The 48,183-nt window shown below is 48.5% G+C and carries 41 protein-coding genes, 7 tRNA genes and 1 other annotated feature (1 of these 49 running past the window's edge); of the genes, 29 read left to right on the top strand and 19 right to left on the bottom strand.

Annotated elements, in window-relative coordinates:
• Positions 1-223 precede the first annotated feature (223 nt).
• Positions 224-2,625, top strand: a sequence feature (most likely nonfunctional fraction of RNA operon).
• The 7 genes from ADS79_RS35860 (at position 2,074) to ADS79_RS21700 (ending at position 3,266) form a co-directional block, all read left to right on the top strand.
• The gene (locus tag ADS79_RS35860; RefSeq protein WP_201783418.1) at positions 2,074-2,361 is read left to right on the top strand and encodes a hypothetical protein; all 288 of its coding nucleotides are present in this window, start codon (positions 2,074-2,076) and stop codon (positions 2,359-2,361) included. (Overlaps the previous feature by 288 nt.)
• Before the next feature lie 61 nt (positions 2,626-2,686).
• A tRNA-Ser gene (locus tag ADS79_RS21725) sits at positions 2,687-2,777 on the top strand.
• 61 nt (positions 2,778-2,838) lie between these two features.
• Positions 2,839-2,915, top strand: a tRNA-Met gene (locus tag ADS79_RS21720).
• 1 nt (position 2,916) lies between these two features.
• Positions 2,917-2,990, top strand: a tRNA-Trp gene (locus ADS79_RS21715).
• Positions 2,991-3,030: 40 nt separating this feature from the next.
• Positions 3,031-3,106: transfer RNA gene (locus tag ADS79_RS21710), tRNA-His, on the top strand.
• A gap of 6 nt (positions 3,107-3,112) precedes the next feature.
• Positions 3,113-3,186: transfer RNA gene (locus ADS79_RS21705), tRNA-Cys, on the top strand.
• Between the two features lie 6 nt (positions 3,187-3,192).
• Positions 3,193-3,266 (top strand) — tRNA-Arg (locus tag ADS79_RS21700).
• A 371-nt stretch (positions 3,267-3,637) separates the two neighbouring features.
• Here ADS79_RS21700 and ADS79_RS21695 read toward each other — a convergent pair.
• Positions 3,638-3,895, bottom strand: a complete 258-nt coding sequence (locus tag ADS79_RS21695; protein WP_049740449.1) for a hypothetical protein — start codon at positions 3,893-3,895, stop codon at positions 3,638-3,640.
• Positions 3,896-4,763: 868 nt separating this feature from the next.
• Between ADS79_RS21695 and ADS79_RS21685 the strand changes: the two genes are divergently transcribed.
• Positions 4,764-6,002 carry a glycosyltransferase family 2 protein gene (locus tag ADS79_RS21685; protein ID WP_049740447.1) on the top strand — a complete coding sequence of 413 codons (1,239 nt, stop codon included), beginning with the start codon at positions 4,764-4,766 and terminating at the stop codon, positions 6,000-6,002.
• A 194-nt stretch (positions 6,003-6,196) separates the two neighbouring features.
• Positions 6,197-7,165: a tRNA modification radical SAM protein MnmL/YtqA gene (gene mnmL / locus ADS79_RS21680; protein WP_049740446.1), complete on the top strand. Its 969-nt coding sequence runs from the start codon at positions 6,197-6,199 to the stop codon at positions 7,163-7,165.
• A gap of 53 nt (positions 7,166-7,218) precedes the next feature.
• On the opposite strand, the gene ADS79_RS21675 is transcribed toward mnmL, so the two are convergent.
• Positions 7,219-7,959 (bottom strand): glycerophosphodiester phosphodiesterase, encoded by a 741-nt coding sequence (locus ADS79_RS21675; protein ID WP_049740445.1) that lies wholly within the window; start codon positions 7,957-7,959, stop codon positions 7,219-7,221.
• A gap of 94 nt (positions 7,960-8,053) precedes the next feature.
• Positions 8,054-8,179, bottom strand: coding sequence for a YjcZ family sporulation protein (locus ADS79_RS36765; RefSeq protein WP_141260804.1), 126 nt, complete (start codon positions 8,177-8,179; stop codon positions 8,054-8,056).
• 171 nt (positions 8,180-8,350) lie between these two features.
• Between ADS79_RS36765 and ablB the strand changes: the two genes are divergently transcribed.
• Positions 8,351-9,178: a putative beta-lysine N-acetyltransferase gene (gene ablB / locus ADS79_RS21670; RefSeq protein WP_049741101.1), complete on the top strand. Its 828-nt coding sequence runs from the start codon at positions 8,351-8,353 to the stop codon at positions 9,176-9,178.
• A gap of 3 nt (positions 9,179-9,181) precedes the next feature.
• Here ablB and ADS79_RS21665 read toward each other — a convergent pair whose 3' ends face one another.
• Complete coding sequence (locus ADS79_RS21665) at positions 9,182-10,726, bottom strand: PucR family transcriptional regulator (protein ID WP_049740444.1); 1,545 nt, start codon at positions 10,724-10,726, stop codon at positions 9,182-9,184.
• Positions 10,727-10,928: 202 nt separating this feature from the next.
• Between ADS79_RS21665 and ADS79_RS21660 the strand changes: the two genes are divergently transcribed.
• The 6 genes from ADS79_RS21660 to ADS79_RS21635 all read left to right on the top strand — a co-directional run bounded on the left by ADS79_RS21660 (position 10,929) and on the right by ADS79_RS21635 (position 16,751).
• Complete coding sequence (locus ADS79_RS21660) at positions 10,929-12,281, top strand: aspartate aminotransferase family protein (RefSeq protein ID WP_049740443.1); 1,353 nt, start codon at positions 10,929-10,931, stop codon at positions 12,279-12,281.
• 22 nt (positions 12,282-12,303) lie between these two features.
• The gene (locus ADS79_RS21655; RefSeq protein WP_049740442.1) at positions 12,304-12,996 is read left to right on the top strand and encodes a 3-oxoacid CoA-transferase subunit A; all 693 of its coding nucleotides are present in this window, start codon (positions 12,304-12,306) and stop codon (positions 12,994-12,996) included.
• Positions 12,978-13,655: a 3-oxoacid CoA-transferase subunit B gene (locus ADS79_RS21650; RefSeq protein WP_049740441.1), complete on the top strand. Its 678-nt coding sequence runs from the start codon at positions 12,978-12,980 to the stop codon at positions 13,653-13,655. Before ADS79_RS21655 ends, ADS79_RS21650 begins: the two co-directional genes overlap by 19 nt.
• Before the next feature lie 27 nt (positions 13,656-13,682).
• The gene (locus ADS79_RS21645) at positions 13,683-14,960 is read left to right on the top strand and encodes a peptidase (RefSeq protein WP_049741100.1); all 1,278 of its coding nucleotides are present in this window, start codon (positions 13,683-13,685) and stop codon (positions 14,958-14,960) included.
• 211 nt (positions 14,961-15,171) lie between these two features.
• A complete protein-coding gene (locus ADS79_RS21640) occupies positions 15,172-16,590 on the top strand; it encodes an aldehyde dehydrogenase family protein (RefSeq protein ID WP_049740440.1) in 1,419 nt (472 codons plus the stop codon).
• Between the two features lie 72 nt (positions 16,591-16,662).
• Positions 16,663-16,751: transfer RNA gene (locus ADS79_RS21635), tRNA-Ser, on the top strand.
• Positions 16,752-16,836: 85 nt separating this feature from the next.
• On the opposite strand, the gene ADS79_RS21630 is transcribed toward ADS79_RS21635, so the two are convergent.
• Positions 16,837-17,634, bottom strand: coding sequence for a sulfite exporter TauE/SafE family protein (locus ADS79_RS21630; protein ID WP_049740439.1), 798 nt, complete (start codon positions 17,632-17,634; stop codon positions 16,837-16,839).
• Between the two features lie 96 nt (positions 17,635-17,730).
• On the opposite strand from ADS79_RS21630, the gene ADS79_RS21625 reads away from it, so the two are divergent.
• The gene (locus tag ADS79_RS21625; RefSeq protein WP_328135215.1) at positions 17,731-18,654 is read left to right on the top strand and encodes a LysR family transcriptional regulator; all 924 of its coding nucleotides are present in this window, start codon (positions 17,731-17,733) and stop codon (positions 18,652-18,654) included.
• 88 nt (positions 18,655-18,742) lie between these two features.
• Here ADS79_RS21625 and ADS79_RS21620 read toward each other — a convergent pair whose 3' ends face one another.
• The gene (locus ADS79_RS21620) at positions 18,743-19,405 is read right to left on the bottom strand and encodes a helix-turn-helix domain-containing protein (protein WP_049740438.1); all 663 of its coding nucleotides are present in this window, start codon (positions 19,403-19,405) and stop codon (positions 18,743-18,745) included.
• A 132-nt stretch (positions 19,406-19,537) separates the two neighbouring features.
• Here ADS79_RS21620 and ytaF point away from each other — a divergent pair, with 132 nt between their 5' ends.
• Positions 19,538-20,176: a sporulation membrane protein YtaF gene (gene ytaF / locus ADS79_RS21615; protein WP_049741098.1), complete on the top strand. Its 639-nt coding sequence runs from the start codon at positions 19,538-19,540 to the stop codon at positions 20,174-20,176.
• A gap of 145 nt (positions 20,177-20,321) precedes the next feature.
• Here the strand turns inward: ytaF and ADS79_RS36495 are convergent, their stop codons facing one another.
• The gene (locus ADS79_RS36495; protein WP_049740437.1) at positions 20,322-20,594 is read right to left on the bottom strand and encodes a twin-arginine translocase TatA/TatE family subunit; all 273 of its coding nucleotides are present in this window, start codon (positions 20,592-20,594) and stop codon (positions 20,322-20,324) included.
• 366 nt (positions 20,595-20,960) lie between these two features.
• Between ADS79_RS36495 and ADS79_RS21605 the strand changes: the two genes are divergently transcribed.
• On the top strand, positions 20,961-22,532 hold the full coding sequence (locus tag ADS79_RS21605) for an acyl-CoA synthetase (RefSeq protein ID WP_049740436.1): 1,572 nt from the start codon (positions 20,961-20,963) through the stop codon (positions 22,530-22,532).
• Positions 22,533-22,615: 83 nt separating this feature from the next.
• On the opposite strand, the gene ADS79_RS21600 is transcribed toward ADS79_RS21605, so the two are convergent.
• Positions 22,616-24,685 carry an exo-beta-N-acetylmuramidase NamZ domain-containing protein gene (locus ADS79_RS21600; protein WP_049740435.1) on the bottom strand — a complete coding sequence of 690 codons (2,070 nt, stop codon included), beginning with the start codon at positions 24,683-24,685 and terminating at the stop codon, positions 22,616-22,618.
• A gap of 209 nt (positions 24,686-24,894) precedes the next feature.
• Here ADS79_RS21600 and ADS79_RS21595 point away from each other — a divergent pair, with 209 nt between their 5' ends.
• The 6 genes from ADS79_RS21595 (at position 24,895) to ADS79_RS21570 (ending at position 32,587) form a co-directional block, all read left to right on the top strand.
• Positions 24,895-25,518 (top strand): YhcN/YlaJ family sporulation lipoprotein, encoded by a 624-nt coding sequence (locus ADS79_RS21595; protein ID WP_049740434.1) that lies wholly within the window; start codon positions 24,895-24,897, stop codon positions 25,516-25,518.
• Positions 25,519-25,626: 108 nt separating this feature from the next.
• Positions 25,627-28,836 carry an AfsR/SARP family transcriptional regulator gene (locus tag ADS79_RS21590; RefSeq protein ID WP_049740433.1) on the top strand — a complete coding sequence of 1,070 codons (3,210 nt, stop codon included), beginning with the start codon at positions 25,627-25,629 and terminating at the stop codon, positions 28,834-28,836.
• Between the two features lie 181 nt (positions 28,837-29,017).
• Entirely contained in the window at positions 29,018-29,596 is a 579-nt protein-coding gene (locus ADS79_RS21585) for a TetR/AcrR family transcriptional regulator (protein ID WP_049740432.1), read from the top strand.
• A 24-nt stretch (positions 29,597-29,620) separates the two neighbouring features.
• Entirely contained in the window at positions 29,621-30,811 is a 1,191-nt protein-coding gene (locus ADS79_RS21580; protein WP_049740431.1) for an HlyD family secretion protein, read from the top strand.
• Positions 30,804-31,979, top strand: coding sequence for an ABC transporter permease (locus tag ADS79_RS21575; RefSeq protein WP_049740430.1), 1,176 nt, complete (start codon positions 30,804-30,806; stop codon positions 31,977-31,979). Before ADS79_RS21580 ends, ADS79_RS21575 begins: the two co-directional genes overlap by 8 nt.
• Before the next feature lie 95 nt (positions 31,980-32,074).
• A complete protein-coding gene (locus ADS79_RS21570; RefSeq protein ID WP_049740429.1) occupies positions 32,075-32,587 on the top strand; it encodes a DUF3907 family protein in 513 nt (170 codons plus the stop codon).
• Between the two features lie 44 nt (positions 32,588-32,631).
• Here ADS79_RS21570 and ADS79_RS21565 read toward each other — a convergent pair whose 3' ends face one another.
• From ADS79_RS21565 to ADS79_RS21535, 7 genes are all read right to left on the bottom strand, one after another.
• Complete coding sequence (locus ADS79_RS21565; protein WP_049740428.1) at positions 32,632-33,225, bottom strand: NAD(P)H-dependent oxidoreductase; 594 nt, start codon at positions 33,223-33,225, stop codon at positions 32,632-32,634.
• A gap of 51 nt (positions 33,226-33,276) precedes the next feature.
• A complete protein-coding gene (locus tag ADS79_RS21560; protein ID WP_049740427.1) occupies positions 33,277-34,683 on the bottom strand; it encodes a S8 family peptidase in 1,407 nt (468 codons plus the stop codon).
• A gap of 70 nt (positions 34,684-34,753) precedes the next feature.
• A complete protein-coding gene (locus tag ADS79_RS21555; RefSeq protein ID WP_049740426.1) occupies positions 34,754-35,386 on the bottom strand; it encodes a trimeric intracellular cation channel family protein in 633 nt (210 codons plus the stop codon).
• Positions 35,387-35,409: 23 nt separating this feature from the next.
• Entirely contained in the window at positions 35,410-36,183 is a 774-nt protein-coding gene (locus ADS79_RS21550; protein WP_049740425.1) for a Cof-type HAD-IIB family hydrolase, read from the bottom strand.
• Between the two features lie 107 nt (positions 36,184-36,290).
• Positions 36,291-37,406, bottom strand: a complete 1,116-nt coding sequence (locus tag ADS79_RS21545; RefSeq protein ID WP_049740424.1) for an ABC transporter ATP-binding protein — start codon at positions 37,404-37,406, stop codon at positions 36,291-36,293.
• Between the two features lie 109 nt (positions 37,407-37,515).
• Complete coding sequence (locus tag ADS79_RS21540; protein WP_049740423.1) at positions 37,516-38,535, bottom strand: PucR family transcriptional regulator; 1,020 nt, start codon at positions 38,533-38,535, stop codon at positions 37,516-37,518.
• Positions 38,536-38,576: 41 nt separating this feature from the next.
• Positions 38,577-39,485, bottom strand: a complete 909-nt coding sequence (locus ADS79_RS21535; protein ID WP_049740422.1) for a metallophosphoesterase — start codon at positions 39,483-39,485, stop codon at positions 38,577-38,579.
• Between the two features lie 175 nt (positions 39,486-39,660).
• Between ADS79_RS21535 and acsA the strand changes: the two genes are divergently transcribed.
• Positions 39,661-41,376 (top strand): acetate--CoA ligase, encoded by a 1,716-nt coding sequence (gene acsA / locus ADS79_RS21530; RefSeq protein WP_049740421.1) that lies wholly within the window; start codon positions 39,661-39,663, stop codon positions 41,374-41,376.
• A gap of 59 nt (positions 41,377-41,435) precedes the next feature.
• Here acsA and ADS79_RS21525 read toward each other — a convergent pair whose 3' ends face one another.
• The 3 genes from ADS79_RS21525 to ADS79_RS21515 all read right to left on the bottom strand — a co-directional run bounded on the left by ADS79_RS21525 (position 41,436) and on the right by ADS79_RS21515 (position 44,990).
• A complete protein-coding gene (locus tag ADS79_RS21525) occupies positions 41,436-42,419 on the bottom strand; it encodes a cation diffusion facilitator family transporter (protein WP_049740420.1) in 984 nt (327 codons plus the stop codon).
• 14 nt (positions 42,420-42,433) lie between these two features.
• Positions 42,434-43,474: a flavin-containing monooxygenase gene (locus ADS79_RS21520; RefSeq protein ID WP_049740419.1), complete on the bottom strand. Its 1,041-nt coding sequence runs from the start codon at positions 43,472-43,474 to the stop codon at positions 42,434-42,436.
• Positions 43,475-43,628: 154 nt separating this feature from the next.
• Positions 43,629-44,990 carry a hypothetical protein gene (locus ADS79_RS21515; RefSeq protein ID WP_049740418.1) on the bottom strand — a complete coding sequence of 454 codons (1,362 nt, stop codon included), beginning with the start codon at positions 44,988-44,990 and terminating at the stop codon, positions 43,629-43,631.
• A 283-nt stretch (positions 44,991-45,273) separates the two neighbouring features.
• On the opposite strand from ADS79_RS21515, the gene ADS79_RS21510 reads away from it, so the two are divergent.
• Genes ADS79_RS21510 through ADS79_RS21500 form a run of 3 tightly spaced genes read left to right on the top strand, consistent with a single transcriptional unit; the run spans position 45,274 to position 47,809 of the window.
• The gene (locus tag ADS79_RS21510) at positions 45,274-46,278 is read left to right on the top strand and encodes a permease (protein WP_049740417.1); all 1,005 of its coding nucleotides are present in this window, start codon (positions 45,274-45,276) and stop codon (positions 46,276-46,278) included.
• 16 nt (positions 46,279-46,294) lie between these two features.
• Positions 46,295-47,323: a TIGR03943 family putative permease subunit gene (locus tag ADS79_RS21505; RefSeq protein WP_049740416.1), complete on the top strand. Its 1,029-nt coding sequence runs from the start codon at positions 46,295-46,297 to the stop codon at positions 47,321-47,323.
• A gap of 30 nt (positions 47,324-47,353) precedes the next feature.
• The gene (locus tag ADS79_RS21500; RefSeq protein WP_049740415.1) at positions 47,354-47,809 is read left to right on the top strand and encodes a GNAT family N-acetyltransferase; all 456 of its coding nucleotides are present in this window, start codon (positions 47,354-47,356) and stop codon (positions 47,807-47,809) included.
• A 48-nt stretch (positions 47,810-47,857) separates the two neighbouring features.
• On the opposite strand, the gene ADS79_RS21495 is transcribed toward ADS79_RS21500, so the two are convergent.
• A protein-coding gene (locus ADS79_RS21495) for a metal ABC transporter permease (RefSeq protein ID WP_049740414.1) crosses the window boundary here: on the bottom strand, positions 47,858-48,183 show its 3' portion. It continues 556 nt past the right edge of the window; only the last 326 of its 882 coding nucleotides appear in the window; the start codon falls outside the window, past its right edge — the gene reads right to left on this strand; it ends in the stop codon at positions 47,858-47,860.

The following is a 48,183-nucleotide window of genomic DNA, read 5'->3' as shown; positions in this document are numbered from 1 at the left end:
TTGGGAAAGCTGACCATAGAGCGTGATAGTCGCGTAACCTAAACAGGTATCTCTCCGAGACCAACCCCGAGTAGCGCGGGACACGTGAAATCCCGTGTGAATCTGGCAGGACCATCTGCTAAGGCTAAATACTACCTAGCGACCGATAGTGAACCAGTACCGTGAGGGAAAGGTGAAAAGCACCCCGGGAGGGGAGTGAAATAGTACCTGAAACCGTGTGCTTACAAATAGTCGGAGCCCGTTAAAAGGGTGACGGCGTGCCTTTTGTAGAATGAACCGGCGAGTTACGATAGCGTGCGAGGTTAAGTTGAAGAGACGGAGCCGCAGCGAAAGCGAGTCTGAATAGGGCGATAGTACGTTGTCGTAGACCCGAAACCGTGTGATCTAGCCATGTCCAGGGTGAAGGTAGGGTAACACCTACTGGAGGCCCGAACCCACGCACGTTGAAAAGTGCGGGGATGAGGTGTGGCTAGCGGTGAAATTCCAATCGAACTCGGAGATAGCTGGTTCTCCCCGAAATAGCTTTAGGGCTAGCCTCGGAANTTGGGACCCCGCTGAACGCGAGCGTAAGCTTGTGTTCAGTGGGACCCTTTAGAGTCTTGGAGGTAGAGCACTGATTGGGCTAGGGGCCCTCATCGGGTTACCGAACTCAGTCAAACTCCGAATGCCAATGACTTATGTCCGGGAGTCAGACAATGAGTGCTAAGATCCATTGTCGAAAGGGAAACAGCCCAGACCATCAGCTAAGGTCCCCAAGTATACGTTAAGTGGGAAACGATGTGGAGTTGCCCAGACAACCAGGATGTTGGCTTAGAAGCAGCCACCATTTAAAGAGTGCGTAATAGCTCACTGGTCGAGTGACTCTGCGCGGAAAATGTAACGGGGCTAAACGTATCACCGAAGCTATGGCAGTCCTTACGGACTGGGTAGGGGAGCGTTCCAAGCAGCAGTGAAGCCGTACTGGAAAGAGCGGTGGAGCGCTTGGAAGTGAGAATGCCGGTGTAAGTAGCGAAAAGACAAGTGAGAATCTTGTCCACCGAAAGCCTAAGGTTTCCTGGGGAAGGCTCGTCCTCCCAGGGTTAGTCGGGACCTAAGCTGAGGCCGAAAGGCGTAGGCGATGGACAACAGGTTGATATTCCTGTACCACCTCTGTTCCGCTTGAGCAATGGCGTGACGCAGGAGGATAGGGTGAGCGGCCTACTGGATGGCCGTCCAAGCAGTAAGTGTGGTGTGTAGGCAAATCCGCACACCGCGAAGCACAAGCTGTGATGGCGAGGGAAATGTAAGTACCGAAGTCCCTGATTTCACACTGCCAAGAAAAGCGTCTAGCGAGGAACAAGGTGCCCGTACCGCAAACCGACACAGGTAGGCGAGGAGAGAATCCTAAGGTGCGCGGGATAACTCTTGCTAAGGAACTCGGCAAAATGGCCCCGTAACTTCGGGAGAAGGGGCGCCTCGGTAGGGTTAATAGCCCGAGGGGGCCGCAGTGAAAAGGCCCAAGCGACTGTTTAGCAAAAACACAGGTCTCTGCGAAGCCGCAAGGCGAAGTATAGGGGCTGACGCCTGCCCGGTGCTGGAAGGTTAAGGGGATGAGTTAGCGCAAGCGAAGCTTTGAACCGAAGCCCCAGTAAACGGCGGCCGTAACTATAACGGTCCTAAGGTAGCGAAATTCCTTGTCGGGTAAGTTCCGACCCGCACGAAAGGCGTAACGACTTGGGCGCTGTCTCGGCAAGAGACCCGGTGAAATCATAATACCTGTGAAGATGCAGGTTACCCGCGACAAGACGGAAAGACCCCATGGAGCTTTACTGTAGCCTGGTATTGGAACTTTGTGCATCATGTACAGGATAGGTGGGAAGCTGAGAAGCAGGGGCGCCAGCCTCTGTGGAGCTGTCGGTGGGATACCACCCTTGATGTACGGAGTTTCTAACTCGTCGCCCTTATCGGGCGAGAGGACCATGCCAGGTGGGCAGTTTGACTGGGGCGGTCGCCTCCTAAAAGGTAACGGAGGCGCCCAAAGGTTCCCTCAGAATGGTCGGAAATCATTCGTAGAGTGTAAAGGCAGAAGGGAGCTTGACTGCGAGACCTACAAGTCGAGCAGGGACGAAAGTCGGGCTTAGTGATCCGGTGGTTCCGCATGGAAGGGCCATCGCTCAACGGATAAAAGCTACCCTGGGGATAACAGGCTTATCTCCCCCAAGAGTCCACATCGACGGGGAGGTTTGGCACCTCGATGTCGGCTCATCGCATCCTGGGGCTGAAGTAGGTCCCAAGGGTTGGGCTGTTCGCCCATTAAAGCGGTACGCGAGCTGGGTTCAGAACGTCGTGAGACAGTTCGGTCCCTATCTGTCGCGGGCGTAGGAAGTTTGAGGAGAGCTGTCCTTAGTACGAGAGGACCGGGATGGACGCACCGCTGGTGCACCAGTTGTCACGCCAGTGGCACAGCTGGGTAGCTATGTGCGGAAGGGATAAGCGCTGAAAGCATCTAAGCGTGAAGCCCCCTCCAAGATGAGACTTCCCACAGCGCAAGCTGGTAAGACCCCTCATAGACGATGAGGTTGATAGGTTCGGTGTGGAAGCGTGGNGCGTGGCAACACGTGGAGCTGACGAATACTAATCGGTCGAGGACTTATCCACACTCTTAGCAAAAGCATGCATATCTAGTTTTGAAGGTGCATATTATCACGGAGAGTTACCCAAGAGGCCGAAGGGGACGGTTTGCTAAACCGTTAGTATGCGCAAGCGTAGCGAGGGTTCGAATCCCTCACTCTCCGCCATTTTTATTTTTACAATCAGAAAATAAATAGTTGGATGGCTTTCCAAAGCCTGCTTTTTTGTGGCGGCGTAGCTCAGCTGGTTAGAGCGTTCGGTTCATACCCGAAAGGTCGGGGGTTCGATTCCCTCCACCGCTACCATAGGGGCATAGTTTAAAGGTAGAACGAAGGTCTCCAAAACCTTTGGTGTGGGTTCGATTCCTACTGCCCCTGCCAAATAACCTGCATTGATTTTTGGACATAGGATATCATTATGGCGGTCGTGGCGAAGGGGTTAACGCACCGGATTGTGGCTCCGGCACTCGTGGGTTCAAGTCCCATCGATCGCCCCATGTAATGGGAGTATAGCCAAGTGGTAAGGCACGGGTCTGCAAAACCTTCACCCCCGGTTCAAATCCGGGTACTCCCTCCAAATTGTGTCCCAGTAGCTCAGCAGGATAGAGCAACGGCCTTCTAAGCCGTCGGTCGGGAGTTCGAATCTCTCCTGGGACGCATTGTTCATTCCTAACAGAAACCTAAGAATAAGAGTTACCTCCTGTGGATTTTAACAATCCACAGGAGGTTTTTTGATGTCTACGAAAGAAACGCTAAATCATTATATACCAAATATGCAGGTCTACTATATTATATAGAAGAAACGCGTTGAAACTGTTCCTTAACCTGGCTCTTCTATTAACGAGGAAAGTACCCCGTAGAGTCGAGCGAGAAAGTGTGACTATATTATGCGTATAGCTGCATATAGACATAAAAGCCTCCTCTCCCATCTCTTTTTGAGATGGAGAGGAGGCCACAATAAGAATAGCGAGAAGGACGCTCACGAGAGCCGTTTTTCGAGCTGCGAATAGGAGAATATCGACACACACTTAAATAAAAGGATTTGAGTAGTAGAGGCCGTGAAGATAGCGCTTCTCTGCTTTTTCCATAGCGACCTCTTTCTCGGCCTCCAGCGAGCTTTTTATTTTCTCCCAATACTCAGGAGTAGCGTCGCTTAAATCGACCGCCTCTGGGTCGCCTAGTAGATTGCGAATCAGCTGCCAATCATCCGGGTGCTCATATTGCTTCATTCCACCTCCAATTAATCGAATGTCATGTAGCAGCAGTTTAATATCCTCAGGAATCATCAACTTTCCCTCACAGATCAAATATTTTTTTAGGTTATGAGCGTGCATGAGAGACTGCTCTCACTGGTAATAATTTGTCTACTTTCATCAAAAATATGTAAGAAAATGCGAGATCGAGAGGACATTCCAAACGAGGAATGTGACGAATCCATGTTTTTCTTGTGGAAGATTTTTTCCACAATTCGCAGAGGATTCGACATGGATTAACACTTATTTACAAAATTAGTAATAAAGAAGTTTTTTCCCATAGAAGTAAAAAAATTTGACTGAAAAATGGGTATATTGATGTCTGAAAGTCGTATTGACTTCATATAGTGAATTGTGTATACTCAATTCCGTGATTAAAGTCAACTACAATCGAACAAAATTTTTTGATAATTGTTTGCGGTTTTGGGCAGTATCCAGCTGACTGCCTCTGCAAGTATCCATGAAGCATGAAGCTCTGCAACGAAAGCTTTGTACGTTCTGCTGACCGCACACTATCGAATTTTCGTCAGGAATAAATCGCATTTGATTTTCGTACCCATTAACCAAATCGAGCCTTTTTTGACAAGGGCTTTTTTTACTTTCGGAAACCTAAGAGAGATATAGGATGAAAGTATAAGAAAAACGAAGGCTTTCGCTATTGGACTTGGTGATAAGCCAAATTTTTCTAATCTGCTCGCTGTCAAGAGATGTCGAATAGAAAGAGAAAAAGGTGGGAAAGGTGATAGCAGTACCTTAATTTTTTCCCACTTTTGGGTCATTGCAAAATGAATCACATTTGATGTACACTCCCAATTGAGAGAAAAAGAATAGAGAAATTTTGGAAAAACACTACCCAAATCAGAACTGACCCAATTCTGGTTTAGGTCGAGGAGAAGAACCCATGAGTGTAATTAGAGAGATCATTGAGGGATTATTCATCGGATTTACTTCAACGGTAGGTGTCATCAGCACATACCAAACCCTGGTTTCATGCGCAGGGCTGTTTCGCAAAAAGGAAGCTGTCAGTACCGAGCCACAAAAGACTTTTGCAGTTCTGATTGCGGCGCACAATGAAAGTGCCGTCATCGCGCCATTGATTGAAAACCTGAAGAAGCTGGATTATCCGCGTGAAATGTACGACATCTTTGTCATCTGTGACAACTGTACAGACAACACCGCGGAGATTAGCCGGCAGCATGGAGCCTACGCATGTGAGCGTTTTGATACCTCCAAGCGTGGAAAAGGCTTCGGAATTGAATGGATGCTGGAAAACCTCTGGGCAAGACCAAAGCAGTACGATGCTGTCGTGATGTTTGATGCAGATAATCTCGTGGAGAAAAATTTCTTGCGCGTCATGAATGATCGTCTCTGTAAAGGGGCGAAAGTAATCCAAGGCTATCTGGATTCCAAGAACCCGTTTGATTCCTGGATTACGCTCTCGTACGCCGTTACGTACTGGTTTACCAACCGTATGTGGCAGCTTGCACGTCACAACCTGGGATTGCCGAACACATTAGGCGGAACAGGGCTGTGTATTGAGAGCAACCTGTTGAAAGAGATGGGTTGGGGAGCAACCAGTCTGACTGAGGATTTGGAGTTTGCTACTCGCTGTATTGCACGAGGCATTTACCCGACTTGGGCACATGACACCAAAGTTTGGGATGAGAAACCAATTGACTTGAAATCTTCCATGCGTCAACGTCTGCGCTGGATGCAGGGCCACTACGATGTGGCGGGTCGATACATTGGCACCGTTTTGAAAAACGGAATCAAATCAAGAAAACTGGGTATGCTTGATGCCGCGTTTTACTTGTTCCAGCCGATGTACGTCTTGATGGTTACGATGATGTCCCTGCTTTTCGTGGGCCGCTTTTTCGATATCGCAGCTTTGACACCAGCAGCAACCATTTTGCCAAGCTGGCTCGTCTATAGCTCAACAGCTGTATTCTACCTGTTGCCGTTCCTGGCGCTGTATCTGGAAAGGGTACCGCTGAAAGGCTATCTGGGATTGCTGTTGCTACCGTTTTTTTTCTTAACCTGGCTCCCGATCATGTTTTACGCGTTTTTCACCAAGAAAAACCAGGTGTGGAGTCACACTTCTCACAGCCGTGCGATTCGCATCGAGGAGATCCAGCAATAGGGATTGGAATCAAAACCACAGGGAATTAAAACCCTGTGGTTTTCCTGTTATTCAAAGTGGCGAGGATAGGTCCTGATTTGGTATAATGACGTGATTAAGGAATCGGGCCACGTCTCGACGAAAGCGAGGCATCCGTTTCATGGCTACGCAAGAGAGAGAACAGACGTAGCTGTGCCATGAGGAGGAATACAGCAATGAAGGTAGCACCAAATAGTTGTCATAACGAAACCCCATTGATGTGGGGAGACAAGCGATATCATACATGGAATTATCATTTGCGCGGGACCTTTCATGAAAAGATTTTCAAAGTGCCTTTGGACGGGGGATTTAGCTGCCCGAACCGGGATGGGAAGGTCGCAACGGGCGGCTGCACGTTTTGTAGCGCCAGAGGCTCTGGGGACTTTGCCGGAGATCGACGGATGGATTTGGAACGCCAGTTTCATGATGTGAAGAACCGGATGCATGAGAAGTGGCCACAAGCGAAATACCTCGGCTTTTTCCAAGCCTATACGAATACGTATGCACCTGTAGAAGAGCTTCGTGAGATGTATGAAGTCATTTTGAGGCAGGAAGGAGTCGTAGGTCTGTCCATCGCGACACGTCCCGATTGCCTGCCAGATGACGTTGTAGAATACCTCGCTGAACTCAATGAGCGCACGTACCTCTGGGTGGAGCTGGGATTGCAAACGGTTCATGAGCATACCGCGACATTGATTAACCGTGCTCACGATTATCAGTGCTATGTGGATGCTGTAGAAAAGCTGCGCAAGCATAACATTCGCGTTTGCTCGCATATTATCTACGGGCTGCCAGGTGAGTCGCATGAGGAAATGATGCAGACGGCAGACGCTGTTGCTCATTTGGACGTGCAGGGGATTAAAATTCATTTGCTGCATCTGTTGCGCAAAACGCCGATGGTGAAGCAATACGAGGCGGGACTGCTGGAATTTCTATCCCAAGAAGAATACACCAAGCTGGTAGTCGATACGTTGGAGATTCTTCCACCTGAAATGATCGTTCATCGAATCACAGGAGATGGGCCGCCAGATCTACTCATTGGCCCGATGTGGAGCCGTAAAAAGTGGGAAGTGCTGAACGGGATCGATGCTGAGCTGCGAAACCGGAATAGCTGGCAAGGAAAGTTTTACGTTCCAAAAGGATAATGAATGGATTGAGCAAGCAAAAGAGGAGCCATCCCAAAGGAGGCTCCTTTTTCTTATTCAAAACGATTCAACGAGCGAAGTATTTTTTTGGCTCGGCCGGGATAATTCGTAATGGCACCATCTACGCCAAGCTTGAGTGCCCCCTGTAATTCACGGCTGCTGTTCAGATTCCAGCCTAACACTGTGAGACCATGCTGATGTGATTGCTTGATGACACTAGCCGTTAGCTGATCATGCGGTACATGGAGCTGATCTGCCCGATAACGGGAGGCAACCTCCCAAGGATTAGCCAGGGGCCCTACGTACAAAAGTCCTGTGGTTTGCAGGGGATCTAATTCTTTTATGCGTAGCAGACTGTCAAAGTTAAATGAGGAAATAATCGTTCGCTCAGTCAACTGAAAGCGTCGGATTTGTTCAATGACCAAATCTTCAAGATGGGGCTGGCTGACCAAGAAGTTTTTCAATTCGATGATAATGCGCAAGGGCGTCTCTGAAAAGGCTTGAAATACTTCGCGCAAGGTTGGAATCCGCGCCTTGGAAAAACGAGAGTGAGAGTCCTTGTCTGCGCGGTACTGGCGCAGCTCTTGCAAGGTATGACTCCGGACCAGTCCAGAGCCGGTCGTCGTACGATCCAACTGATGATCGTGAATGACCACCAGCTTGTTGTCAGAACTCAATTGCACATCCAGCTCGATTCCATCTGCACGCCGCCTGACTGCTGCGTGAAAAGCTTCCATCGTGTTTTCCGGAAAGAGGCCGGAAGCGCCGCGATGGGCATAGATGAGTGGGAGCACGTGGGCTTCCTCCCTTCAAAGACATCTGCTCCTTTTACAAGCATATGTAAAAAGCCCCTCGATACGACCTTTCTTGAGGGGCAGCAGAAGAAACCTAGCTGAGTGCAGTGAGAACAATCACTAATAAGATGAATAGCACCAATACGAGTATGAATTCGTTGTTTCTGCCGCAGCTCACACAAATCCCCTCCTTCCCAGAAGAAGCAACTACTCCCTTCATCTTATGACTGAGTAGGGTAAATGGCGCTCATCGAATGCCCATCCTGCCTACTTTTGTGCATGACACACGCCTTTTTATACAGATTGGCAGATGACGGGCTGGGGGAATTTGCTACAATAGAACCAGATACGAGGCAGAGGAGGGAGCTTCATTGTGGTAAATGAACAAGAGATGCTCACATCAGGTGACTTGGTGATTGATCGACCAAACAGAAGGGTCAAGCTCCATCAGTACGATCGGACGCAGGTTGCTGATTGGGATAAACGCTTGCATGAACTCGCGATAGAATCGGATGCAACCAAGTTGATTGTCTATGGAAGAAAAGAAGATATTCCAGCTTGGCTCAGCGTGGGGTATACGCTTGAGGGAACGATCGATGGGTTCTTTCAAGGTCAAACCGCTCAAATGCTGACCCGCTACCTGACCGAAGAACGCGCGACTTCTACTGCACCTGAGCTGGCTGAGGAAATCCTCTCGCTGAGCCTGGCAAAAGCAGGCCAAACGGAAGGAAAAGCTCTGCCGGAAGGTTATTCTTTGCGAAAAGCGACCGATGCCGATGCAGAAGAGCTTTCCCGTCTATATGCACTCGTTTTTGCTACCTATCCAACTCCGATGAATGATCCGCAGTACATTCGAAAAACAATGAAGGAAGGCACGATCTATTACGTTGTCGAGTATGACGGCACTATCGCGTGTGCCGCTTCAGCCGAAGTAACGGAGCGTATGGGCTCAGCCGAAATGACCGATTGCGCTACGCATCCGAACCATGCGGGAAAAGGCCTCCTCCAGCCGTTGTTCATGGAGCTGGAGCGCAGGATGGAGGAAGCTGGCATCTACTACTTGTACACCTTGACACGTGCGCAATCGGCCGGAATGAATGTCACTGCATCTAAAATGGGATATGAATACCGCGGACGTCTTATCAATAATTGCACCATCTTTTCCGGATATGAAGACATGAATATTTGGGTGAAGCCACTTCGCCCGATTCGAGACTAATAGCTACTCGCCAGAAGGATATAGCTGCTGCTGAAGACGACGCGCCATCAAGGCTAGCTGAAGCTGCCATCGCTGATGCGCGTCCTCCAGGCGGTAGCCTGTTTTTTCTTCGATTTGTGTAAGCCGGTATTTCAAGGTGTGACGGTGAATGTACAGGGCCTGAGAGGTTTGTAAGCCATTCCCGTTTTGCCGTAAATAGACGTCGAGTGTTTCAAGCAGCTGCTGATTATACTTGGAATCATAACGGATTAATGGATCAAGCAGAGGCTTCCAGAGAGCAAGCATGCGCTCCTCGCTTTCTCGATACGGAAAAAGAAACTGGTAGCCTTGCATGTCCTTGTAGTGCAGTAGCTCAGGAGACTTCGCCAACAAGGGATAGGCTTGCAGGGTAAACATCGCTTCCTCTGCGGCATGGACCACATCACTCAAGTGCTGGCACGGATTGCTGATTGCAACATGTAGCCCGTACGACGGATGTAGATTTTCCCAGCGCGAAGTAAGCTGTGTGAGCAAAGAAATGCTCGTTTGATCATCGGGCAGGACAAACAGCAGACAGTGCGGACGCTCCCGTAAAAGGTACGAGCGTTTGTGGCGATCACAGAGCCGCCGCATGAGTGTAATCACATTTTGATGAAGCTCACCGATGTCAGGGCGATTAGATCCCTCTACATTGACTGCCACTACGAGATGACCTCCGGTTACTGGGTAACCAAGCATGCGACAACGACTATCCAGTTCGGAAGCGCTCATCGGCTTGCCATTTAGTAATTCCTCTACTAGATCGCCCTTCAGTCGCCATTCCGTAGCCGATACGGCGCGCTCCTTTACATATTCCAGGGCACATAGTGTCGCTGCATGCTGCAGGGCTACATCGTCCAGTTCCTCCCAGGCGGGCTTTGGCTTAACCAAGGTCAGTGTGCCAAAATGCTCCCGGTTCGCACGTATTGGTACGGAATGAGCACTTTCTGTAGCCTGATCATCACCAGCTTCGTTCAAACACCCTTGCTGTGTAACTTCGAAACCAAGAGCATCTACGAGCGTCACGGCCCCTCTAGTCAGCGTCGCAAGCTCGCCTGCGATGGCAGGCAAACCACCTTTGGATAAAGCAGCTTCAATCATTTTATTATGAATGGCCTGTGAATAAGCGAGCGTCTCAAACTGCCTGTTTACGATCGGCTGCAAAATCGCTTTGGTGATGGTGGAAAAGTTGATTTCCGTAGGAATTTCAATTAGCGGAAGCTGGTGACGGTTCGCCATCTCAATGAATGCCTCTGGGATTTCCCGCAAATAAAAGCCAGTATGAATAGCGACTCCGCTCAGCTTTTGCTTGGCAAGCGAAGGGATAAACGAAGAAAGTCTCATCGGATTGCCAGTCAGCCCAAAACCGGTCGTAATTAAAAATTCTCCTTCTTGCAGGCGACTAGTATCTTCAAGCACTTCCACAATTGTCACCCAGCGAATGGGATTATCCAGACCACCTGCACCTGCAATTAGCCTCGTTTGAACCATATCCGGTAATTGCAGGGCTTCACGAATTGTTATCGTCATGAGGAGTACCTCCAGAGCTTCAGAGTTCTTTATACAAAATGTACAAAAGATTTTGTCTCTTCGCCATGTTTTTTTGCCAGCACGTCGGATGAGGGAAAGTCGATGGTCAGCTAGGATAGAGGTAGAGAGTCAGAGGATGTTCAAAAAGTGGGGGAAGACACCGCCTTTTGAACAGGACCTATTAATAAGGGTGGCGACGATAATGGAAAAAAGCTATGTAATCAAGCCTGAACTCGGTAAGTCATATCCAGTAATCTCGCATGGCAAAGGGATTTATCTATACGATAAAGAGGGCAACCGCTATATCGACGGATCCAGTGGCGCTGTGACAGCGAGCATCGGTCACGGCGTAGAAGAAATCGCTGAGGCGATGTACGCCCAGGCCAAGGAAGTATCGTTTGCCTATCGCTCTCATTTTAGCAGTGATGCTGTAGAAAAGCTGGGAGCCAAGCTCGCTGCGTGGGCACCAGGCTCTTTAAACTGGACGTTTTTTGTGAGCAGCGGCTCAGAGGCAACAGAAACCGCTCAAAAAATTGCCATCCAATATTGGCAGGAAAAAGGCAAGCCAACGAAAAACCGTATCATCTCTCGCTGGATGAGCTATCACGGAATTACGATGGGAGCCCTCTCGATGTCGGGACACGTCCTGCGTCGGAAGCGCTTTGCGCCACTTCTGGCGGATTATCCAGCGATTACCGGTCCATATCCGTATCGTCGTCCAGAAGGAATGTCACTTGAAGAGTATGGGCTTGTGTGCGCGAACGAGCTGGAGACAGCTATCCTGCGCGTCGGACCAGACCAAGTGGCAGCCTTTATCGCGGAACCTGTGATCGGGGCAACAGCGGGCGCTGTCGTACCTCCAGACGGATACTTCCAGCGGATTCGTGAAATCTGCGACAAATACCAGGTGCTGTTTATTGCAGACGAGGTCATGACTGGCGTAGGACGTACGGGAAAAGCCTTTGGCGTGGATCACTGGGGAGTCGTCCCAGACCTGATGACGCTCGGAAAAGGAATGAGTGCTGGTTATACACCAATGGCAGCGACGATGGTATCCGACGAAATTATCGAGACGATTACCAAAGGCAGCGGCCTGATCATGGCCGGACACACCTACAGCGCGAATCCACAATCTGCAGCCATCTCACTCGCCGTGCTGGACTACGTGGAAAAGAACCAGCTGGTCGAAAAAGCAGCAGAGCAAGGTGCCTACCTTCTCTCTCGCTTGCAGGAGCTGGCAGACGAGCTTCCGTTGATCGGCGATGCACGCGGTCTCGGAATGCTGTGCGGACTGGAGTTCGTGAAAAATAAACAAACCAAAGAACCGTTTGCACTCTCCCAAGGGGTAGGTTCACAGGTGATTGCAAAAGCATTTGAAAAAGGTTTGCTCATTTATCCGGCAATGGGCGGTATCGATGGCGTAGCAGGTGACGCAGTTATCATCTCTCCTCCACTCACGATTACGAAAGAACAAATTGATGAGTTGATCGGACTCTTGAAAGAAGCGATTACAGCTGTGCAGCAAGAGCTGCAAGACAAGGCACTGATTGGATAGCACGAGACGGGAGGAACAAACAATGACCAATCGTTTTGAAAAAGTCGTTTCGATCGAAGAGGCGCTTTCGCATTTTCGTGACGGAATGACGCTATTGGCAGGAGGGTTCGGGGGAATCGGCAATCCCCCGACTCTGGTCCAAGGCATTTTGGATAAAGGCATACGTGATCTGACGCTAATCAGTAATGATACGGCGTTTCCTCATATCGGTATCGGGAAGCTCGTGACGGAGAAGCGCGTCAAAAAAGTGATCGCTTCACACATCGGGTCAAATCCCAACGCAGGGGCCCAAATGACGGCAGGTGAGCTCGAGGTAGAGTTCTGTCCGCAGGGGATACTTGCAGAGCGTGTACGGGCCGGTGGAGTGGGTCTGGGAGGGATTCTCTCTGATGTAGGGATTGGCACCATCGCTGAAAAAGGAAAGCAAAAAATCGTAGTTGATGGCAAGGAGTACTTGCTGGAAACGCCGATTACTGCTGAAGTAGCCATTGTTCACGCGAAAAAAGCGGACCGTTTTGGCAATCTGGTGTTTGACACGAGTGCACGCAATTTCAATCCATTGGTCGCGATGGCGGGAGATATCACCATCGTAGAAGCGGATGAAATCGTTGAAATTGGCGAGCTACACCCGGAAGAGATCGTAACCCCGGGCGTTTTTGTCAATTACATCGTTCAAAGTGAAGGGGTGAACTGGCAATGGGCATGGGAGAAGTAAAAGAGACAGAAAGCTATCGTGAACGAATTGCCCGCCGCGCGGCCATGGAAGTGGAGGACGGGATGATCATCAATCTGGGGATCGGCATCCCTACACTGGTTGCCGACTTTATCCCTGATGATATCCGTGTGATGTTTCACGCTGAAAATGGTATTTTAGGCACAGGGCCAAGTCCTGCAAAAGGTGAAGAGAATGCCATGCTGTGCAATGCGGGCGGGTTTCCCGTGACGCTGGCTACCGGAGCTTCCTTTTTTGACAGCGCTACCGCGTTTGCCATCATTCGTCGTGGACTGCTCGATATGACGATCCTCGGTGTGCTGGAAGTGAGTCAAGCTGGAGATATCGCGAACTGGATCGTTCCTGGCAAGCGTGTTCCCGGGATGGGTGGGGCCATGGAGCTGGCACAAAAAGCGAAGAAGGTAATGGTAGTAACTACCCATCTCGATAAAAATGGACGCTCCAAGATTGTTCGCGAGTGCTCCTTGCCACTGACCGCAGCCAAAGCAGCAGACTGGATCATTACCGATATGGCGGTCATGGAGGTTAAGCCTGACGGTCTTTATTTGCGCGAGGTCATGTATCCGTATTCAGTAGCAGATGTTATCGGCGCAACAGAGGCAGAGTTAAAAACAGAAGGCGAAGTCGGAGTATTCCGCTAAATAAAAACGAGGGAACGGGGGATGAACATGGCAAATTGGCAGACGCTCATTCACGAGCAATTGGAAAAGGACCGGGCACAAGCCACATCGCTATTGCAGGAGTGGGTGCAGAGTCCAAGTGTTCAAGGGGAGGAGCGTTCCATACAGGAGAGTATCGCAAGCCGGCTGGCTGAAATGGGACTTGCGGTTGATCTGTGGGTAATGGAAGGCGAAGAACTGCTCGCTCATCCCTATTTTGTATCGCCTCGTACTGTGTTTGACAGCAGCCCCAATGTTGTAGGGGTGTGGAAAGGTCAGGGTGGAGGACGCTCCATGGTTTTGAATGGCCACGTGGATGTCGTTCCTGCTGGTGACCGTGCGCAGTGGAGCGACGATCCTTTCAGTGGGAAGGTCGTGGACGGGAAGCTGTATGGACGTGGGGCTACCGATATGAAAGGGGGCAACCTGTCCTCTTTGCTCGCGATTCAAGTACTGCAAAAGCTGGGTGTCCAATTAAAAGGGGACGTCATTTTCCAAAGCGTGGTCGAGGAAGAGAGTGGCGGTGCGGGTACACTGGCAACCATTCTGCGTGGCTACAAAGCGGATGCAGCCCTGATTCCCGAGCCGACCAACATGAAAATTTTTCCAAAGCAGCAAGGCTCCATGTGGTTCCGGCTGACGGTAAAAGGCCGCTCTGCACACGGAGGAACACGCTATGAGGGTGTCAGTGCGATCGAAAAAAGCTTGCTCGTCGTGCAGGCCGTCGGCAAGCTGGAAAAAGAGCGGAACGACCGTCTGGATGATCCACTGTACGAAAAACTGCCGATCCCGATTCCGATTAATATCGGCGTCATTGAAGGCGGAAAATGGCCTTCTTCCGTTGCTGATCTCGTCAAGCTGGAGGGACGCATGGGTGTGGCGCCTGGAGAGCAGATGGAGGATGCCAAGGCAGAAATGGAAGCTGCGCTGAAGCAACTGGTAGAAATTGATCCATGGTTTGCTGAGCAGCCTGTAGAGCTGGAATGGTATGGTGCGCGCTGGGTTCCAGGAGCCGTGGCTGAAGATCACCCGCTTATGGAGATTTTGCATAACCAGTTCACAGCAGTTACGGGTAGTCGTGCAGTTGTAGAGGCGTCTCCTTGGGGGACAGATGGAGGGTTGTTAACAGCGCTGGCTGATACACCAGCCATTGTTGTGGGACCTGGCGTTACGCAAGTGGCACATTATCCAAATGAATATATCGAACTGAACGATGTGTTCCGTTGCGCAGAAATATTTGCCCTCACCCTGATAGAATGGTGCGGTGTTGAAGAAGAAAGTAAATAAAATATCAACTGCCTGTAGGTCAAAAGTATCAGATTTATATCGGCATCGATCGACAGCAGTTCTCTAAACCGACCCTCGTCATTTCTTGTCGACGAGGGTCGGTTTCTTTTTTGAGGGGCTCGACAGAAAATGGCAAGGAAGGCTTGAGGGAGTTGGAGAATGTTTGGAGGTCGGGTAGCTCGTATTTTTCTTATGACGAAGGAGGCTGGTTATGAAAAAAGCATGCTTTATTGGAGGCAGATGGGTTAGCACAGCGGAGTACGCGCCACTTTACTCTCCCTATAGCGGCCAGGAAATTGCCCAGATTCCTCAGGCAGACCCACACACTGTACAAAAGGCGATTGCAGCTGCTTGTGAGGCAGCCAAGCTCATGCGTAGGCTGCCAGCTTACCAGAGGGCGTCACTCTTGGAGAGGATATCCATTCTATTGAACGATAGGCTGGAGGAAGCGGCGCGACTGATTGCAATCGAAGCAGGAAAGCCGATCAAGACAGCACGTGGAGAAGTGATTCGAACCATTCAGACCTATAAATTCGCCGCGGAGGAGGCAAAGAGGCTGCATGGAGAAACCGTTCCCCTCGATGCTGCCATAGGGGGAGAGGGACGGATCGCGTACACCGTAAGAGAACCGCTTGGTGTAATCGGAGCTATCACCCCGTTTCATTTTCCGATGAATTTGGTTGCCCATAAAGTGGGACCCGCTTTGGCTGCCGGGAATTCAGTGGTGCTGAAGCCAGCATCACAAACGCCACTGAGTGCTTTTTTTCTCGCGGAGCTGGTTGAGCAGGCAGGTGTTCCTGCTGGGGCCCTGAATGTAGTAACAGGTAGTGGTGCAATCGTTGGCGATCAACTGGTTACCGATCCTCGAGTACGAGCTGTGACCTTTACAGGGAGTCCTGACGTTGGGATCGCGATCCGTAATCGGGCCGGATTAAAAAGAGTTGCACTTGAGCTTGGGTCAAACTCAGCCGTGATTGTTGATCGTGACGTACAGCTCGAGGAAGTCATCCCACGCTGTATTTTTGGAGCATTTGCCTACTCGGGACAGGTATGTATCTCTATTCAGCGCATCTACGTGGTTCAAGAGTTATATAGCGAATTTGTTCGCAGATTTGTCGCGGAAACACTCGCTCTGCGGGGAGGAGACTCTCTCTCTGAGGAAGCCGATTATTCAGCCATGATTCATCCAGCAGAAACAAAGCGTGTCCTCCAATGGATCGAGGAAGCAAGACAGCTAGGAGCCCTTGTGGAGTGCGGTGGACAGGTGACGGGTCGCATGCTTCAGCCAACCGTTTTGACAGGTGTGCCAGCGCGTGCAAATATCTCAAGCCAGGAGGTATTTGGTCCGGTTGTCTTGATAAATCCGATAGAATCCGTTTCGCATGGCATCGAGCTGGTCAATGACTCCCGATATGGCTTGCAGGCGGGAGTGTATACCAATCATCTAAGTATGGCCTTGCGGGCTGCTGACGAGTTGCAAGTAGGAGGAGTGCTTATTAACGATATCCCTACTTTCCGTGTCGACCACATGCCATATGGTGGTGTTAAAGAGAGCGGAATGGGCAGAGAGGGGGTCAAGTACGCGATGGAAGAAATGACAGAGCTAAAGCTGGTGATCGTAAAGAGGTGAGGAAAAAAAGTAGAATCCTCTTGCAAATAAGAGAAGACTTGTGCTATAGTAGTTATTGTTGAACCGTAACGCGGAGGGATACCGAAGTGGTCATAACGGGGCGGTCTTGAAAACCGTTAGAGTGCAAGCTCACGCGGGTTCGAATCCTGCTCCCTCCGCCATATTCCTATTACTGATCATGAAACTGAAAAGAACTCACCAACCTCACGTTGTCTAACGGAGGTTTTTTTATTTGTTTCAAGCATGTTATTCAAAAACCATGATCAAAACTACCACAACCAACAAACTGAGATATATTTTTGAAAATAACCGATCCGGGAGACGGTGGGCGATCCGGGTACCAAGTGGAACGCCGAGAAATCCGCCGAGAACAATACCTAAAAAGGCAGGCACGTAAACGAATCCGAAGCACCAGGCAGGAAGGCCAGGTTGCTGTAGTCCGGTTGCGATGGATGTAATGGCTCCAACAATCGCGATCGGAAGACTTAATGGATTGGCCAACGAAACAGCATGAAGCATGGCAAGTCCCCGTTTTCTCAAAAATGGAACCGTGAGGACACTTCCTCCAACACCTAATAGGGAAGCTAGAAATCCGATTCCAAGGCCAAGCGAAGACGTTTTGAATGGAGTGGGCAATGTGAACGATAGCCCATCTACGTCTAAAAATGATTTTTTCCAGATGGAAGTGACAATCGTATAAACGACCAGCAGGATGAACAGGTAGCGAAGAATATCTCCTTGTACAAAGGGTGTAGATAGTCCCCCCAGAAGAGCACCGACGGCAATGGCTGGAGCCAGCCGGAAGAAAATGGACCAAATAACATGTTGTTTGCGATGATGCGAAATGGTTGAATTGATGGAATTCACAATCATGACAGCTAGTGAGGTTCCAATCGCCACATGCATGATAGCCGCTTCTGGGACATCAAAACCAGGCAGGAGCAAATACATAACAGGTATTAATACGAACCCACCACCAAATCCAAACATGCTTGAAAGAATTCCCGTTAGGATGCCAATTGCTAAAAATCCTGCGATAACCAAAATGTGCAGCCCCCTTGTTAAAGTGAAATGCTTTGTTTTGTTGTTGCAACACGTCCTCTCACGTAAAGTATAATAAGGTTATTGGTATAAATAAAATTGTTGTTATTGATACCGTTCATAAATGGAGGTAATGTCTCTTTGGAACATGCACCCCTGGAGTTATATCGTGTTTTTTATACCTGTGCAAAGGAAGGGAGTTTGACAAGAGCAGCAGAGAAATTGCATGTTACCCAGCCTGCGATCAGCCATTCGATAAAGCAATTGGAGAAGAGCATGGGGGGAGCTCTCTTTTCGCGAGTTCCCAAGGGGGTTGTCTTAACGCGGGAGGGAGCGGTGCTGCTTGAGTACATCGAACAAGCTTTTCACTACATCGCTCTCGGAGAAAAAAAGGTGGCTGAAATGCGGCAATTGCTTGCTGGGGAAGTAAGAATTGGGGCGGGGGATACTCTTTGCAAATACATCCTGCTGCCTTCGCTTGAGTCGTTTCATGATGAGCATCCCGCCATTAAAATAAAGGTCACGAACCGAACTACACCAGAAAGTATAGCGCTGCTGAAAGAGGGCAGCATTGATTTTGCGTTGGTTAATTTACCTGTAACCGATCCCCAACTGGAAGTGGACAAAGTAATTGAAGTACATGATTGCTTTTTTGCTGGACCACGTTTTGAACACTTACGGAATCAAAAGCTATCACTGGATGAATTACTTTGTCTGCCGCTCATACTGCTTGAAGAAGGCAGCAATTCCAGACAATACTTGAATTCGTTCATGCAGCAAAAAGGATACCGGCTGGAACCGGAAATTGAGCTTGGAAGCTTAGATTTGCTCGTGGAATTTGCCAGAATTGGTCTAGGGGTTTCCTGTCTGACCCGCGAATTTGTTGACCATGAAGGCTCTACATTGTTTGAAATTGATTTGATAGAACCGATCCCGCCGCGTGAGATTGGAATCGTCAAATTGAAAAATGTCCCATTATCCGAAGCAGCAGGCGCTTTCATTCATTCTTTTTTTGCCATGTGAATGAGAACACGAATAAACCCTCTCGCCCGGATGAATCGCTTCCGGAAAAGAGGGGGTATGTCCGAATGGATCACAGGATGAGCATTCACTAGCTCTGTTGCTCTTTTTGCATCTCTACAAGGCGATTGAGAACAAGCTGAACCGCAATGGCATCATCTACATAGCCGATCGGGAAGATATAATCAGGAATAATATCCGCCGACAAAATAAAATACAACAAGGCGCTTCCAAGCACGGCACGAATTTCATCGGAAGCATCTGCTTTTGAATATTGTTCATACATGTCCCTGAGCTGTTCGATGAATGGGCCGGCACCGCTAACCTGGTCTACTTTTGCAAAAAAGTCTTCCTGAATAATCCGCCGTCCCTCAACGGTGAGGGCATAGATTTCATATTTGGCCAGCTCGGCTTTAACCATTTCGGTTGTGAAGGAATGGTCAAAAAAATTGGATGAGGCGAGAACCTCTTGTATGGCATCGATTGAGCTATGCATATCTGTGCGGGTGTTTGCTGATTCCAGCTCTACCTCAAAACCGGCGGCTTTCAGCAGTCTAGCCAAGGGGACCTGCAGGTGATTGGCAAATTGCTGGAGGTGATCTGGCTTTGCTTGCTGTTTTCCGTTTACAATCCGCGAGATCGTAGCCGTGTCAATTCCCGTCAACGTACTTAGCTTGCGCATAGAGAGGGAGCGTTCCTTCAGCAATGATTTAATGATCGTGCCCAAATCAGAGCGCTGATTGTCTACCGCCACGAGGTGTACACTCCTTTCCGCAACAGATGAACAAGGGTGTTGAGTTTTTTTCAACAAAAAATCTTGGGAAAAGCACTTTTTCTCAACAACCTCAATACAATGACTACAAATTGTGTGGGGAGTGATGAGAAAATGACTTGGTTGATCATATTGGGTTTTGCCATTTCTTCAAGCATTGATAATTTGGGAGTAGGTATTTCCTATGGCATCCGCAAGATTCGGATTGGCTTTTGGTCAAATCTTTTGATCGCTGGCATTTGTTTTGTTCTAAGTGAAATCGGAATTTATTTTGGTCAGATGCTTGTTTACCTTCTTCCGGGTATTCTTCCTGTGCTGCTGGGCGCACTCATCCTGGTTGTAATCGGGATTCGCATCATTTTGTTAGCTGTCCCAAGAACAAACAAAGAGTTGGGGACGGCAAGCGAAGGTGAAGCTGCTGGGAGTTCAAGAAGTATAAAAGGAATATTGCAAAATCCGGAGATAGCTGATTTTGACAAGTCAGGTGAAATCGGGCTGAAGGAAGCTTTCTTTTTGGGGATTGCACTGGCAGCGAATGCTGTGACGAATGGCTTGAGCGCAGGGTTAATAGGGCTGTCTCCGCATGCGATTTCCATAACGGCAGCGATTGGGAGCTTCCTGACGGTTTGGGTAGGGGTCGGTATTGGTGAAAAAGTGGCATCAGTGCGGATCGGTTCGTTTACATTAGGACAATTCGGGACGATGATAAGTGGGATTATTCTGTTGGCGATTGCCGCGAATTCTTTACTATAAGAAGGTGGACCAACCAGTTACTTGTCTCTATAGTATGAGATGGGTTAAGGCGTTATGAATGACTGGAGAAGAAACATTCCTGATCCTGAAAAATAAAAAAGAGCATAGGATTATGGATCCATTGCTCAGTCGAATTCGAACGTGTTTATTTTGAATGGTTTTTGTCAGTTGCCCCTCTTTCCATTTCAGCGCGAATCTCTTGTTCGATTTGCATGCGATATTCCTGCTCGGAAAGCTGTTGGGAAGCACTTTTCTCAGGGGATTCCTTTGTCTCTGAGAGGAGTCCTTGCGAAGCGAGTTTAAACTCTTTTAAAGTGCTGCCAACAGCTCTCCCCAATTGAGGTAATTTTGAGGGCCCGAACAATATGATACCGATGACGAATAAAAATAAAATACCAGTTAGATTTGGAAAATGCACAACGAATCCCTCCTTTTTTCATAATGTTAGTATTACACTGAGATATGGGAGAAAAATAAAAAGTAGCACGTGGTTTGTGACAGAATTGTGACGTTTTTGTGGTGTAGTCATGAGTTTATTATAAAGTTTTCCGTAAGATAGCAATCCAGCTGGTTTTTTCCTCAAAATCCAATAGAACCAATGTCGATGCAGCAGCCAATTTGGTATATGCTGTACGTAAGGACTCAAATTTTCTTGGGGGCCTTCGGCAGCTTCAAAAATGCAGAGGAAGCTGCCGTTTTTTTCTTTCTAAATATCAGAAAATAAACACTATATAGATAATTATAGTATAATGTCTGTAAACGTTTTCCAAAGGGAGGCAGGCGCATGATCGAGTCCCAGCGAGTCAGGAGAAATACACTAGGTGACATATTACGAAGGAGTCATGGGCGCTTTCCTGACAAGGTCGCCTTGCAGTTTGAGGAAGAAGCTCTTACATACAGGCAATTCGATCATCTTGTCAATCAAACAGCAAATGTGCTGATGGAAAAAGGCTTGCAAAAAGGCGAGCGTCTTGCAGTGCTATCCCGTAATTCCTTGGATTTTGCCATTGTGACCTTCGCTTCGGCCAAAGCTGGTGTCATTCTGGTGCCGATCAACTTTATGCTGAACACAGAGGATGTCGCATATATTTTGGCTCATTCCGAAGTAAGTGCATGCTTCGTATCGCCAGAGTTTCAAGGCGTCGCGCAATCTGCAATCGAGCAAGCAGCGATCTCCCCGCGTCTCCTGTCTCTGATCTCCAGACCTGCTGCACCTGAGGGGGAGTGGCTCCCGTTTCGTGATATGATTGCCCATGCCCAAGCGCACGAGCCAGAAGTGGAGCTGTCAGATGATGACGTTGCTCAGATTCTTTATACAAGCGGAACGGAATCGAAGCCAAAAGGCGTCATGCTGCCCCATAAAAGCATCATTTCCGAATACGTAAGCACAATTATCGAAGGAAACATGACATCAGAAGATGTGGCTATACATGCGCTGCCCTTGTTCCATAGCGCGCAGTTGCACTGCTTCCTCGGCCCTTACATTTATTTGGGGGGCAGCGGAATTATTTTGGAGCAGGCTACACCTGATTTGATGCTGCAGACGGTAGAGACGTTCAAAGCTACACAGCTGTTTTGCCCGCCGACCGTTTGGATCGCCTTGCTTCGTTCACCAGCGTTCTCCTCACGCAATTTGACTTCGCTCAAAAAATGCTACTACGGTGCAGCGATCATGCCTGTAGAAATTTTAAAAGAACTCAATCAGCGCTTGCCTGATGCCCAATTTTACAACTTTTACGGTCAGACGGAGGTAGCTCCGCTTGCAACAGTTTTGAAGCCTAATGAACAAATCAGAAAGGCAGGGTCTGCTGGAAAGCCAGCTCTCAACGTTGAAACAAAGATCGTGGACGACGAAGGCCAGGAGGTTCCACGAGGCAGTATCGGGGAGATCGTACACCGTACGAGTCATGCGATGCTGGGATATTTCCGCGACGAAGAAAAAACGCGGGCAGCTTTTAACGGCGGATGGTTTCACAGTGGCGATTTGGGGATCATGGATGAAGAAGGCTTTATTACGGTCGTAGACCGAAAGAAAGACATGATCAAGTCAGGTGGGGAGAATATAGCAAGCCGAGAAGTCGAGGAGCTGATCTATCAGCATCCAAAGGTTTCAGAGGTGGCGGTTATTGGCATCCCGCATCCTTACTGGATCGAAGCGGTAACCGCTGTAGTAGTGCCAAAATCAGGTGAGGCGGTAACGGCTGAGGAGCTGCTTGGTTTTTGCAAAGACCGTCTGTCGTCGTTTAAGGCACCCAAATATGTGGTGATTGCGGAAAACTTGCCCCGTAATCCTAGTGGAAAAATATTAAAAAGGGAGCTTCGCTTGCGTTATGAGATACTCGCGACACAATCATAATGCGATCGCATTGCTGTGCATTCTCCCCTAAAAAAATGCAGCCCGCTCACACGGTCAATCGACCAGGAGCGGGCTGTTTTTGCTTATTTGACTGTAGAAATCGTTGGGTGTTCCGCTGTGATCACATCGAATCGATACCCTTTTTCCTTCAAGAAGGAGATAACCTCAGGCAAAGCTTGCGCGGTTGCTGCTTTCGTGCTTGCGTCATGCATGAGAATCACGATTTCTTTTTGTGACTTCACTTGTTGCTTGACGTTGGCAAGTGCTCCGGCTGCTGTGTAATGGCTACTGCGAGCATCTCCATTTGTTACATTCCAGTCGATGAAGATGTACCCGCGATTGTTAGACTCAGCTTTGATTGCACTCATTACTGTTTGTTGCTTGTTATACAGCTTTGGATCCTGATATTTCAGGCTGACTGTATTTGTACTGCCACCTGGGTAGCGGAAGATCGTTGGTTTCATACCTGTCGCTTTTTCAATCAATTGATTACCTTTTTCCAGGTCATTGAAAAAGGCGTCCTTGCTCTGGTACAGTACCCGATAATCATGGGAGTAGGTATGTCCGCCGATCGAGTGACCTTCACTCATTGCTCGCTTCAGGATCGCTTCGTTACCAGGAACATGACTTCCAACGATAAAAAATGTTGCTTTCACATTATTTTTCTTTAGCGTATCCAAAACCAATGGCGTGATCGGTGATGGCCCATCGTCAAAAGTCAGGTATGCTACCTTGTCTGCTTGATTTGCTGGTGGTACCGGCTTTTGTACAGGCGGCACAGGAGGTTTCACTGGAGGTTGAACAGCTGTGCCATTTGTTCCTGATGTGTTTGGTACTGGTGGTTTCGTCACCGGTGGTGTTGCTGTTCCAGGAGTTCCAGCTGGCGGTGTCGTAGGCTTTTGGACGACAGGAACCTGTGGAACAACTGGTTTGCTATGAATGACAGTGAGAGGGTGGTACGGCTCCTCTCCATAGATCAGGTAAGCCTTGCGCAATTCTTTAAATTGCTTGAGTTGTTCGGCGTAAGATGCTTCGATTTCTTGCGGCGTACGCCCTTGCTCCAAAAGTTGACCGATTTTGTTCGAACCCATCACCTTGTCAAACAAGACGATTCCTTTATCCGTACTTTTCGGAACAGCAAAATGATTCAGCTGTCTTGCGTAGGCCAAAGCGTACATACCCGTTTTCACCGGATTAAATAACCGTGGTTCATGGATTTGCAGTCGTACCCCGCCAAGTCCATCCTTGTTCTCTGGCAAGAAGACGACACCTGGAAGCAGGCTTCCATTCAGTAAATCTGCATATTTGACGGAATCAATGCCTTCTCCGCCAATCCATGTAAAATTGTCTGCTTGCTTGATTCCTGTTCCTTCTCCCAAACCAGTAGCCATATAGCCAAAGACGGAAGCGAGGTCAGGAATATGCGGAGAGCTTTGCACCCATGTTAAGCCTGTATCCTGAAAAATCATGCTGCGTGTATAGCCCTCCATCGGAATGACAGTCAGATCGACTCCGATGCTGCGATTGAAAAATAAAGCAAGCTCGCCAATAGTCATTCCGTGCGCCAAAGGAATCGTATCTACCCCGATAAACGAGCGGTACGGAGCTTCGAGGACAGGTCCGTCCACAATGGAACCGCCAACTGGATTCGGGCGATCCAGAACGATTATTTTTTTATTCTCCTGTTTTGCTGCAGTCATTGTATACTGCAAGGTAGAGATGTAAGTGTACGTGCGTGAACCCACATCTTGCAAATCTATAAGCAGAACATCTACACTTGCCAGCATCTCTTTCGTAGGCGTACGCGTTGCACCATACAAGCCGTAAACCGGAATGCCATAAACAGGATGAACATAACTCGTTACCTGATTTTCTGCAGATGTTTTTCCATCCAATCCATATTCGGGAGCAAACAATGCGGCGAGCTTGACAGTCCGGTCTCTGCGCAACATGTCAATTGTGCTCATTCCTTGTCCGTTCACGCCAGTCTGATTCGTGACGAGCCCCACTTTTTTGCCTTCAATCTGCTGATGGAATTGATCGAAAAGAATATCACTTCCTAATTGAATGGCAGCGGTGTTGGCGGAACTTCCACCTTGAGGAATCATACTTAAGATAATTGCCAGGATAAGAAAAGGTATTAATTTCTTCATGTTTCTCCGCCTCTTTCAAATGTCGTTGCATGTCTATTGTAACGGTTTTTTGAAGGAATATGGTTTCATTTTTGTAACTATTTGAAATTAGTTCGAAAGGTAGAGGTTTTAAGTAACGTTTGTGGGGGAATTTATTAAAATTTAGGGCGTAGATTCCTTGAGTAAGAACACCTTCTGCACATCAAAATAAGTGCAAGGAGGTGTTCTTTGTGAAACGAATCGGAATGGCTCTCTCCGTTTCTGTGCTCGTGGCTGCCGCTCTTGCCGGCTGTTCACCGAACAAGGAACAGGGGACGGAAGACATGAACGGCAATCAGGCCAAATTCGAAGCGTACGGGATTAATTACCAAAATGATAATGCAGGCCGAGATAAAGGACCAGCTGCCATGATTAGTCAAAAAATGGTACACAAACGAGAGCCTCATCTCGTTGGGATTTTGGAGCGTCGTGCAGAGAGGCTTCCAGGCGTTGTAGACATCAAGGTCTTGGCCTATAAAGATACATTGCTTGTGGGCGTACTGCCTGTTGATACTCCCAAGGTGGATGAGGTCAATCCGAAGCCATCGATCCCGTATACTCCAGGAAAAATTATTCGTGTAGATAACGGACACCCGGATCATCTGCAAAAGCGAGTCGTGGACAGGATGCGCAGCAGGCTTCAAACAGAAACGCGCTTCAACGTCATGTATGTTTCTACAAATCGTGCGATCTACGATCAAATTGCAAACCTTCACTCACGGATTGTACGCGGCGAGCCAGTGAGTAATGAAGAGTTTCAAGTACTGGTCAACGATATCGGCTACACAGTAAAAGGCGTCAACCTCGTCGATTAACAACCATCCACCTGGATACCCGGGTGGGTTTTTTGTATGGCAGGAAAATAAACAGAAATGGGGAAATAGTCAAAAGAGAGTAGAGGAGAACGGCAAGGAGTGCAATTCATGAAATCATCCCATGTATCCATTTCCCAAATAACCCCACCGAGGCAAAAGCCATACGTACTCAGAAGACCCGCTCTGGCGAAAAAACTGCGGCTTCTGCATCATGCCCCGCTATGCCTGGTTCACGCGGGAACGGGCTACGGAAAGACCACTGCGCTGGCCACTTTTTTACACGATGCAGGTCTGGAAGCCAGCTGGTATTTTATCCGCACCCAGGACAGTAGGCTGCCGGTTTTTTTGGAGTGTCTTGTGGAAAGTGTACGCAGACTGCATCCGCATTTTGGTCAAGTGATTCTGGATCAGGTATGTGCTGTTGAACAAGTAGCGGACGAGAACCATCATCTGGACTGGCAAGCTATGGTGGAGCTGTTTGTAAGGGAGTGCCTCTCGCTTGAAGTGGAGCAGCTTGTCCTATTGGATGATTATCATTACATCGCGACCGGCAGCGATGTAGACTGTTTTGTGCAAAAATTGGCAGGGCAATTGCCGCCAAAAGTCAAGCTGATTTTACTGTCACGGGCTCGCCCGAATTGGCCTGAGCTGGAAATTTTAGCGGTTCGTGGGGAATGTGTAGAGCTGACAGCAGAAGATCTTCAATTTACGCGCGAAGAGTGTGAAGCTCTCTTTTTGGATCAATACGACGTTACCTTGACCCCGGATGAGTGGGAGCGGATCGAGCAGGTCTCTGCCGGTTGGATCATGGCATTGCGTTCTTTTGGTGAGAGAATCATGCGCGGAATGTCTGTCTCCGACAGCTTGCGCGATTTATCATCTGTGCTGCATTTGCTTGAGACGGAAGTATGGCTTGGACTGGATGACATCATGCAGCAATTTTTAATGGAGGCAGCTGTTCTCGAAGCATTTGTATTGGAGGATTGTCAGCAGGTGTTGGGCGAGTCTGGCGCAGAATTGCTCGCAAAAGCGCAAGGGAACAATTTGTTTCTGACAATGGACAAGCAGGGGATTTATTCGTTTCATCCACTGTTTCAGCGACTGTTGTCCAGTAAGCTTGCTTCGCAGACCGACACATATATCCGAGTCAATCGGCGAGCAGCCATTTGGCATCGGCGTAAAGGCGAAGAGGACAAGGCATTCGAGCGTTTACGTCTGATCGAGCAATGGGAGGTACTTGCAGAATGGCTGTTTCAGGCAGCTGAGCGGCTGCTGACAGCGGGACGACTGGACCTTTTGTACCAATGGCTAACGATTTTGCCAGACGCGGTCAAAGATCAGGAGCATTGGCTTTGGTACTACCAGGGGGAAGTGGAGCGATATCGCTGTATTTACTTCAAGGCGTTCGGTTCGTACGAGCATTTTCTTTCCCTCTGCGAGCAAAAGCTCGATCAAATCGGGCAATGCCGAGGTTTGGAGGGAATGGCACGGGTCCATTTGGATAGCGTACAGGGGGTAAGGGCAGAGGAATTGTTGAAAAAGGCGATCCAGCTGCTGCCACCAGTTGAACAAGCAAATGAAATGGCTCCGCGTCTCTATCGCTTGCTCGCCGAGATATATACGAATCGCGGAGATGCCAAGCAAGCCGCTGAATGGTATCGACGTAGTCAGGAGCTTGAACAGGAAACGGAAGTGGAGCTGGAATCGCGCCTGCTGTTTCGGACCGGACGCTTGCAGTCGTCGATTCAGCTATTGGAGAACAAATGGCGCATAGAGGAAACAAAGCAACCGTCATTAACTCGGTCCTATCGGGAAACCTCTCTGCTGCTTTCGTTTGTATATGCCTTGAATGGTGAGTGGGAACGAGGCTTACAGGCAGCGGAAACGGCAATTCAACTGGGAAAAGTAGCTGACTCACCGTTTGTAGAGGCAAACGGGTATGTGCGAAAAGCCCATGCGGCACTGATCAGCCAGCGTTTGCCGACGGACGAGATTCGCCGGCTGTATGAAAAAGGCTTGCAAATGATGGAGGAGCTGCAATCCACACGTGGAAAATCCGAGACTTTGCTCGGGCTGACACTTCTTTACGCTCGCGAGAAATCATTGGAGCAAGCGCTTCACTACGGACATCGAGGGATAAAAGAAACGGAGGCCATGCGAGATGACTGGCTCGGCAGCCTCGTTCGGCTCGCAGTCGGGATTGCTTATGCGACGCATGGGAAAGAGGCCGAAGCACAAAGCACGATTGAGGACTGCGCGGAGCGGCTCAGCCATTGCGGAGACAGTTATGGTGTCGTCATCTGTCAGCTGTGGCTCAGCTTTTTGGCGTATCGGAACAAAGAGTGGGATGTCTTCGTACCTGCTGTCACACAGGCGTTGTCCCTGATGCAGTCAGGCGAGTATCATTTTCTGCTGCAACGTCCGACCATGCTTACGCCTCAGGATGTTCAACAGCTGATGCCGGTTCTGCTCGAAGCGGAGCGGAGACAAGTTTTCCCCGATTATGTGTCCCAGCTTTTAAATGATTTGGGCTTGCAAAATGTGACCTTCCATCCGGGGTATACCTTGCGTATTCAAACGATGGGAAAATTCCGGGTGTGGCTGGGAGAGCGGGAGCTAAGTGAAAAGGCATGGCAGAGAGGCACAGCCAAATTATTGTTTCAATTGCTGCTGACGAAGCGCCAGCATTTGCTTGCCCGTGAGGAAATCATGAACAGCATGTGGCCAGAATCAGACGAGGAGTCTGCACTACGCGATTTTAAGGTAGCGCTGAATGCCCTCAATAAAGCACTGGAGCCTGATCGTGCTGCGCGTGCAGATACGTTTTTCATTCAGCGTCATGGCAGCTCGTACGGTTTCAATTTGGCTTCCGGGTACCATATTGATGTTGAGGAATTTGAAAAGCTGGTAGCTCGCGGATTGTCCGAACCGAATATCGAGCAGGCAGAGGTACTGCTGGAAAAAGGACTTGGCTATTACCAGGGAGATTACATGCCAGAGTGTCGCTACGAGGATTGGTGCGTAGAGGAGCGGGAGCGATTGCAGGGGTTGTTTTTACGGGGAGCAGAACGCCTGGCAAAAATCAGACTGAAAACCAATCAGGTGGAGAGCACCATTCGCTGGTGTGAGGCCATTTTGCGGGTCGACGACTGTTGGGAGGAAGCATACCGCTTGATGATGGTGGCTTACTTTCAATTGAACAACCGGACACAAGCGATACGCTGGTATGATAAATGTGTTGCAAAATTAAAGGAGCAGCTTGGTGTGGAGCCGATGCCTGCTACACAAGATACGTATCGTCAGATCGTGGGAAGCTAAAAAAGATCGCTCTTGCAGTGGTCTTTTTTTCGTTCACTGAAAGGCAGAAAGCTTTGGTTTGTGAGGGGAGTCCAGAAGGTTCGCGACATTATTTTTGACCACTTGACAAAACTAGGAAGGAAACATAAACTAATTTTTGTACTGACCAGTCAGTTCAAAAAAGTTAAAGGGGATGGAAGTGATGGCCTCATCAAAAAAAGATCACATTGCACAGGGAGCTTTGCGGGCTTTTGCCCAATATGGATTTAGCGAAACCTCGATGGATTCGATTGCCGAAATGGCACAGGTTGCAAAGGGAACATTGTACTACCACTTTTCCACGAAAGAGGAGCTGTTTCTCTATGTGATCGAAAAAGGCGTGAATATGCTGATTTACCATGTAGATACCGCGATGCAAAAGGATGAGCTTTCCCTGGAGGATCGCATGATGAATGTGCTGGATGAGCATCTTCGCTTCTTTTCCGAGAACCAAGAACTATGTTTTTTGTTGCTGAGCTTTTTCACGGGAGATGAGCAGCGTGATCAGATGGTCGGCAAGCTGCTGACGGGGTATTTTACAACGATGGAAACGTACATGATTGACTTGCAAAAGCAAGGCTACATCAGAGCGGATGCAGAAATTCGGACCGTCGCATCTGCCTTGTTCGGGATGATCGGCTTCACCGTGCTTCGCAAGCAGTTCCGCAAAGAGCCGGTGAACAGTGAAGCAGGAAGAAACACGTTGAAATATTTATTGGCAGGAATACTACAAACGAAATAATCGAGACATAGAGGAGAATGAACGATGAACAAACGTGCATGGATCGGGGTGGCTGGCTTTGCAGTCGGCATTACAGCACTTGGAACGATTTTGTTTGGACCAGGTATCGGAAGTGTAACAGGGAAAGGAAGTACACAAATCGCAGGGGTCATCGAGGGAACTGAAGTGGACCTGTCCTTCAAAATGGGTGGTTCGATTGAGCAGATTGCCTTAACAGACGGTGAAGAGGTAAAGGCGGGTCAACTCGTTGCAACATTGAACAGTGAAGAGCTTCTGGCGAAAAAGGAGCAGGCGGAAGCTGCCTACCATCTCGCGCAAGTAAAGCTGGAGCAAGCGAAAAAAGGGGTTTCCGTAACAGACAGCTCGAGTAGTGCTCAGGTGGATCAGGCACAAGCGGTAGTGAACTCCGCCAAAGCGCAGCTCGATGCGAATAAGAACGGTGCACGGGCAGAAGAAATTGCTCAGCTCAAAGCAAAGCTCTCGGCGGCACAAACCTCCAATCAAATTGCAGCTACCAATCTGGATCGGATGCAAAAGCTGTTGGTTGAAGGCGCAGTACCACAGGTAAAGGTAGAAGAAGCACAAATGCAGGCGGAAAAAGCAACTGCAGAACTGAAAGCTGCGGATGAGCAGCTGAAGATGGCACAATCAGGCTCTCGCCGCGAGCAAATTGATGCATCCCAGGCGCAATTGGATCAGGCAAAAGCAGCCTATGATCAGGCTGTAGCCGGTAGAGGACAGGTTGGACTGAAGCAGTTGGATGTCAAATCAGCTGAAGCTGGAGTGCAGCAGGCAAAAGGTGCCTTAGCTGAGATCGAAGCCTACATCAATAATACCAAGCTAACTGCGCCTGTCGATGGAATCGTCAAATCTGTCTCTGTCCAAAAAGGTGAACTGGTAGCACAAGGCTTCACAGTTATGACAATTCAAACCAAAGCAGACAATTATGTCAAATTCTATGTAAACGAGTACGCGCTTTCTACGATCAAACCTGGAGATATGGTGAAGCTGTACGTACCTGCATTGAAACGGGAAGTCGATGCGAAAATTGCAACGATTGCACCAGCAGCAGACTTTGCTGTGAAAAAAGCTACTCAAGAGCTTGGAGATCGTGATATCCGTTCCTTCCAGGTAAAGGTGCTTCTCGAAGGCTCAGAATTGCGTCCTGGATTGACTGTCGAATGGAAGCTCGAAGGGGCTGGTAGCGGTGAATAATTTTCCCCAACTTTTTTGGCAGGAATGGAGAAATCTTTTTACCAATAAAACAATTCGTAACGTCGTCTTCATTGTTCCGCTCATTTACCTGACGATGTTTGGCTTCCTCTACAGTGAGAAAAAAGTAATGGAAATCCCGACTGTGCTCGTAGATGCGGATCAAAGTGAGCTGAGCCGCGAATTGTACCGTGCTTTTGAGGTAGATAAGACGTTTCGGATCAATTCAATCGTTGGTACGGAAGAAGAGGCGATGAAGCTCGTAGATAAAGGCGAGGCGAACGTTGCGCTCATTATTCCACCGAGTCTGGAGCAGAATGTAAAAGCTGGGCGGGCAGCAGAGGTACTTACCGTCATTGACGGCAGCAACATGATGATTTCCAATACGGCGGTTCGGGCAGCCAGCACGGTGGTTAAAACCGTTTCCGCTGGAGCGACTCTGAAAAAACTGGAAGCAAAAGGAAGCTGGGGAGACGAAGGAAAGAACCTTTTTACGGGCATCGACTATCGCTATAGGGTCTTGTACAATCCGACATTCAGCTACTTGTCGTTCATGGTGTTTGGGTTGGCTGGTACAGTGTTGCAGCAGGTCCTGTTCCTCGGTGTGGCCCTCTCCGTAACGCAGCAAAAGGAAGCAGGAACATGGAAGCAAACGATGGCAACAAACAGCTTTTTTGCCATCACGTTGAGCAAGCTGCTGCCGTATTTCCTGGCTGGGACGTTGAATATGTTCCTCGGATTTACCCTGCTGTTAAAAGGCTTTGGCATCCCTTACTACGGCAGTACGGTTGATCTGATGATTGTCGCGAGCGCATTTAATCTGGCGGTTCTGTCGATCGGATATATGATTTCATTCTTCTCCAGTGATCAGCTTCAGGCTACTCAAATTGCGATGATGATCGCGGTTCCATCCTTCATGCTCTCAGGCTTTACATGGCCTTTCATGTCGATGCCGACTGTCATTGCTGCGATTGGGAAATCATTGCCGCTGACGTATTTTTTGGATGGCGTACGAGAAATTCTTACCAAGGGTCACGGCTTGTCCTATGTGAGTAACGACCTCGCTGCTTTGGGCTTTATGACGCTGGTTGGCTTGTTTGCTGCCTACGTCATTTACCTTGTGCAAACACGGAAAAAATCGGTAACAACGAGTGACTCCCCGAGCGCATAGGTAATTTTTGCGTAAAAGAAACGCTTGTGTTATAAAGAATCTTTCCTTTATACTTATTTAAAAAAAGGCAGATTCTTCAACACTAGGGGGACATTATGTCAGCGACTCATCTGAAACAATTGTGTGAAGAGACGTATACCAAGTTGAAAAGGGTTAGCATGGAAGTGGAACGTTATTTGAACCAGGTAACATTATCCGGTCTGGTTTCCGCATCAGGTGATCCGGAAGAGTTTGAATCCTACTACCGCAACTACCTTTCTGACCTGCGCCATTTGCTGGTCTACTGTGAGAATGCGTACGAACGGCTAGGGGTATCCCTGCGCCGAGCACGATTTAACGAGGAGTTTGCCGAGGAAGTGCTGTATCAGGTGTATCATACCTGTATCAATAACTTCTATTATCCCAAAGGCGAGGTCTATGATGAGGACGGGCGTTACTCTTATACCGGTCAAGATGCCATCATTTTTCGTAAACAGGTAACACCTGAACTGCAACAATTGACCCTTTCCTTATCTAGAATGTTTGAGCAAATGCGTGACGATCTGCAGTACTATGAGACAGATTACATTACAAAAAAACGGATGCAAAATGAACGAGCACAGGCATAAATTGCCTGTGCTTTTTTTCGTGCGCGATAACAGTACCTGACTTCTTACACCCCGACCGGTTGGCGAATAGAAGACATGATTTTCTCGACTTCATGAAGCATATCCTGACGAGCGGCATCTTCCACATAGGGAACGGCAGCAAAATTTTGATACGTTACATCGTAGCCGATCATTTGCAGGGTACCGTCCACAATCTGTTTTTTGACAACAGCATCGTATCCGTTTGCTGACATGGTTTCTGCCGATTCCCTCGTAGTTGTGATAACGATTGCCTGTTTATTTTGGAGCAGACCAACCGGACCATTTTCGGCGTAACGGAAGGCAAAGCCATTCGTAAAAATGCGATCGATGTAGCCTTTGAGAATGGCCGGAGCTGACCACCACCATACCGGGTAAATCATGACCAAAAGATCCGCATCCGTAATAATGGTTTGCTCGGATGCGATATCCTCCGACATGGTTCCTTGCTCGACACGGTGCATGTCCTCTGCTGTAAATACAGGCTGAAAATGCATTTGATAAAGATCGCGCAGCTCATAGGAAATATGCTGCTTGTCCAGCGATTGCTTCACACGTGAGAGGATCGCATGACAGAAGCTGTCTGTTCCTTCTTGGGCAAATACAATACATGCTTTCATATCCAATCCTCCTTTGTTAAAGGGCCAGAAATCATCTGTTGCTTCCACGCCTTATTGGAATCCAGCGCGAAGTCGCAACAAGAACTTATGGAACAAGCCACCCACTGTTTGCGGCTCAGGCTGCGGTGTTTGTGCAGGCTCTACCGGACGGAGCTGTCGCAAAGTCTGATTGACATCGATCATACCATAACCGTAGAGCTGATCATGCCCTGGAGGTCCGAGGTCGACAGCAGATTTGCGGATCACATCCATTACTTCGCTATTTTTCATATGCGGCTGGACCGAACGCACCAGTGCTGCTAAAGCGGCGACATGTGGACAAGCCATCGAGGTTCCTGACAGAGAAGCGTAGTCACTGTAAATGTAGGTGCTTGGAATATCAACACCCGGTGCGGAGACATCGAGGTGCTCGCCAAAGTTGGAAAAATCGGCGCGCTCCTTGCGATGATCGACAGCTGCAACGGAGAGGACTTCATCATAGGCAGCAGGGTAGCTCGGCTGATCGCTCGCATCATTGCCTGACGCTGCCACGAGGATCACATTCTTTTGAAACGCATACTGACACGCTTCTTTTAAAGCTGCAGACGAGGTGTAGTTGCCGACACTCAAATTGATGACATCTGCCCCATGATCGGTTGCCCAATAAATGCCCTGAGCGATATCTACCGCCGAACCAGAGCCGTCTGCGCCAATCGCTTTGATAGGCATTAGCTTGCTTTTCCAGGTCATCCCGGCGATTCCGTCCTTGTTATTCGTTTTGGCTGCGATGACTCCTGAGACATGCGTTCCGTGTCCGTTGTCGTCTTGTGGCTTATTATTGTCCTCAAGGATGTTATAGCCCTCGACAAGCTTGCCGGCAAATTCAGGATGCTTCATGTCGACGCCTGTATCAACCACGGCTACAAGGACATCACTGCTTCCTTCACTGATGTCCCAGCTTTTTTCCATCCCGATCAATGGTAAATTCCACTGATACTCCGTGTAGTACGTATCGTTTGGTTTACGGTTGGGAAGAAGCAGGTAATTCGGTTCAGCAAAAACGGAGTCGGGATGCTCTGCCAGCTTTTTCATTAATTGCTGGGTGGTCATACTGCGTGACTTGATGATCAAAAATTTATCAAAATCGCGTTTGATCTTGGCATCGAGGGAAGCTACCAAGGTATCAATCTTTTTTTGCTCCGGTCTGGGGGAGAAACGTACGACTACTTCATGCTCCACATAATGACTGCGATCCCGCGGGTTATGATGGAGTGTCTGGATATGGCTTTTTCCTTCCAAGCTCCGGCGGATGTCTTTGACCTGCTCGATATAGTTGATTCGTGGAATTGTTGAGTTTACCGAAGTGACTTTTGGATGAGGCTCGCGCATTTCCTGCTCCGCATTTTGATGCATACGATAAGGAATAGCAACAAGTCCGACCAAGGCGATGGCGACAGCTAGCGTGGGCAAGACTCGCAAAAAAATTCACTCCCTCCAGTGCTTATGGATATAGCCTGCACATGGCGAGAGTGATTATGAAGGAAATAGCTTACATTCGATTGTTAACAGGACGAACCCGTGTCTGGCGAAGAGAACGGCGAGGGAGCTTCCAGCCGTTATAGACTGAAATCATACGGCATAACACGACCGCCATGAATAGACCGTACAGCTCATTCACAGTAGTTGTCCATTTGAGCCCGACTGCCAATCCCGCACCCATTGCCCACATCGCATAAATTTCTTCTTTGAAAACGAGTGGTTTGCGACCTGCCAAAACATCTCTGATGATTCCACCGCCAATACCTGTCAGGACAGCAGCGACGATTGTAGCACTTAACGGGTAATTCATTTTTGTCGCATACATCGCACCTTGGATGGCAAAGGCAGACAGCCCGACAGCATCGAAAAACAGACCCCAGCGATCCCAGTAGCGAAGGTATTTTTGTGGAAGGATAAAAACAATAAGCATCGTGACAAGAGCAATTGTAAACAGTGTACCCTGATTCCAAAAAGCAGTAAGAGGTATGCCAAGCAGGATATTGCGCATGAGCCCGCCGCCAAAAGCGGTTGCCATTCCGAGAACGATTACCCCCAAGATGTCATATTCCTCTTCCATGGCAATGATGGCGCCACTTATGACAAACGCCACCGTGCCAATGATGTTAAACCATTCCCAAGACATGTAAAAAATCAGCGTCCTTCCATTTATATCAAACCTAGCTGTGACAAACCGTGATGGATACCACCCTCATCAACGTGGCGGGTAATCATATTGGCGTGCGGCTTCAACTCATCATGAGCATTGCCCATCGCAACCCCCATGCCTACAAAGGAGAGCATTTCTTTATCGTTTAGTCCGTCTCCAAATGCTACGGCTTCGGCAGAAGAAATGCCATAGTGCTGCAAAATCGCTTCAATCCCTCGCGCCTTGGAACCATTTGGAGGCAAGACATCCAGAACCTGTGGATGCCAGCGAATATAGGAGACCTCATTAAAACGACCGATATATGGATGCTCATTTTGCTCGTTGCAGTAGAGAAAAGCCTGATAAATGGGTGTTTCCTTCCAGTAACCGGGACGGTGGTCAGGGTGTGGCAATTTCAGTGAATCAAAAGATTCCATCACATCTGGATGGTTGCTGACATTGGCAAAGCATGTTTCTGCACCGAGGAAGACCATCGGATGATTGTTGCTGTCAGCCATTCCCTCCAGTGTTGCCAGTGTTTCGATCGCTACTGGCGTGTGATGGATCAGTTCTCCCCCGCTCACTGCGTAGGAGCCGTTAAAACCGACAAAGGTATCAATTCCGAGTTGTGCGGCAATCGGCTTCAGATGATAGGGAGAGCGGCCAGTCGCAATGGCTACCTTCACACCATTTTCTTTCAAACGGGAAACAGCTCTGATTGTTGTCTCTGGAATCGTGTGCGCTGTATCCAGCAGCGTCCCATCGATATCAAAAAAGACGATTTTGTAGTTCATTTGTTTTCCTCTCCACTCTTTTTCTATGTGATCTCTCTTACAGGCATTTTCACACAAAAAAATAGGAAAAGGAATGCCCGGAAAAGACATTCCTCTTCACTTTGCTTTTAGAATACAGCCTGCTGTGTCTCGCTGTCAAATAGGTGACATTTGGAAAGATCCATACCAAGCTTCACTGTCATTTTTGGCTTCAAGCCTTCACGTGCATCAACGCGTGCAACCATCTGTGCATCACCGATGTTGGTAAAGTAAACATACAGCTCTGAGCCCATATTTTCTACGACTTCGACCTCTGCCTGAAGAAAGCTTTCAAACGGATTAGCTTCCAAAAAAGAAGAGTCGCTGTAAATATCTTCTGGTCGAATACCAAAAATGGCAGATGTATTCACATACCCTTTATCACGAATGAGCTTGGCTTTATCGTCAGGAAAACGAATGTGAATGTTAGGGGCTTCAAATACACAGACCCCATCTTTTTCAAAAACGCTTCCTTTTACAAAATTCATTGCAGGTGAACCGATAAAGCTGGCAACGAACAGATTAACTGGCTTGCTATAGATTTCAGTAGGGGTGTCAACCTGCTGGATAAAGCCGTCTTTCATTACGACGATCCGATCGCCCATGGTCATCGCTTCAGTCTGGTCGTGCGTGACATAAATGATCGTCGTATTTAAACGCTGGTGCAGCTTGAGGATTTCCGTGCGCATTTGAACCCGCAGTTTGGCATCCAGGTTTGAAAGCGGCTCATCCATCAAAAATACTTGGGGCTCTCGCACGATCGCTCGGCCAAGCGCCACGCGCTGCCTTTGACCACCCGACAAAGCTTTTGGCTTCCGATCCAACAGATGGGTAATATCTAATATACGAGCAGCTTCCTGGATGCGTTTTTCAATTTCCGATTTGGAAAATTTGCGCAATTTGAGGCCGAATGCCATATTTTCATAAACGTTCATGTGAGGGTAAAGCGCATAGCTCTGAAATACCATGGCAATATCCCTGTCTTTGGGAGCGACATCATTCACACGTCGATCCCCTATGTACATGTCACCTTCCGAGATTTCCTCCAGACCGGCTATCATACGCAGGGTTGTGGATTTGCCGCAACCAGAAGGACCTACGAGAACGAGGAACTCGCGGTCTTGAATATCGAGATGAAAGTCGTCAACCGCCGTTACTTGATTGCCATAGCGTTTGTAGATGTGGGAAAGCGTCACCTTTGCCATTTGGAAAGCACCTCCAAAAATGAATGGTATGCGGTCTTGTGGGATTGTTACAAGAATCGTATCAGGATCGGCAAGGATGAGCTATAGCTATAATGTACAAAATGTTTTGTTAATTCTGACGAAATAACAAATAAAGCTGCAATAGTACGGCATCAGAAAACATGCGCGGGTCTAGTCCCGTTTGTTCTGTCAGCTTGTCCAATCTGTACAAGAGCGTGTTTCGATGAAGGAAGAGCTGTCTGGCTGTGTCACTCACATTTAACTGGCGAGAAAATAATGTCTCCAAAGTCTCTACCTGCTCGGCATTCAGCTGTGGAATCGAAGCGAGCGAGCGGATCTGATTGGAAATGGCCGTGGCAGCTTGTGATGGAAGGGACGAGGCCCAGCGTTCAAGAAGATGCAACCAGCTTCCGGCAACCATCGTACGAGGACGAAAGTGCGCAATCGCATGAGAAAGGGAGAGTAATTGCATGAGCTCCTTATCCAGTACAGTAGGAGCAGATAATGGGAGACCTGCCAGTATACGAATATTTTCCATGTATTCTGTGGTAATCAGATCATGTAATCCTGAAGCCCATTCAAGCAATTCCTCTTTTTCACTCTGATTTGCAAGCATAGATAAAGGGACGATAAGGAAAAGATAGGAGTGATTCAATGGAACGAAGATAAGCGATGGGCTTGATTGTTCATTGCTTTTAAAGAAGTCATGCAAAACGGGCTGCAAAGCAGTCCATTCGAATGTGCTGTCTACCCGACATCTTTCCAAAAGAAAACAGACACGCTCCTCTCGCCAGGGCCATTGCTGCTCCAAACGAGCAGGGAAAGGGCGATGGTTTCCTACGGCGATTCCTTGTAACCAGGAGCCGATTTGCTCTGGAATCGAAGTCTTTTGCAGGGGCTGAGTAAAAAACAGGCCAAGCATTGCTCTTGCTGCAGGATGCCATTTACTCGATTCGATCAGGACGAGCCATATTCCATCCGTATCTTGTGCAGAAGTGACCAGCTCCCAGCCTCGTTCTTTATGCGTTTGCTGGAGTTCTTCTACTTTATTTGCTTCCGTTTGCAGGCAAGTAATAGGCAGACTGGTTGCTTGGTGAATTTTCTCCACATCTTTTATCCAATTTTCCATGGGAGCCTCCTCTCAAAAAAATAGAGTAAGGCTATTATACCTTACTCCAGTGCAAGTGTGGCGGCCGACTCCTGCAAAACAGGCGCTCCTGAAGCCGATTCGAAGCGAGCTGTAGGTGTCGAGGCCCCAATTAGCGTATGCAGTGTCAATTCAGGACGGGAGCGCAAACGGATGTTGACGCCGGTCTGTCCAAGTCCTTCACTGATGTAGAACGGTCTGCCGTCCATTTCGTGCAAGCCTTTGACCATATTCAGTTTTGGCAGCTGGCCCATTTTGGCCAAATGAAAGGGACGTGGCCAGTGAATTTGTCCTCCGTGAAAATGACCGGAGAGCAGGTAATCATAGGTGTATTCTTTCATTTGAAGAACGACATTGGGGTCATGAGTCAATACGAGTCTGGCTCCTGCTTCGGGTACATGCTGAAACGATTTGGCGAGCTTGCTTCGGCCTGTGGCAAAATCATCAACGCCAATGATATGAAGTGGCTGGCCATGATGAGAAACCGTTTCATGCTCATTGACAAGCACACGGCATCCAAGCTGTTCCAGCGCCAGTTTCAATTCGCGCAGCTTCGAGGCTTTCAATACATAATCATGGTTTCCAAAAACAACGAATGTTCCTAAGGCAGGCCGCAGGAGCATGACTGTTTGGACATAGGCAACGGCTTTCGGGATATTTTTTTGTCGATCGAGCAAATCTCCTGTAATGGCAATCAGATCAATAGGCTGGTCTGAAAATTTCTCGACGATATGATCGGCATCAACAGACAGATTTTCCATGTGCAGGTCAGACAAATGCAAAACAGACAGTGCTTCCCAACCGCTTGTATCTTTCATTCGAGCTGATTTTTGCAAAGGGATCGTTACAAACTGGGTATGAACATCAAATGTATTGCGGTAAGCACGAATCAGCAACAAAGCGACAGCAACTGCAAGTAAAATCCAGGTCATGGTAGTTTGCCATCTCCTTTGTTTTAGTCATGTGAATAACGTTCATTATACTAGATTTTTTCTTTAATCGAATAAGTAGGTTTTTGGTAGAAGGAATTTGACACAAGGTGCAGAAATATTATGAATGTTGCGGTGTATAGAATCATAATTTTAGAGGCATTAGGAGAGTGATCACATGAACGTAGAAAAAATTCCGGCAACGGAAGGCCGGTTTAATCTGCAAAATTACGATGAAACCTACGCTAATTTTGACTGGGCTGAAGTAGAAAAACAGTTTACCTGGTACGAAACAGGCAAAGTGAACATGGCTTACGAGGCGATCGATCGCCATTTGTTGACAGACAAGAAAGACAAGCCAGCACTCCTATACAGTGATTTGACCAGAGAAGAGACTTACACGTATGCGCAATTGAGTGAACTATCCAACAAATTTGGAAACGTTCTGCGCAAGCTGGGGATTCAGAAGGGCGATCGTGTATTTGTCTTCATGCCGCGTACGCCTGAGCTTTATGTAAGCGTTTTAGGAACGATCAAGGTAGGGGCAATCGTCGGGCCACTTTTCGAAGCATTCATGGAAGCGGCTGTACGCGATCGCTTGTCTGACAGTGAGGCAGTTGCGATTGTAACGGTTCCTTCTCTGTTGTCGCGCATTCCTGTTGACGAGCTACCAGCGCTCAAGCATGTCATTCTCGTAGGTGGAGCGGATGAGCAGAAAGAGGGAGTCACCAGCTTTGAGGCCGCAATGGCAGAGGCGTCTTCCGAGCTTGAGATCGAGTGGGTAGATCGCGAGGACGGCATGATCCTGCACTACACATCCGGATCAACAGGAAAGCCAAAAGGGGTGCTGCACGTACACAACGTGATGATTCAGCACCTGCAAACAGGAAAATGGGTATTGGATTTCCAAGATGACGATATTTACTGGTGTACCGCTGACCCAGGCTGGGTAACAGGTACAGCCTACGGTATTTTCTCCCCATGGCTGAATGGTGTGACCAACGTCGTCCGCGGTGGACGCTTTACGCCGGAAGACTGGTACAAAACGATTGAAAAATACAAGGTCACCGTCTGGTACAGTGCTCCAACAGCTTTCCGTATGCTGATGGGAGCAGGCGATGAAGTTGTGAAGAAATTTGATCTGTCCAGCCTTCGTCACGTACTGAGCGTGGGCGAACCGCTCAATCCGGAAGTCGTTTACTGGGGACTGCGCGTATTCAATCACCGCATCCACGACAACTGGTGGATGACAGAAACGGGCGGACAGCTGATTTCCAACTTCCGCAGCATGCCGATCAAGCCAGGCTCCATGGGCAAACCAATCCCTGGCGTGCACGCTGCAATCATCGACAATCAAGGAAACGAGCTGCCGGCTAATCGCATGGGCAATTTGGCAATTCGTGTGGGCTGGCCAGCCATGATGAGAAAAATCTGGAACAATCCAGCAAAATACGAAGAGTACTTCCACATTCCTGGCTGGTATGTATCCGGTGACTCGGCGTACAAGGATGAAGAAGGCTACTTCTGGTTCCAAGGGAGAATTGATGACGTCATCAATACATCTGGTGAGCGTGTAGGTCCATTTGAGGTGGAAAGCAAGCTGGTTGAGCATCCAGCCGTAGCAGAAGCGGGTGTCATCGGAAAGCCTGATCCTTTACGTGGTGAAATTATTAAAGCATTCATCTCCTTGCGTTCCGGCTATGAGCCAAGTGAAGCGTTGATGGAGGATATCCGCAAGTTTGTGAAAGAAGGTCTCGCGGCACATGCTGCTCCACGCGAAATTGAATTCCGCGACAAGCTGCCGAAAACGCGCTCTGGTAAAATTATGCGCCGCGTCTTGAAGGCATGGGAGCTGGGCCTGCCGACGGGCGACCTGTCCACAATGGAAGATTAATCAAGCAAAAAAACCATCTGTCCGATTTGGGGAGATGGTTTTTTCGTTTGTTATGAGCATTACTCGGATCTCTTCTTTTCCTGGCAATGATGCTCTGCCTCATGTGAATGTGGATCTGCCCCCACCTGGCAGTGCAAGTCACCATGCTGAACAGAGGAGTTCTCAATTTGGATGGTGGCATGGGTGATTCCAAAGTCATGCCGAAGCAGCTCAAGGGCTTCATTCAAAAGCGGATAGCTGGGCAAGTGGTCTTCTACGATCAGATGGCAGGTGAGTGAATCGAAGCCGGAGGTGACCGTCCAAATATGAAGATCATGCACTTTTGTTACCCCAGCCAGTTGACTCAATTTGCTTTCGACCAACGTCAAGTCGATTTGCGAAGGTGTGCTTTCCAGCAAAATATTGACGGAGTCTTTGGTGACCCGCCAAGCACTAAGCAGGATCAGGACAGCAACGATAACACTGATTAACGGGTCGGCGATGTACCAGTCAAAGGACCACATCAAGATACCACCGACAATCGCACCGACCGATCCGAGAAGATCACCGAGTACGTGAAGAAAGGCGCTGCGAACATTTACGTTGTCTTTAAAATCGCCACGCATCAGGACGAAGGCAGCGGCGATATTGGCGAGTAAGCCGATTGTCGCAATGATAATCATTTTTCCACTCGCAACTTGAGGTGGGTCAAAGAAGCGTTGGTAGGCTTCCCAGAAAATGATCAAGGAAATGACGACCAAGGTTACGCCATTTATCAGTGCAGCCAGTATCTCGAAGCGATGAAGACCAAACGATCGTTTTGCCGTTGGGGGACGTGCTGCAAAATGGATGGCAATCAGGCTAAGCAGCAGCGCTGATGCGTCGCTTAGCATATGGCCTGCATCGGAGAGTAGGGCCAAGCTATTCGTGAGGAAACCCCCGATAACTTCTACGATTAAAAACAAGCTAATGATAATGAAGGAGACGAGTAAGGCTTTTTTGCTCGCGCCTTTTCCATGATGATGATGTCCGTGGCCGTCTCCATGGTCGTGATGATGACCCATGAGAATACCTCCTTTTATAAGTGTGTTGCCAAATAGGCTGCATCGTACCCTACGCCACCCAGGAGAGCGGATTGGCGATTATATTGCCAGGGAAGTCCGAGAAAGAATAGTCCTGAAACATGACTGACACCTCGCTTGTGCAGGGGAGCCCCCTTTTCATCTAAAGCCAGAGGGATGTCGAGCCATTCATAACCCGGACGAAATCCGGTTGCCCAGATGATATTGGTGATCGGCTCCTGATGACCTCCTGCAAAAGTAGCTGTACTGCCAGTGATCTTGACCGTTTTTTGGACCATGCGAATTTGTCCGTCTTGTACCAACCGACGCAGCTGTGCTCGATATCCAAAAATGGGATCGGGCTTTTTGCTGAGCCTTTTTCCTAGCCAAGAAGTGATGGGAGCGGTTAATAATCCAGTAGCCCGCATGTAATCAAAAATAGTTTTTCCCAAAAAAGAAAGTGGCAGGAACGAACGGGATTGCCCCATGGAAAAAGTGACGGGCCTACTCGCTGCCAATTCTACGGCGAGCTGTGCTCCTGAATTGCCGCCCCCTACGATAAGCACGGGACCATCTTTTAATTGCTGCTCGTTTTTAAAGTGGGAGGTGTGAATCTGACGAACGCCATCCGCAATATCCGTTACGATCGGCGGTAGGTAGGGAGTATGGAAAGGTCCCGTTGCTACGACCAGTTTTTCCGCATGATAGAGCCCGTGATTGGTGTGCACGGTAAAGCCTGTGTCAGCTTTCATTACCAGGATGACCTCAGTCTCATGCTGGATAGGAAACTGGAAATTATTAACATAATCTTCTAAATAATTTGCCGCTTCATCCTTTGTCGGAAGTCCATCGCGTTCCCCTGAAAAGGGGAGGCCAGGCAAATCGCAATAACGCCGGGGAGTGAACAAAACGAGTGAGTCGTATCGCTCGCGCCAACTGTCTCCGATCCCGCTATTTTTATCCAAAAGAAGAAAGCGGCGCCGTTTTTGCTGCAAATAATAGGCGATCGCCAAGCCTGCTTGACCCGCTCCGATGACAATAACGTCGTAGTTGTTCATAGAAAAACGCCTTCTTTCCTTTCCGTGTTCAGCTAAATATTACCACATATATTTAAACATTCAAGTAATTGTTTGAATGAAATGCAAAAAAGAATAAAGACCGCCATGAAATCGACGGTCTTTTGGGGAGTTCATATGTCAAAAACGAGCATGATCAGCTTGCTGTGCGAGAGTAGATGCGATGCAAAGTCAAATCTCCACGATGACGTACGTAGAGGGGGCCCCAGGACGGGTTGGCATCATGCATGCTTTTCAGAAGACTTGTCATGCCAGTGAAAGCTTCTCTTACGGAAACCTCGCCTGCAATCGCTCCAGTTACAGCAGCTGAAACGACATGAGCAGCATACATCCCGGATACAATACAATCCTGTACGTCAACAGAGCTTTCCAGATGCGCCCGTATCTCCTGGACAATTCGCTCATCATGGTTGTGCCAGTTTTGAATATCTCCGAAAGCATGTCCTTCCAGACTCATAAGACGTGTCTGTGTGATGGCTTGCGCGACGATTGCTGCAGATTGCTTGATTAATTCGACATCGACACTTGCTCGACCGAGTGTGATGGAGGTGAGGTCCTTGTCCGTTTCTTCCTGTAGAGCACTTGCCCAATCCTCGGCGTAATCAAAGTGTAGCAGGCGCACGGTTTCTGCTGCCAGATAGCCACGCAAAATATCGGCAGGATGCGGATCAGCCTCGGGTCCAGTATTACGCAAAATAGCTTTTCCTTTATACGCCTGATTTAGTCCGCGGAAATAGCCGATCAAGCCGATGCCTGCCGCCGGTCCGGTATTGAGTATGCCGAGTACATCCGACGCGGTCTCATCGATTCGCAATGACCAGTAATCGGCGATGGCACGATTGTCCAGCTCAGTCCATAAGGCATCGTAAACCGTTTTTTGCAGCTCGCCAAGCAGGCCGATGTCAGCATGCAAAATATCATGTCCAGCTGTCTCATGACCGAGGGCTGACCATGCCAACAAACCATGGTGGGCATTGGCTGGAGGCAAATTGACAATTCCAGTTTTGATTCCAAAATGTGAAGCTGCTTCTACTGTCCACGTATAGGGACCAAAGTGCGGCCGTCCCCATTTGACGAGAGGAGCGATCAAGCTTTGATCAGGAGGCTTAATACCTTTCCTGTCCTCCTCACTCAAAAAGCCGTCATACAAATCACTTACCACTTCCTGAAAAGCATCTGTCGCTTCTTTTTCGTACCCTTCTTTGTTTTGCAAGATGGCTTGGGCAATATCACAAAACAGCCCTGCCTCGCGTTCCTTTCGCGGGTCGCGTCTCATCATGCTTGTAAATCCAGCTTCGGTGAGCTTGTCCATTGCTTGCATAAACGGATGGTACACATGTTCACGGTAAAGTGGGGGAAGAGAGCTAGCTGCATCATGTAGGCGCTCCTGCAACGAGTGGTACTCAACAGGATCGAGGGGACCCGTATTCTGGTCCAGGGCAGCTGCCGTTACATCCTCCATGCTTTGTTGCAGATGACGAAAATCAGGACGGTTCATGCGTGACGCCTCCTATCGTACAGAGATTTGGCTCTGAACAGCGAGTTACGTCCAACCTTTTATGAGCGGCTTGTTTGGGGACTCGCCTCCTTTCCAGTGGAATGGAACGAGAAACAGTGTGAGGAATAAGAAGTGTGTCCACTTATTATAAAATGGTTTGAATTGGAAAAAAAGAGCAGGCGTATAGGCGATTAGTCACAAAAATAGAGGAAAGCAGCAGGAATTTTATGCTTTGGTATATAATTAGGAATGATAACGATTTATGGGTCAGGAGGAAGTCATTTTGCTCGCAAAAATTCGTCACTTTTTCATAGAGATTATCGGGGCGCTCATTCTCGGGCTGGCTGTTGTCTTGTTGACTGTCAACGGGACTATCGGCATGTTTACCGGATGGAAGATCGAATGGTCCCCGCAATGGCTGGATGTCAAAACCTTTTTTCTTAGCATCGTACTGGAAGCCATTCCTTTTGTGCTTTTGGGAGTTTTTTTCTCAGCGTTTATCCAAACGTTTATTACTGAGGAGCAGGTCAGGCGCTGGACACCGAAAAGCATGATCATTGGACTTCCCTTTGCAGGCTTGCTCGGCTTTTTGTTCCCAGTTTGTGAGTGTGCAATCATTCCCATTGTGCGCAGGCTGATTCAAAAAGGGATGCCGTTGCCTGTTGGGATTACGTTTTTATTGGCTGGGCCAATCGTCAATCCTGTCGTGCTTTCGTCCACGTATGTTGCTTTCTCCAGATACCCTGATATGGCGCTGTATCGAGGTGTTGCTGGTTTTGTAGTCGCGATTATGGTCGGGATGCTGGTTTTTCTTTTTGTGAAAAAGAATCCGCTTCGCCTTGGCATGGAATCGCAGAATCGACATGAAGCTCTGCACACCGAGGCAGCACGTGGAAAGCTTTCCGCTACCTTTTCACATGCGGTGGACGAATTTTTTGACATGGGGAAATATTTACTGTTTGGGGCTTTTATTAGCGCGCTTCTACAAGTGTTTGTCAGCAGGGAAATTCTCGTGAATATTGGGCAAACGCCCCTTACGTCCAATTTAGTGATGATGGGCATGGCCTATCTGTTTTCCCTTTGCTCAGAGGCGGATGCTTTTATCGCCGCATCGTTTTCCAATTCATTCCACAGCAGCTCGCTGCTGGCCTTTCTCGTGTTTGGTCCGATGCTCGATTTCAAAACAACATTGATGCTGCTTGGTACCTTTCGTTTCGGGTTTGTTGTAAAGCTTGTGGTGGCCGTCACGGTCCTGGTATTGGCCGTTACGATGCTCATGCCGGTTTAGGGGGAGGAAGAATGCTATGAATCAGACTAGTTTGAAACGTCATTATTTCGTACGCAGTATAATCTTGGCGGGATTTACGTTGCTCTTGGCCTATTTGATACTGTCAGAGAAGCTGAGTCATTACTTAGCACCTCGTCTTCACATGTTCAGTTATGTCACATTAGGAATTTTGGTCATTTTGACAGTGGTCAGCATACGGCAGGCGATCGTGGGGGCAAATGCGTATGATTGTGACTGCGAAGATGTACATAAGATGCCGCGTTCACCATGGAGCTCGCTCATCGTGTATGGATTGTTTGTTTTACCGTTAGCCATGGGATTGTTTATGCCAGATAAAATTTTGGGCAGCGCAGTCGCAGAAAAAAAAGGAATCACCTTGCTCAGTAACGATGTGAGAAAGCTGGCAGAGGTCGCCGTGGCGACAGACGAGCCACAAGTCGATGCGCCGGAAAAAGATTCTGCAAATAACGATAATGGGGATGAGGCTGCATCTGCTGGGCAGTCAGACGAAGCAACAGAGCCCGCGACACAAGGTGAATCAGAGCATGTGGCAAGCGAGGCAAGCAAGGACGCGCCTGAAGAAGATGAGCAAATCCGCAAACGCTTTGATACAGATGGTTTCGGAGATTTTTATACGAATTTGGCGGTGTCCTTGTACAAGCAGCCCGTGATCGAGCTGGATGAAAAGGTATTTCTCGATGGCTTGACCACGATGGAGCTGTATGCAAAAGAGTTTGCCGGAAAAGAAATGGAGACTCTCGGATTTGTCTATCGGCAATCTGATTTTTCCAATCAGCAATTTGTCGTGGCAAGATTCTCGGTATCCTGCTGCACCGCTGATGCGAGTGTGTTTGGGATATTGGTAGAAAAGCCTGATGGCAACAAATGGGCAAAAGATAGCTGGGTAAAGGTACGTGGCAAACTGGAGCTGAGAAAAGTGGATGGATTTGACATGCTTGTCTTGAAAGCAAATCATGTGGAACCAGTGAAAGCACCAAAGGACCCGTACGTCTATTACAGCTATGATGCCGCGTCAAACAGCTAGCTGCTGCAAAAACAGGGAGGACTACTCTTTATGATTCAATCGATTGCGATTTCCAATAGGGAAACAGCCAAGCGTGTGTGGGCTCTACAGCAGGCAGCCTATGCAGTAGAGGCAAAGCTCATCGGCTGGGCTGACCTCCCGCCTTTACGGGAAACCGTCGATGACCTGCTCGAATGCGGAGAAATGTTTGCCTGCTTTATGGATGGGGCTGAGCTTGCAGGAGCGATTTCTTTCAAGGTGGAGGATGGCGTAGTGGACATTCATCGCATGATGGTGCATCCAAACCATTTTCGCAAGGGCATTGCCAGTAAGTTGCTTCAGCATGTAGAAGCGGTGCAGCCAGAGTGGCAAAAAATGATTGTTTCTACAGGTGCTTTAAATGAGCCGGCCACACAGCTATACCAACGACACGGCTTTATGCTAGTCGAGCAAAAGGAAGTGGCTCCTGGACTGACGCTATCCTTTTTTGAAAAGAGCAGCAACTAACAACAAAAAGCTGGAGTCTCCAACGAGAGAGACGCCAGCTTTCTCTTTTTACAACTCGCCCATGCTCACTTTGCGTCGTGCAATGGCCTTGAAAAGCATGCCATGGCGCGGAGAAAAGAAAAAGGCAAGCAAAAAGAGCAGTCCAGCAACAGATGTCATGGCGCCTGCGATCGAGCTGTCCAGAAATGAGGCGAGGAAGTATCCGAAGACAGCAGAGAGAATGCCTACGCCCATACTTATAAGCAGCATGTGATGCAAACGGTCGGTTAACAAATAAGCGGTTGCGCTGGGCACGACGAGCATGGCGACAACGAGAATCGCTCCGACGCTTTCAAAGGCTGCAACCGTGGTGAGAGAGACGAGCGTCATCAGCA

The sequence above is a fragment of the Brevibacillus reuszeri genome, from assembly GCF_001187725.1.
GTDB classification, from domain to species: domain Bacteria; phylum Bacillota; class Bacilli; order Brevibacillales; family Brevibacillaceae; genus Brevibacillus; species Brevibacillus reuszeri.
This window is presented reverse-complemented; position numbering and strand designations above follow the sequence as displayed.

Bases quoted from the DNA above. Each gene is read 5' to 3' on its own strand.
- ADS79_RS21545 (WP_049740424.1), bottom strand. From the start codon at position 37,406: ATGGCAAAGGTGACGCTTTCCCACATCTACAAACGCTATGGCAATCAA.
- ADS79_RS21695 (WP_049740449.1), bottom strand. From the start codon at position 3,895: ATGATTCCTGAGGATATTAAACTGCTGCTACATGACATTCGATTAATT.
- ADS79_RS21535 (WP_049740422.1), bottom strand. From the start codon at position 39,485: ATGACCTGGATTTTACTTGCAGTTGCTGTCGCTTTGTTGCTGATTCGT.
- ADS79_RS21555 (WP_049740426.1), bottom strand. From the start codon at position 35,386: ATGTCTTGGGAATGGTTTAACATCATTGGCACGGTGGCGTTTGTCATA.
- ADS79_RS21640 (WP_049740440.1), top strand. From the start codon at position 15,172: ATGAAAAAAGCATGCTTTATTGGAGGCAGATGGGTTAGCACAGCGGAG.
- ADS79_RS21605 (WP_049740436.1), top strand. From the start codon at position 20,961: ATGATCGAGTCCCAGCGAGTCAGGAGAAATACACTAGGTGACATATTA.
- ablB (WP_049741101.1), top strand. From the start codon at position 8,351: ATGCTCACATCAGGTGACTTGGTGATTGATCGACCAAACAGAAGGGTC.
- ADS79_RS21650 (WP_049740441.1), top strand. From the start codon at position 12,978: ATGGGCATGGGAGAAGTAAAAGAGACAGAAAGCTATCGTGAACGAATT.
- ADS79_RS21570 (WP_049740429.1), top strand. From the start codon at position 32,075: ATGTCAGCGACTCATCTGAAACAATTGTGTGAAGAGACGTATACCAAG.
- ADS79_RS21515 (WP_049740418.1), bottom strand. From the start codon at position 44,990: ATGAACCGTCCTGATTTTCGTCATCTGCAACAAAGCATGGAGGATGTA.
- acsA (WP_049740421.1), top strand. From the start codon at position 39,661: ATGAACGTAGAAAAAATTCCGGCAACGGAAGGCCGGTTTAATCTGCAA.
- ADS79_RS21655 (WP_049740442.1), top strand. From the start codon at position 12,304: ATGACCAATCGTTTTGAAAAAGTCGTTTCGATCGAAGAGGCGCTTTCG.
- ADS79_RS21585 (WP_049740432.1), top strand. From the start codon at position 29,018: ATGGCCTCATCAAAAAAAGATCACATTGCACAGGGAGCTTTGCGGGCT.
- mnmL (WP_049740446.1), top strand. From the start codon at position 6,197: ATGAAGGTAGCACCAAATAGTTGTCATAACGAAACCCCATTGATGTGG.
- ADS79_RS21580 (WP_049740431.1), top strand. From the start codon at position 29,621: ATGAACAAACGTGCATGGATCGGGGTGGCTGGCTTTGCAGTCGGCATT.
- ADS79_RS21520 (WP_049740419.1), bottom strand. From the start codon at position 43,474: ATGAACAACTACGACGTTATTGTCATCGGAGCGGGTCAAGCAGGCTTG.
- ADS79_RS21685 (WP_049740447.1), top strand. From the start codon at position 4,764: ATGAGTGTAATTAGAGAGATCATTGAGGGATTATTCATCGGATTTACT.
- ADS79_RS21540 (WP_049740423.1), bottom strand. From the start codon at position 38,535: ATGGAAAATTGGATAAAAGATGTGGAGAAAATTCACCAAGCAACCAGT.
- ADS79_RS21500 (WP_049740415.1), top strand. From the start codon at position 47,354: ATGATTCAATCGATTGCGATTTCCAATAGGGAAACAGCCAAGCGTGTG.
- ADS79_RS36765 (WP_141260804.1), bottom strand. From the start codon at position 8,179: ATGAAGGGAGTAGTTGCTTCTTCTGGGAAGGAGGGGATTTGTGTGAGC.
- ytaF (WP_049741098.1), top strand. From the start codon at position 19,538: ATGACTTGGTTGATCATATTGGGTTTTGCCATTTCTTCAAGCATTGAT.
- ADS79_RS21600 (WP_049740435.1), bottom strand. From the start codon at position 24,685: ATGAAGAAATTAATACCTTTTCTTATCCTGGCAATTATCTTAAGTATG.
- ADS79_RS21505 (WP_049740416.1), top strand. From the start codon at position 46,295: ATGAATCAGACTAGTTTGAAACGTCATTATTTCGTACGCAGTATAATC.
- ADS79_RS21645 (WP_049741100.1), top strand. From the start codon at position 13,683: ATGGCAAATTGGCAGACGCTCATTCACGAGCAATTGGAAAAGGACCGG.
- ADS79_RS21525 (WP_049740420.1), bottom strand. From the start codon at position 42,419: ATGGGTCATCATCACGACCATGGAGACGGCCACGGACATCATCATCAT.
- ADS79_RS21565 (WP_049740428.1), bottom strand. From the start codon at position 33,225: ATGAAAGCATGTATTGTATTTGCCCAAGAAGGAACAGACAGCTTCTGT.
- ADS79_RS21590 (WP_049740433.1), top strand. From the start codon at position 25,627: ATGAAATCATCCCATGTATCCATTTCCCAAATAACCCCACCGAGGCAA.
- ADS79_RS21550 (WP_049740425.1), bottom strand. From the start codon at position 36,183: ATGAACTACAAAATCGTCTTTTTTGATATCGATGGGACGCTGCTGGAT.
- ADS79_RS21665 (WP_049740444.1), bottom strand. From the start codon at position 10,726: ATGACGATAACAATTCGTGAAGCCCTGCAATTACCGGATATGGTTCAA.
- ADS79_RS21660 (WP_049740443.1), top strand. From the start codon at position 10,929: ATGGAAAAAAGCTATGTAATCAAGCCTGAACTCGGTAAGTCATATCCA.